The organism is Streptomyces sp. NPDC017890, from assembly GCF_044328675.1.
GTDB lineage: Bacteria > Actinomycetota > Actinomycetes > Streptomycetales > Streptomycetaceae > Streptomyces.
This window is the reverse complement of sequence record NZ_JBIRHU010000013.1, coordinates 152,980-209,014: the sequence shown is the minus strand read 5'-3', so window position 1 is coordinate 209,014 and position 56,035 is coordinate 152,980. Positions and strand designations below refer to the sequence as shown.

The following is a 56,035-nucleotide window of genomic DNA, read 5'->3' as shown; positions in this document are numbered from 1 at the left end:
CAGGGCGGCGAGCTGGTCCTCGTCGTAGTGCTTGGCCGCGTTCGCCCAGACCTCGTCGGGGACACCGCCGGCCGCGTCGGCGATGCGGGTGCCCTGCTCGGCGAGTTCCAGGGCGGCGCGCTCGGCGTCGGTGTACACCGTGGCCTCCCGCCAGACGGCGACCAGGTCGACGCGCTGCTGGGTCTCCCCGGCGTGCACGGCGTCCTTGGTGTGCATGTCGACGCAGAAGCCGCAGCCGTTGATCTGACTGACGCGGAGCAGTACCAGTTCCCGCGTCGCGGGCGGCAGCGCCGATTCCGCGAGCGCCCTGCCCGCCGAGACGATGTGCTTCAGGAACGTGGCCGAGCCCGGGTGGGCGAAGAAGTCGAGACGGGCGTTCATGGTGATCTCCTTTTGCCGCGTGGCCGTTTCACCCCTTTGACTGCGGGGTGCGCGGGACCGTGCCGGTCCCGGCAGTACGACGAGGCAGCCCCTCGGAATGTGAGGTGACGCCCCCGCCTCACATTCCGCGGGGCTGTCTCGTCGTACTGGTGACGGCAGACGCGGCCAAGGGAGCGGCAACATCATGAGGACCCAGTCCGAGCCAGGAGACGGCCCGCTCGATCCGGGCCTGGGCGCGATCATGAGCGAGCGGCGTCAGCTGATCAATCTCGCGTACCGGCTGCTCGGCTCGCTGGCCGACGCCGAGGACGTCGTACAGGAGACGTACACCCGCTGGTACGCCATGTCCCCGCAGCAGCAGAAGGCCGTCGAGGCCCCCGGCGGCTGGCTGACGAAGGTCGCGAGCCGTATCTGCCTCGACCAGCTCGGCTCGGCCCGGGCCCGGCGCGAGCGCTACGTGGGCGAGTGGATTCCGGAGCCGCTGCCCGACGCGTCGGAGTGGGCCGACGGGCGGCCCGGCGGCCGGGCCGCCGACCCGGCCGACCGCGTCACTCTCGACGAGTCGGTCACGATGGCCTTCCTCGTCGTGCTCGACTCGATGACCCCCGCCGAACGCGTCGCGTTCGTCCTTCACGACGTGTTCCGCTACTCCTTCGCCGAAGTGGCGGAGATCGTGGGCCGTACGCCGGCGGCCTGCCGCCAGCTGGCCTCCTCGGCCCGCCGCCGCCTGCGCGCGTCGCGGGCTCCGGCGACTCCGGCCGCCCAGCGCGCCCGCGTCGTCCGGGACTTCCGGCAGGCCTGGGAGGCCAAGGACATCGACGCCCTCATCGGTCTCCTCGACCCCGAGGTCACGGCGATCAGCGACGGTGGCGGTCTCGTCCAGGCCGCGCCGGCCCCGGTCGAAGGCGGCGAGCGGGTCGCGCGCTACCTCGTCGACCTCGCCGAGAGGGCCCCCGGCCTGGTGCTTCTGGAGCGTACGGTCAACGGCCGGCCGGGGCTGGTGCTGCGGCTGGAGGATGCCACCGTGGCGGTGATGTCGCTGGATGTCACCGGCGACCGGGTCACCCACATCTGGGGCGTGCGGAACCCGGAGAAACTCCGGCCCTGGACCAGGTTCTAGGCCCGTCCGTACTCCGCGAGGGCCGGAGCCAGCAGGTCGAAGGCGCGTGGCGCCTCCCTCGTCAGCACCTCCGCGATCTCCGGGTTCGTGCGCCCGGCCAGCGTCAGCTCCTGGATACGGGCGAACAGGACCCGGTGGACTCCCCCGAGCAGGGCCGCGGCCGTGCGGGGGGTGATGTCGTCCGGTGGGGTGGCCGTCGATTCGGCCAGGGTGGCGGTCAGCGCCTCCTCCCGCTGGTCGTGGAGGCCGCGCAGGCAGGCGGTGAGGGTGGGGCTGTCGGCGATCATGCGGGTGAAGGCCGGGCCGGCGAAGCCCGCGACGGGGTCCTGGACCGCCACGGCCGCCAGGAAGGCATTGCGCAGAGCCGTCAACGGGGTTACGCCCGGCTCGCGCGCGGCCACCGTGCCGGCCAGGGCGGCGACGAACTCGTCCTGGTGGTCGAGGGCCAGGTCCTCCTTGTGCGGGAAGTAGTTCGTCACCGTCTTCTTGGCGACGCGGGCGGCGTCGGCGATCTCGGCGATCGTCGTGCGCTCGAAGCCCCGCTCGATGAAGAGCCTGGTGGCCTGGTCGGAGATCAGCTGCCGCGTCTCGCGCTTCTTGGTCTCGCGGAGGCCCGGCGCCGGCGTGTTCGGTTCCATGAGAAGAATCTTACCTCGATTGTATTTTTACGTTGACAGCTAACCTAGCCCGTGAGTAAAATTCCCCCCGATGAATGAATCTGTCGAAGCGCACGGCACGATCGTCGCCGCCGGGTCGGTGGTCACCGGCGACGTTCCGCCGTACACGATCGTCGGCGGCAATCCGGCCCGGCCCGTCCGCAGCCGTTACGACGCCGACGACGTCGCGCGGCTGCGGCGGGCCGCGTGGTGGGACTGGCCGGTCGAGCTGGTCACCCGCCACGTCAGGACGATCATGTCGGGCAGTCCGGCCGACATCGAGGCCATCGCGACGAACACACCGAAGACGACGAACACGACGAACGCGACGGCCACGACGGCCACGACGGCCACGACGGCCACGACGGCCACGACGAAGGAGAACCTCGCTTGACCGACCGGACGCACACCACCGACTCCCCCGCCTCCTCCGGATCCCCGGCTTTCGACGCGGCCGCCGAGTTCGACCGGCAGGTCCGTACGCTCGACGCGCTCGGCTACCCGGCGCTCTCCGGGCGCTCCCCGGAGCAGTTCGCCGAGCTGGTGGCACCGCTGCGCGCCGAGGCCGTGGCCCACACGGGCGACCCGGGCCAGGAGTACGACCCCGCCGCGAACGGCCGGGTGCCCTTCGTCCTGGTCGTCTCCCGCGAGCTCGCCCCGATCGAGCGGACCATGCCGCTGACGACGCTGCACGCCGGCCGGCTGCCCGGGTTCGTCGACCGCACCTTCGAGCCGGGCGCCCTGGAACGGTTCGTCGCCACTGAGGAGGCCGAGCCGCCCGGCCGGGACGGTGTCCACCTGCTCTTCGACGTCGAGCGCGGGGAGGAGTACTGCGGGGTCGTCCCCGACGACGCGATGGCCGCCATCACCGGGCGGGGCCGCAGTCCGCTCACCATCGAGGAGGGCATCGCGCTGATGACGCACACGCCGCAGATCCTGGTGAAGAACAAGTGCTTCTCGCTGGGCGGTTCACGGTCCGGCGACCGCCGGGTCCCGGCCGTCTGGATCAGCCAGAAGGCTCCGAAGCTGGGCTGGTGCTGGGCGGGCAACCCGCACACCTGGCTCGGGGTGGCCTCCGCCGGGGCCCGCCGCGCCTGAACCCCCGGCGGCCCGCCTCCGTGGTCCCGGTCTCCGGCGGCCCCGATCGGACTCACCCCGCCCGGGCGGTCCTCGACCCGATCGAGGCCGAGCGACGCACCGCTGCCCCCGTCCACGCGTTCACGCTGCTGCGGTGAACGACCCCGCCCCGCCCGGGCCTGCCGCCCACGGCCGTCGCGGAACCCCGGTCGACGCCGTGGTCCTCGCGGTCGGGGGCGGGTCACGGGGCTAGCATCCGGGCATGACGACCTCAGAGAACGCGCAGCGCGACGACAGTCTTCCCCTCGACGTCGAGATCGGTGCCCTCCAGGGCGGGACCGCCGACCTGGCCCAGTACGCGGGCCGGGTCGTACTGGTGGTCAACGTGGCCTCCAAGTGCGGGCTCACCCCGCAGTACGCCGGCCTGGAGCGGCTGCACGAGCGGTACGCGGAGCGGGGCTTCACCGTGCTCGGCGTGCCCTGCAACCAGTTCATGGGACAGGAGCCGGGCAGCGCCGACGAGATCGCCGAGTTCTGCTCGGCGACGTACGGCGTCACCTTCCCGATGACCGAGAAGGCGGAGGTCAACGGGGAGGGCCGGCATCCGCTGTACGACCGGCTGACCGGCTTCGCCGACGCGGAGGGGCACAGCGGGGACATCCGCTGGAACTTCGAGAAGTTCCTGATCGGGCGGGACGGCAAGGTCACCGCGAGGTTCTCGCCGCAGACCGAGCCGGAGTCGGCGGAGGTGGTGGCGGCCGTGGAGGAGCGGCTGGCCGGTTGATCGCACGGGTTCTGGCCGGCTCGTTGACCTTGTCCCTGGGGCAGGCCCGAGCGTCGTCGTCGCCGGGCGGAAAGGCCGCCCGGTGACGGAGGATGACGACGTGGGCGATGCACGCGACGACGAGTTGCTGACCATCGGGGCGTTCGCCGCGCGGGCCCGGCTGTCGGCCAAGGCCCTCAGGCTGTACGACCGGATGGGCCTGCTGGTGCCCGACCATGTGGACGAGGTCACCGGTTACCGCTATTACCGCACCCGCCAGACCGAACGCGCCCGGCTCGTGGCCCTGCTGCGCCAGTTGGACATGCCGCTGGCGAAGGTCGCGGAGGTGGTGCGTGCGGACGGGCCGGGGGCCGCCGGCCTGCTCGACGCCTACTGGGCGGATGTGGAGGCCCGGGTGGCCGGGCAGCGGACGCTCGCCGACTACCTCCGTGGACGTCTTTCGGGGAGGAGCTCCGAGGTGTACGGAAAGTTCGCGGTCGAGACGGTGGACGTGCCCGAGCAGGTGGTGATCAGCGAGTCCCGGCACACGCTGGCGGACGAGTTGCCGGCGTGGATCGGCGCCTCGCTGACCCGGCTGGAGGAGGCGGCCCGGGGCTGCGGAGGTGTGACGGCGGCGCCGTTCGTCGTGTACCACGCCGAGGTGTCGGTGGAGAGCGACGGTCCGGCGGAGTCGTGCGTGCCGGTCGCCGACGAGGCGGCGGCGCGGGCGTGGAGCGAGGAGCGGGGGCGGGCCTGGCAGACGCGGGTACGGGTGGAGCCGGCCCGGCGGCTGGCCTACACCCGGATCACCAAGGCGCAGGTGGCCCACCCGCAGATCCTGGCCGCCTTCGAGGCGGTGGAGGAGTGGGTCGCCGCTCAGGGCCTGACGGTGGCGGGGCCGTGCCGTGAGGTGTATTTCGCCGACTGGGACGCCGCGGGCCCCGAGGACCCGGTGTGCGACATCGCGTTCCCCGTGCGCCGGGGCGAGGCCGGGTGACGGAAGGTCAGGACTGAACAGAGCCCTCTCGGCGAGGTCGGCGAACTGGTCGAGAGGGCTCCGTCGGCGGTGCCGGCGGACGGCGCGCGGAGTCGTTACTTCTTGACCGAGGTCACGAAGGCGTTCCACGCGTCGGCGGGGAACGCCAGGACCGGGCCCTCGGTGACCTTGGAGTCGCGGACGGCGAGTGCCGCGACGAGCGGTGACCTGACCTCGACACACGCACCGTTTCCTCCGGAGTAGGAGGACTTGGTCCATGATTCCGTGGCGCCCTGAAGAATTGCCATGTCTGCTCCGATGGCGAGTTGCTGGGTTCTGTCGCCGTGCCGCGCGCCCACTGGGCCGCGGCGCGGTTCACGCCAATGACACTTGATCTTTGGCGTGATCGACGCTACTCGCTGACCTCGCCGACCGGAGCAGCCATTCACTCGACCGGATGGCATATTCCAGGCGGCACTTCCAGTACCCCCCATCGGGGTGTAACATCCCGCCGCCACGTCAGCGGGCGTACTCCTTGGCCACGTCCTCGATGCGCTGCCGCGACTGTTCCACGTTCAGTGCCTGGGCCCGCAGGTGCTCGTACATCACCGTGTACTTCTGCACGTCCTGCGCCTTCTCCAGGTACAGGTCGCTGGTGACGCCCTCGATGTACACGACGCTGGAGTCGGCCGCGTCGGCGAACTCCAGGATCGAGTACTGGCCGTTGATGCCGGGGTGCGCCCCGACGTCGAACGGCAGCACCTGCACGGTGATGTGCGGCAGCTGCGACATCTCGGCGACGTGCTCCAGTTGTTCGCGCATCACCTGCTTGCCGCCCACCACCCGGCGCAGGCTGGCCTCGTCGAGGACCACCCACAGCCTCAGCGGGTTGTTGTCGGCACCGATGCGCTCCTGACGTCTTATGCGGACCTGGACCCGTTTCTCGATGTCCGCGACCGATGTCTCGGGCAGCGCGCCCTGGATGAGCGCCTCGGCGTACGGCCGGGTCTGCAACAGGCCGGTGATGATCTGGGGTTCGTACGTCCGCAGCGACTCGGCGTCGGTCTCCAGGCCGATGTAGACGCTGTACGGGATGTCCCCGAACGCGTGCCACCAGCCCTGCTGGCGCGAGTCCTTCGCCATCTGCATCAGTGAATCGACGACCCGCTGGTCCTCGACCTCGTACACCCCGCACAGGTCGCGGACGTCACGCTGGCTGATACTGCGCCGGCCGTTCTCCAGGCGGCTGATCTTCGACTGCGAGACCAGCAGCCGCTCGGCCACCTCCTCGGCCGTCATGCCCTTGAGCTCACGGAGCCGGCGCAGCTCCTGGCCCAGCCGGCGCCGCCTGACGGTGGGATTGACATTGGACGCCACGGGACGTGCACCTCCGGCTGCGTGACTCATGCTTGCCACTTTGCGTATCTGCTGCTGAGCAGACTGCCACCAAGGTGCTTTCTACCGCTGGGAAACGGTCGATATGCGCCGCGTACACGCCAGTTCGGGGCGCCACCCGTACTAATGGCCGCGCGAGGCGGCGGGACCGTGCCGTCGTCCGGTCGCGCCGGACGTACGGACGGGCCCACCACCCCGCGCGAACCCGCGGCTCCCGTGACCGGGTCCAGGGGACTGGTGGTGCGGCGGTGCGGTGATGCGGTGATGCTTTTCGGTACTGCTGACGCGCGTTACCGCGGTGGGGTGCGGCTCAATGGGCCACCGCGCGCGCCATGGATCCGTGGCGTGGTTGCGCCGGAACACCGCGGGCGGGTTCCGGGGCGGGCCTGGCTCCCGGTCCCGCGGCCTGGCGGCCTGCCGGGGCCGGGGCGCGGCGTGGCTGGGCCACCGCGCCGTTCTGAACGTCCATCACCGCGTGCGCCACCAGTCCGCCCATGGGGTCGTGCCTGATGAGGTCCCGCAGGCGGGACCGTGACGAGCGCCCTTCGTTGCCCGGGTAGAGGTGCTTGCCGAGACCGACCGCGTGGGCCAGCGCGGCGAGCGCCGCGGTCCGCGGGTCCGGCGGTACGCCGGTGCGGATCGCCGAGTCCAGCCGGGCCTTGATCTCCCTGCTGATCGCCGTGTCCGTCGCCTGATAGCGAGTCGTCGGCAGCACCCCGCACATCTGGCCCTCCACGGCATGCACCATGCCGCATCGCTCCAGATGCGAGAGGTAGGTCTGGCGCAGCCCCAGGCGGGGCCCGCCAATCCAGTTGACCGCCCGTACGGGAGCGCCACGCCTTCGCAGCAACTCCAACGCGCAGTCCAGTGTTGGATCTCCTGTCGGCCGTGGTGCCACCACGGCGATACGATCCCCGTCTGGGGCTATCCGTCCGGCCAGCGCCAGCTCCACCAGCTGTGCTCCGGCCAGACCGAGGTCGAGCGACTGCGGCTGTGCGGTGGTACCCGTGGTCGGGTCCAACGCCAGCAGCAGAAGCTCCTCCGGAAGTGTTCTGCGGCTCCTGCCCATCCATGCCTCCCCGCGTGGATGACAGACAGGGTGACCCCTCTCACATTGGTCTGTCGAGGGTGCGTGACCAGTTCGTAGTGGAACCAGTAGGTATGTCGTTCTCGTCTACCGCGTGGGTCCTACCCGTACACAGGACACTGGTACATGGTTCGGTAGCGCACACACGACGTGCGCGGCGCATGGAGGAGGCATCGGTGGCGGGCGAGTCCCCCGACAGGTCGAAGCAGCGCGAGTCGTCGGACAAACCGACGTCGGGGAGCGCGGGTCCGGTTCCCGAAGCCAGGGCCGAGGCGAGCGAGACGCGTGATCCGCGGCTTGCGGTGGCACGGGAGGACGCGAAGCCTTCGGCGTCCGCCGGGTCCGCGGGGTCCGCCGGGTCCCGTGGGGGCGTCGATACGGCGACCCGGGTGCTCTCGGTCCGCGAGGCGGAGGCTGGGGGTGGGGCGGAGGACGAGGACGCGGTTGAGACTGAGGACTCCGGCCCGGAGAACCCCGCCGCGGACGAGACCGAGGACGCCTCCTCCGGTACGTCCGGCACGTCCGTTTCCGGTGGCTCCGAGGACGGCCGCGCCGAGTCCGCCGCTCCGGCCGACGGCCGGCTGCGGGAAGCCGTCGCGGCCTGGGTGGCGACCGCGGACGAGCGGGCCGCCGCGAACGCGCGGCTCACGGACGCGGAGGAGTCGGCAGACGCGGAAGCGAGCGCCGAGGACGCGCCGGGGCCGGAGGCCACGGAGGAGGGCCCGCGGGACTCCGAAGCGTCGGAGGACGAACGCGGCGCCACGGCCGCCGACGCCGATGCCGATGACACCGGCGCCGTGACGGCGGCTTCCGGGACGGACCCCGACGCACCCGACGCGCCGGCGGACACCGAGCAGCCCGGGGACGAGGGGCCCGACGGCCGCTCCGCCGCGCGGCAGGACCCGGAGAAGCGCGACGACGATCGCGTCGCTGCGGCTGCGGCTGCGGCTGCGGCTGCGGACAGTGCCGCCGACGGTGACGGTGACTCCGGCTCCGACGCGGGGACGGACGGTGGCGCCCCTGCCGGGGACGAGTCGGGCCCCTCCGAGGACGACGGTGACGGCACAAACGACGACACCGACACCGACACCGACACCGACAAGCGTCCTGTCGATCAGCCCACCGCCGTCTTCAAGGCCCCGCGGCCCTCCGCGCCCGCCGTCGACCAGCCGACGACCATGCTGAAGCTGGGCGACGCCGCCTCCGGCCCCCGGAAGACCGGCGGCGGCTCCGAGACGGACGCCGAGCGGACCAGCAAGTTCGTCGCGCTCCGGCATCCGGACGACCCGGCGACGCGCAAGCCCCCGCGGTCCCGGTCCTCCCAGCCGCCGTCCGAGGCCCCCGCGGCCGCCCCCGAGGCGCCGCGGGCACTCCCCACCGGAGCCACCGCCGCCGTACCGCAGGTCGGGCCCGAGCGGACCAGGCAGCAGCCGCTGCCGCCGAAGCCGCCGCTGGACCTGCTGGCGGAGCTGACGAACACCCCGCCGCCCCCGGAGACCCCGCTGCGGACGACGGTGCGCCGGGTCAAGATCTGGACCCCGCTGGTCATCCTGCTGGTGATCGTCTTCGGCGTCGTGCAGTCCATGCGTTCGCTGCCCACGCCGACCCTCGACCTCACGGCGCAGGACAGCTTCACCTTCGAGGGCGGCAAGCCCGAGATCCCGTGGCCGTCCAGCGGGCAGGCCGCGCTCGACGTGCAGGGCATCGGCACGTTCGGCTCGTCCGGTGACCAGAAGCCCGTGCCGATCGCGAGTGTCGCCAAGGTCATGACCGCGTACGTCGTCCTGCGCGACCACCCGCTGGGCAGCGGCGCCGAAGGGCCGAAGATCCCGATCGACCAGGCCGCCGAGGACCAGTCGGACGCGGGCCAGGAGTCGACCGCGCACGTCTACGCGGGCGACTCGATCTCCCAGCGCGAGGCCCTGGAGGCCGTTCTGATCGCGTCCGCGAACAACGTGGCGCGGCTGCTCGCCCGCTGGGACGCGGGGTCGGAGAAGGCGTTCGTGGAGAAGATGAACGCCGCCGCGAAGGACCTCGGCATGACGAACACGACGTACACCGACCCGTCGGGGCTGAACGACACGACGGTGAGCACGGCCGTGGACCAGGTGAAGCTGGCCAAGGAGGCGATGAAGTCCCCCGCGTTCCGTGAGGTCGCCGCGCAGATGTCGTACGACGACTACAAGGGCGTCAACCACCCCAACTGGAACCAGCTGGTGGGCTCCAACAACGTCGTCGGCATCAAGACCGGCACCACCACCTCCGCCCTCGGCAACCTCGTCTTCGCGGCCAAGAAGGAGATCGGCGGCGAGACCCGGACCATCGTCGGTGCCGTGGTCCGCCAGCCCGCGGGCGGCAAGGACAACACCATCCTCAGCGCCGCGCTGACCTCCGGCGACAAGCTGATCCGGGCCGCGCAGGACACGCTGGAGTCGTCGACGATCCTGAAGAAGGGGACCGTCGTCGGGTACGTCGACGACGGCCTCGGCGGCCGGACGCCGGTCGTCGCCGCGAAGGACGTCACGGCCGTCGGCTGGCCGGGGCTGACCGTCAAACTGACGTTCACGGCGGACGAGGTGCCGCACACGGCCCCGGCCGGCACGAAGGTCGGCACGCTCACGGTGGGCGACGGCGGAGCCGCCGGCGCGGTGAAGGTGCCGGTCGCCCTGCAGAAGGACCTCGTGGAGCCCGCCTTCATGGACAAGCTGACCCGCCTGGGCTGACGCCCGGCCCGCCCAGGCCAGCCCCGGCCGGACCGGCCGGACCGGCCGGACCGGCCGGACCGGCACTCCCGTCCCCGCGGCCTCCCGGCCGCGGGGACGTTTGCGTCCCGGAACGTCATGGAAGGTCCGGAAGGGGGCCCGGAGGGGCACCGAGGGGAGGAAGCCACGGTGCGGGGGTGCGTGCTAGCGTCACGAAACGGGCAGGTCGCCGGTCGCGGGAACGGGACACGGCCGCAAGCAGAAGACGGGACACGGGGAGTGCCTTCAGGTGGCCACTACGGAGCCGACACGCGCCGACGACGCCGATCCGGGCCCGGGAGCCGGCCCGCGGCCACGCGTACCCGCGCCCCGCAAGGACGACGGGAAGAGCGGCGAGAGCGGCAGGGCCGGCCGTGTCCCGGCGGACGGCGACCGTGAGCCGGGCCGTGCCGATCCGGACCGCGCCGAGCCCGAGGGCGCGGGACCGCAAGCGCCGTCCGCGATGAAGGCCGCCTTCCTGGCCCTGCGCGAGCGCATGCTGCGCCATCCCGTACTGTCCGTGACCGCGCTGGCCGGGGTGCTCCACATCGCCTGGTTCTTCACGTTCGCGAACAGTGGTGGCGATCTCGCGGCGCAGGACGCGTGGGCGGAGTTCGTCGGCCGGCACCCGGACTCGGCGTACAACCTCGCCTGGTACGGCGGCATGCACCCGGTGTCGTACAGCGTGGTCTCGCCCTATCTGATGTCGGCACTCGGCGTGCGGACGACGATGATGATCGCGGGGACGCTGTCGGCCGGGCTGCTGACGATGGTCCTGATCCGCAGCCGGGTGGTCCGCAACCCGCTGTGGGCGTCGCTGGCGGGCCTGTTCGGGCTGCTGTGCAACGCGGCGTCGGGACGGGTGACGTTCGGGCTGGGCATGATGTTCGGTCTGGGCGCGGTCGCCGCGGTGTTCTGCTGGCCGTACCGCTGGCGGTACGAGCGCTGGGCCAAGGGGCTGTGCGCGGCGCCGCTGGCCGCGTTGGCCACCATGGCCTCGCCGGTCGCGGGCCTGTTCGTGGGCCTGGTGGCGGTGGCCCTGTTCCTGCAGAAGCGCCGACCGGGCGCCTGGTCGCTGGGGCTGGCCCCGGCGGCGGTGGTCGCGCTGTCGGCGGTGCTGTTCCCCTTCTCCGGCACACAGCCGATGGCCTTCGGCTCGGCGGTCCTGCCGGTCCTGTACGCGGGCCTGGTGTACGCGTTCGTGCCGCGCGACTGGACGACCGTACGGATCACGTCGGCGGTCTACGGCCTGTCCGTGCTGCTGGTGTGGCTGATCAGCTCGCAGATCGGGTCCAACATCACGCGCCTCGCGATGCTCTTCGCCGGGGTGGCGCTGGTGGCGGCGCTGCCGTTCACGGTGCCGAGGACGCGCAAGTGGTACGCGCTGGTGGTCTGCCTCGTCGGCTTCGTCGGCTGGATAGGCTTCAAGTCGGCCGATGACGTCATCCACACCCAGCCGACCGCCTCCTGGGCGCGTGAGCTGGCACCGCTCGTGAACGAGCTGCAGGAGGTCGGCGCGGAGAGGGGCCGGGTGGAGGCCGTACCGGCCCGCTCCCACCGGGAGGCTTCGGCGCTCGCGCCGTACGTGAACCTGGCCCGCGGCTGGACCCGCCAGGCCGACATGGACCGCAACCCGCTCTTCTACGACGACACGCTCAACTCGGCGAACTACCACGAGTGGCTGAAGCGCTGGGCCGTGCACTACGTGGTGCTGCCCAAGGGTGAACCGGACGGCGACGGCGGCAAACGCGAGCGGGAGCTGCTGCAGCGGGGCCTGCCGTATCTGAAGCAGGTCTGGGGGGACGCCAACTGGCAGCTGTTCGAGGTGATCGACCCGACGCCGCTGGCGGAGCCCAACGCGGTCGTCCGGCAGGCCGAGCAGGACGAGTGGACGATCGATGTGAAGCAGCCCGGCCGCATCCTGATCCGGATGCCGTACTCGCCGTGGCTGAGCCTCGTCGACGCCGAGGGCGAGAAGCTGGAGCCGCCCCAGGAGACCGAGGCCTCCAAGAACAGCTCGGAGGACGCGCCGAAGACGTACGACAACGTCAACGGCTGCCTGATGGAGACGGAGGAGACCGCCGAGGGCGACAAGTGGACGACGCTGATCGCCCCCGAGGCGGGCACGTACCGGCTGGCGTCGCCGTACGGGCTGAAGCGGGGCACGCCCTGCCCGGACGAGCTGAAGTAGACGGCCTCGGAACACCTGCGGAGTTGTTCATGTAGGTGAACCGAGGTCAGCAAGCCGAACATTTTTACCTCCTCTTGACCTTCCCCTTCCTTGTCGTGCCCGCGTCGCCCCAACCACGATGAGCGGGCACTTCGCGGCCTTCCACTGCCCCTACCCCGCTCGCGCGAAGTGCCAGCCTGCTGAGCGGAGTTCACAAGGCGGACCCCGGAAGGGGGCACATGAACGGTCTCGACTGGTCCGTGCTCATCGGCTATTTCGCCGTCATGGTGGCGATCGGCGTCTGGTCGCACAAACGCGTCGACGACGTCAGCGACTTCTTCACGGCCGGCGGCAAGATGCCCTGGTGGCTCTCCGGCATCTCGCACCACATGTCGGGCTACAGCGCGGTGATGTTCACCGGGTACGCGGGCATCGCCTACACCTATGGCGTCACGTCCTTCGTGACCTGGTCCTTCCCCATCGCGCTCGGCATCGGCATCGGCTCCAAGCTGTTCGCGCCGCGCATCAACCGGCTGCGCTCACGGCTGCACGTGGCCTCGCCCCTGGAATACCTGAAGAACCGGTACAACCTGCCCACCCAGCAGGCCCTGGCCTGGTCCGGCATGCTGCTGAAGATCGTGGACGTGGCCGCGAAGTGGGCGGCCATCGCCACGCTCCTGTCGGTCTTCACCGGCATCTCGATCAACGAGGGCATCCTGATCACCGGCGTCGTCACGGGCATCTACTGCACGATCGGCGGCCTGTGGGCGGACGCGCTGACCGAGCTGGGGCAGTTCGTCATCCAGCTGCTGGCCGGTATCGCCATGTTCGTCGCAGTGGTCGTCAAGCTCGACGACCACGGCGGGTTCTTCGGCGTCTGGGACGAGCCCGAGCTGCAGGGCCACGGCGATCCCCTGGTCGGCCCGTACGGCACGGTGTTCCTGCTCGCCTACCTCTTCATCAAGCTCTTCGAGTACAACGGCGGCATGCTCAACCAGGCCCAGCGCTACATGGCCACGCCCAACGCCCGCGAGGCCGAACGGTCGGCGCGGCTGTCGGCGATCCTGTGGCTGGTCTGGCCTCTGGTGCTGTTCTTCCCGATGTGGATGTCGCCGCTGCTGGTCGAGTCGCAGAAGCCGGACGGTTCCGACTCCTACGCCCTGATGACCGAGCAGCTGCTGCCGCACGGCCTGCTGGGTCTCGTCATCGTCGGCTTCTTCTCGCACACCATGGCCATGTGCTCCTCGGACGCCAACGCGATCGCGGCCGTGTTCACCCGTGACGTGGCGCCGGTGCTCTCGGTGCGGGCACGCTCCTGGGGCCGGCGGTCCGGGCTGCTGGCGGCGCGACTGACGACGGTGATCTTCCTCGCCCTGTCGATGGCGGTGGCGACTCAGGTCGACTCGCCGACGTTCAAGGACATCATCACCGTCGTCATCAAGTGGGTCGCCGGCCTGATGGGTCCGATCGCGATCCCGATGATGCTCGGCCTGCTCCGGCCCTTCCGCCGCTCGGGTCCGACGGCGGCGCTCACCAGCTGGGCGCTGGGCCTGCTCGCCTTCTGGCTGGTCAACTACCCGATCAACTGGAACGTGGAGGGCGGGGTGCCGCTGGAGTACCAGGTGTCGATCCCGCTGGCCGTGTCCCTGGTCCTGTACGTCGTGATCGGCTTCCTGAAGCCGGAGGACACCCCGGAACGGCTCGCGATCATCGAGCGGCTCAACACGGACGGCGACGACGACGCCTCCGGCGCGGCGGCCGCGGTCCCGGCGCCCGCGGGCGGCGCGGACGACGCGGTGGGGCGGAGCCGGGTGGGCGACTAGGTCCCGTCCCGGCCGAGCGTGAGCGGCCGGCGTCCCGGTGGTCGGGGCGCCGGCCGGGCTCAGCGCAGTTCCTGGATGCGGATCTGGTTGCCGGCGGGGTCGCGGAAGGCGCAGTCGCGTACGCCGTACGGCTGCTCGGTCGGCTCCTGGACGATCTCGGCGTTCTGGGCCCTCACCCTCTCGAAGACGCCGTCGAGGTCCTTGGTGGCCAGGAGAAGCCAGCCGTAGGTGCCCTTGGCCATCATCTCGGCGATGGTGCGGCGCTCGGCGTCGGTGATGCCGGGATCGACGGCGGGCGGCGCGAGGAGGAGGGAGGTGCCCGGCTGGCCGGCGGGGCCGACGGTGATCCAGCGCATCGTGCCGTTCCCGACGTCCTTGCGCACCTCGAAGCCGAGGGCGTCGCGGTAGAAGGCCACGGCGGCGTCCGGGTCGTCGTGCGGGAGGACGCTCGTGTGAATGGTGATGTCCATGACTGCCACGCTAGCCGCGGCCCGGTGCCCTGCGCTTCACGAAACGTGACCCGATTCCCTGACCCGTACTCCTGGCCCGATTTCCGGGCCCGATTTCCAGGCCCGCTTTCCAAGGCCCGATTTCCGGGTCCGATTCGAGGTCCGGTTTCCGGGTCCGGTCTCCGGGCCCGGTCTCCGGGCCCGGTCGGCTAAGCCCGCGGGTAGCGCGCCAGCCAGCCCGGGGACGAGCCCGCCGGGCCGTGCAGTGCCGGTCCCTGGGTCATCTCCATGGCGAAGTCGTCGGCCAGCTCCAGGATCGTCGGGCGGCCCTCCAGTTCGGCCAGCCAGGCCGGGGGGAGGGCGGTCTCGCCGTGCAGGGCGCCGAGCAGTCCGCCGGTCAGGGCGCCGGTCGCGGCCGAGGGCCCGCCGTGGTTGACGGCGAGCCGCAGCCCGTGCCGTACGTCCTCGCCGACGAGGGCGCAGTACACGGCGGCGGCCACCAGTCCCTCCGCCGTCCCCTCGCCGATCAGCTCGGTCACGCGTGCCGCGGTGGGCAGTCCCTGCCGTACCGCGCCCAGCGCGTGCTGCAGGGCGTCCGCCACGACCTGGTGCCCCGGCCGGGCGGCGAGCAGGGCGAGCCCTCGCTGCACGGCGCCGTCCAGGCTCTCCCCGCGCGCCAGCCCGTGCACGATCACGGCGTACGCGCCCGCCGACAGGTATCCGGTGGGGTGTCCGTGGGTCTGCGCCGCGCACTCCACGGCGAGCTGGGCGACCAGTTGCGGCTCCCAGCCGACCAGGAGCCCGAACGGCGCCGACCGGGCGGCGGCCTCGGGCCCGCGTTCACCGGGGTTCTTCGGCGCTTGCGGCGTACCCATCGTCTCGTCACCGAGTCCGAGCAGCAGCGCTCGCGTCGCGTCCCGTCGGGCGTACAGCCACTCCTCGCGGGCCAGCCAGCCGTCGTCCTCGCGCCGCAGGTCGGGACCCCAGTCGCGTTGCGTGGCGGCCCAGCGCCGGTACGCCCGGTGCAGGTCGGTCGGGGGGTGCCAGGCGCCGGTGTCCCGCCGTACCTGCGCGCGGATCAGCCCGTCCACGGAGAACAGGGTGAGCTGCGTGAGGTGGGTGACGGCACCACGCCGGCCGTGGGCGGGGGCCAGGTCGGTGAGCCCTTCCGCGCCGTGCGCCTCGCGGATGCCGTCGAGATCCAGCCCGTCGACGGGCGCGCCGAGGGCGTCCCCGACGGCCACTCCGAGCAGCGCCCCGCGCACCCGGCTGCGGAAGTCCTGCTGCTCGGCACGCCCCCAGACGGCACCGGCTGTCGCGCCCACCTGGACCTCCCCTCGGGCACCGCGCGTACGTACGACGCCCAGCACTGTAATCGAACGGGGGTGGCCGGTTCAGGGCCGGAACGGGCCGAACGGTGTGGAAACGTTCACGTGACGGGGCGCGCCTCGCGGCAGCAGCGGACGAATTCCCGGACGACGGGGTCGGCGTCGTCGGCCGGTGCCCAGGCGACACCGACCCGGGTGGGGCTCACCCCGGTGACGGGACGGTAGACGATGCCGGGTCGGGTGTAGAAGCGGGCGGCGGATTCGGGGGCGAGGGCGACGCCGTAGCCGTTGGCGATCGCGCTGAGCCAGTCGTCCGGCTGCTCGGTGACGGCGCCGACGCGTACCGGGTGGCCGTCGCGCTCGTCGACGGCCAGCCAGTACTCCCGCCACCGGCCCGACTCGGCCGGTGCGGCGACGAAGGGCTCGTCCCACAGGTCGCGGAAGGGGATCGTGTCCCGGGCGGCCAAGGGGTGCGAGTCGGGCAGCGCGACCCAGCGGGCTTCGCTGAACAGGACCGCCACCCGCAGCGCGTCCTGACCGGGGAACGGCAGTCGTACCAGGGCGACGTCGACGTCCGAGTCCGCGAGTCCGGCGGAGGGGTTCGACCAGGAGGCCTGCCGCATCTCGGCCCTCCAGCCCGGCCGGCGCCGGGCGAACTCCGCGACGATCGGCTGTGTCGCCTCGTTGGCGGCACTGGCGATGAATCCGACCCGCAGGACGCGGGCCGCACGGCTCGCCGCGGACCTCGTCTCGCGCCGCGCCGTCTCCCACCCGTCCAGCAGGGCCGGGACCCGCTTCGCCAGTGCCCGGCCCGGCTCGGTGAGGGCCATGCCGGTCCTCGACCGCGTGAACAGCGTCACCCCGAGCCCGGCCTCCAGCTGCCGGATCTGCTTGGTCAGCGCCGGCTGGGAGACGAACAGCCTCTCGGCGGCCCGGGTCACGCTCCCTTCCTCCGCCACGGCGGCGAAGTACCGCAGCAACCGCGTGTCGACATCCATGCCGCCAGGTTATGGGCGCGGGTATTGGACGGCGCGGCAGGCCACGGTGAGGCTTGACGGCAGGAAAGCGGTCCCCGTCGTCGCGGGCTCGCGAGGGTTGCGGCCGGGAGGAGAGGCACGTGTTCACGGCCTACGTGATCGTCACCGTCGTCGCGATCGTGGCGAACACCGGAATCGCCGTCGCGGACCTGATGCGGGCCGGGTTCGTCGTCGCCAACTCGGCCGAGGTGGAGGTTCCCCCGTCGTGGCTCCCCCGGCTCGCCGCGCTCAAGGCCGCCGGGGCCGCCGGGCTCCTCCTCGGCCTCCTGGGCGTCCGGCCCCTCGGCGTCGCCGCCGCGGCCGGTCTCGTCCTCTTCTTCGTCGGCGCCGTCGCGGCGCACGTACGCACGCGGGTCTGGCACAACTTCGCGTTCCCCGCCGGCTACCTGGCCCTGAACGCGGCCGCGCTCTTCCTGGCCGTCACGGGGGCACTGTCTTGTCGGGAAGCGTGAACGTTTCGGCCCTGTCGTCCTCGGGGCGCTCGTTCGAGCGGCAGGAGGACACCTCCCCGCCGGATGTTCACGTGGAGGATCAGCCGCTCGCCTGGACCTGCCGGGCGCGGTCGGCGACGATCCGCATCAACTCCTCGACGTACGCCGGGTACTCCTCCTGTTCTTCGACCGGTCCGTACTTCATCTCGATGACGACGTTCCCGACACGCGCCCAGGAGACGACATGGTCCCCCGCGTCGCCGGGAGGCAACATGTAGTCGTCCTCCACGGTGTGGACGGTGGTACGGCTCTCGTCACCGAACCTCGGCATCGAGATGGCCCTCTTCGCCGGCTTCTGTGAGGCGTCTTCGGCGAGGGACTCCTTGTACCCCTCGGACGCCATCCAGGTTTCCCGGCAGGCGTACACCTCGAACTCGACGGCCAGGAACCGGGGGACGGATCCCTGGTAGTTGTACTTGGCTCTGCCCTGGTGGCAGTCGCCTCCGCTCTCGGCCTGCCGTCCACCGATCTCCGTCCAGTCCGGAGGCATGTCCTCGAGGGCCGGCAGGACCTGTTTGGTCTCCGCCGGGCTCAACGCGCGCGCGGCCGGCGCCTTCCCGACGGCCGCGTCCGCCCCGCCCGCCGCGTCCGCCGTGCCGGGGGAGTCGTCGGTGGTGACCACCTGCACCCCGCCGTACACGATCAGCGTGACCGCCACGACGAGCGCCACCGCCAGGGCCACGAGCCCACCCGTCGTGGACGGTCTGTTGATCGTCAGCGGCCCGAGTGTGATCTGGGACCGCGAGACCCGCCCACCGGTGATCACCACGCTCCCCCTGGTCTGCGTCACCGGCGGGTACAGGTGCATCGTCAGCGCGTATCTGAGGCCGGCATCCGCCTCGACCTCGTCCCGGAGGACCGCCTCCGCCTCGCCGCGTGCCCGCTCGGCATCGGGAGCCTCCTCCAGCTCCGCCAACGCCCGCCGGCCGCGCTCGGAGGCGCCCAGACGCTCCCGGACGACCTGTACGACCTCCGAGCCCGTCCGCTCGCCTACCCCGGTCGCCACCCCCGTCACCGTCGCGGCCAGCAGCCCTATGGCAGCAGCGGCAAGTTCAGCAGTCTCCACGCCAACCCCCCTGTCCCCACAGCAATCAGGAACCATGGTGTTCCCGCCGTGGCGCAGGAGGACACCCTTCCGCAAGCCACATCGCCGGCGGGCCGCGTCGGCGTGATCACGATCTCCGAACCCCGCCACGTGGAGACCTCCACGCCTGGAAACATCCCTCTCATGTCCAACACCCCACGCACCCTTCCCCTCGCGGCCACCGTGCTGACCGCCACCCTCGCCCTCTACATCGCCCTCGTCGCCTTCGGGAACATCACCGATTTCGGCACCAACCAGGACTTCGTCCGTCATGTCCTCGCGATGGACACGACCTTCAAGGACGACGATCTGATGTGGCGGGCGATCACGAACGAGGGCGTCCAGGACGCCGCCTACGTCGCGATCATCGCGTGGGAGACGGTGGCCGCGCTCGTGCTGGTCTACGCGACGTGGCTGTGGATACGCCGGGACCACGCGGCCGGGCGGCGCATGACCACGTACGGCGCCCTCATGCTGATGCTGCTCTTCGGCGCCGGGTTCATCGGGATCGGCGGCGAATGGTTCTCGATGTGGCAGTCGGAGGACTGGAACGGGCTGGACGCCGCCACCCGGGTGTTCCTGATCAGCGGTGTCGTGCTGATCGTCGCCCAGCTCACGCCCGGTGACGCGGACGCTACCCGACGACCGTGACCTTCGTGCCGGACGTCGCGAAGGCCCAGACCGCCGCGCCGTCCGCCTTGGTCAGCCGTATGCCGCCCGTCTTCGCACCGGAGACGGGCGGAGGTGGCGAGGAGCCGTCGACGGCGTTGGAGAAGGCGACCGAGACGCCGTCCTCCTGGGCGAAGTAGACGATCTGCTCGATCCGCACGCCGTCGGAGCCGGTCGTGGCCCCCTTGGAACGGGTGCCGACCGTGTAGGTGTCCGGGTCGGGGCTGACCGTGCCCGGCCACACCGTGAACGTCCGCCGCGCGGCGTCGCTCGCGTCGACCAGCCAGACCCGCTTCTGGTCGAGGGAGTACACGATGCGGCGGCCGGTGCCGGAGCCGTCCGGCACCGGGGCCGGCGCGGTCTCCTCCGGCCTCGGCTTCGCGTCCGCCGACGCCGACGGGCGGGGTTTCGTGGCCGCGGCGGCGGGGTGGGGGCCCTGGTCCGCCTGTACGGCCAGGACGCTCACCGCCGCGATCGCCCCCACGGTCAGACCGGAGACCCAGGCCCATGAGGGAAGTCGGGCTGGCACGGGCACGCATCTCCTCAGCTACGAGAACCCCGAACACACCGGGGGCCCGATCATCGTACTGCGGACGGCCCACACCCCTGGCCCTCCCCGGACGTCAGTCCAGTACCGGCAGCAGCTCCGGCAGGTGACCGTCCGACGCCGCCGCCGCCCGCTGCCGCTCCTCGGGCACCGGGCCGTACAGCGTCGTCCGGGGCTTCGCCGGGCGGCCGGCCGCGTCGGCGACCGCGATCAGGTCCTTGACCGACTTGTACGAGCCGTACGACGAGCCCGCCATCCGCGAGATCGTCTCCTCCATCAGGGTCCCGCCGAGGTCGTTGGCGCCGGAGCGGAGCATCTCCGCCGCACCCTCCGTGCCCAGTTTCACCCAGCTCGTCTGGATGTTGGGGATGTGCGGGTGCAGGAGGAGGCGGGCCATCGCCGTGACCGCGCGGTTGTCGCGCACGGACGGGCCCGGCCTCGCGATGCCCGCCAGGTACACCGGCGCGTTGGTGTGGATGAAGGGGAGCGTCACGAACTCCGTGAAGCCGCCCGTGCGCTGCTGGATTCCGGCGAGGGTACGCAGGTGGCCCAGCCAGTGACGGGGCTGGTCCACGTGGCCGTACATCATCGTGGACGAAGAGCGGATGCCCAGTTCGTGCGCCGTCTCGATCACCTCGATCCACGTCGCCGTCGGCAGCTTGCCCTTGGTCAGGATCCAGCGGACCTCGTCGTCGAGGATCTCCGCCGCCGTGCCCGGGATCGAGTCCAGGCCCGCTTCCTTCGCCGCGCCCAGCCACTCGCGGACGGACATGCCGGTGCGGGTCGCGCCGTTGACGACCTCCATCGGGGAGAAGGCGTGCACGTGCATGCCGGGGACGCGTTCCTTGACGGCCCTCGCGATGTCGAAGTAGGCGGTGCCCGGCAGGTCCGGGTGGATGCCGCCCTGCATGCAGACCTCGACCGCGCCCACGTCCCAGGCCTGCTGCGCGCGGTCGGCGACCTGCTCCAGGGAGAGCGTGTACGCGTCGGCGTCCGTGCGGCGCTGGGCGAAGGCGCAGAAGCGGCAGCCGGTGTAGCAGACGTTCGTGAAGTTGATGTTCCGGGTGACGATGTACGTCACGTCGTCGCCCGAGACGGACTTGCGCACGTCGTCGGCCACCGCGCACAGGGCGTCCAGCGCCGGGCCGTCCGCGTGCAGCAGGGCGAGGGCCTCGCCGTCCGTCAGCTTCGTGGGGTCGTCGGCCGCCGTCGCCAGCGCGGCCCGTACGTCCGTGTCGATGCGCTCCGGTGCCATACCGGGGACGGCGGCCTCGCGCAGGGCGCCCCAGTCGCCGTACACCTCGTCGAAGTCGTCGCGGCGGTCCGACGTACGGCCCTCGGTGTCGATGGCCGTGTGCAGGTCGGTGCGGCCGGTGGCGGTGAACGCCTCGTCCGGTTCCTGCCACGGGTGGCCCTCGACCGTCGCGTCCTCGCGGGCCAGGCCCGTCACCGGATCGGCGAGGGCCGCGACGTGCGGGCGCAGGCGCGGGTCCAGCCAGGGTTCGCCGCGCCGCACGAACTCCGGGTACACGCAGAGGCGTTCGCGCAGCTCGAAGCCGGCCGTGCGGGACTTCTCGGCGAGTTCGTCGATCTGCGGCCAGGGGCGCTCGGGGTTGACGTGGTCGATGGTGAGCGGGGAGACGCCGCCCCAGTCGTCGATTCCGGCGCCGATCAGACGCTCGTACTCCGAGTCCACCAGGTTGGGCGGGGCCTGCAGGCAGGCGGACGGGCCCATGATGTGGCGGGCGACGGCCACCGCGGCGACCAGCTCGTCCAGTTCCGCGTCCGGCATGCCGCGCATCGCGGTGTCCGGCTTGGCGCGGAAGTTCTGGATGATCAGCTCCTGGACGCCGTGGTAGGCGCGGGAGACCTTCCGCAGGGCGAACAGTGACTCGGCGCGCTCCTCGTAGGTCTCGCCGATGCCGATGAGGACGCCGGAGGTGAAGGGGACCGAGGAGCGGCCGGCGTCCTCCAGGACGCGCAGGCGGACGGCCGGTTCCTTGTCCGGGGAGCCGTGGTGGGGGCCGCCGGGCTCGGACCACAGGCGGGTCGCGGTGGTCTCCAGCATCATGCCCATGGAGGGGGCGACCGGCTTGAGCCGCTGGAAGTCCGTCCAGGTCATGACGCCGGGGTTGAGGTGCGGGAGGAGGCCGGTCTCCTCCAGGATGCGGATGGAGACGGCGCGGACGTAGGCGATCGTGTCGTCGTAGCCGTGCGCGTCGAGCCACTCGCGGGCCTCGGGCCAGCGGTCCTCGGGCTTGTCGCCGAGGGTGATGAGGGCTTCCTTGCAGCCGAGGGCGGCGCCGCGCCGGGCGATGTCGAGGACCTCGTCGGGGGACATGAACATCCCGTGCCCCTCGCGGCGCAGCTTGCCGGGGACGGTGACGAACGTGCAGTAATGGCACTTGTCCCGGCACAGCCGGGTCAGCGGGATGAAGACGCTCTTCGAGTAGGTGATGACGCCGGGGCGCCCGGCCGCCTCCAGGCCGGCGTCCCGGACCCGGGCGGCGGACGCGGTGAGGGCGTCGAGGTGCTCGCCGCGGGCCTGGAGCAGCACCGCGGCCTCGGACACGTCGAGGGCGACGCCGTCCCGCGCGCGTTTGAGGGCGCGACGCAGGGAGTTCTCGGTGGGGCCCGCGGGGTCGGCGGGTCCGGTTCCGGGGGTCGCGGAAGTCGTCATCCTTCGAGCATACGAGCGGCGTGATCAGGACGCGGGGGCCGTACCGCCGGGCCACCCCGGCGGCCCCCTCCCCCCACCGCGCGGTTTCCCGGTCGCCCACCGCGCGGCCTCCCGCTCTCAATCCGCCGAACCCCTTTCCTTGTACGGGAGTTCACGGCTCAATACGAGGGTTGCACGCACCACCCCTGCACCACCGATGTCACCGATGTCATGTCACTGACGACACCTGGGAGCAGCAGCATGTGCGAGGACGACCACGCCGGGATCGGCAGACGCGCGGTGTTCGCGACGGGAGCCGCCGCGGCGCTTACGCTGGGAACCGTGAGCTTCGCCTCGGCGGCACCCCGGGAGCAGCGGAAGTCAACGGTGCGCGGCACCCTGCCCACCGGCTCGCCCGACTTCGTGTACATCCCCGTCGAGGTCCCGGCCGGCGTCCGGGAGATCCACGTCGCCTACACCTACGACCGCCCCGCCGTCCCGGCCGGCACCGCGGGCAACGCCCTCGACATCGGCCTCTTCGACGAGCGCGGCACCGGCCTCGGCGGCCGGGGTTTCAGGGGCTGGTCGGGCGGGGCGCGCACGGAGTTCTTCGTACGGGCGGACGACGCGACCCCCGGCTACCTCCCCGGACCGGTCCGGGCGGGCGTGTGGCACATCGCCCTCGGCCCGTACACGGTGGCTCCGCAGGGGCTGCCGTACGAGATCACGATCACCCTGACCTACGGCGAGCAGGGCGAGGCCGTCCGGCCGGTCTATCCACCCGAGCGCGCCAGGGGACGGGGCCGCGCCTGGTACCGGGGCGACTGCCACCTGCACTCCGTCTACTCCGACGGCCGCTACACCCTCGCCGAGATCGCGGCGCTCGCCCGGGCCGCGGGCCTCGACTTCATCAACTCCTCCGAGCACAACACGCACTCGGCACACGCCCACTGGGCCGCGGAGGCCGGGGACGACCTGCTGATCATGCTCGGCGAGGAGGTGACGACCCGCAACGGCCACGTCGTCGCCATCGGCACCGATCCCGGCACCTTCGTCGACTGGCGCTACCGGGCCCGGGACAACCGCTTCGGCCGCTTCGCCCGCCAGATCCGGCGCGCCGGCGGCCTGGTCGTCCCGGCCCACCCGCACGCCACCTGCATCGGCTGCAACTGGAAGTTCGGGTTCGGGGAGGCGGACGCGGTCGAGGTGTGGAACGGGGCGTACACGCCCGACGACGAGGTGGCGCTGGCCGACTGGGACAGCATGCTGGTCGCCTCCGTGCGCGACGGGCAGGGCGGCAGGGGCTGGCTCCCGGCGATGGGCAGCAGCGACTCCCACCGCGCCCCGGACCTGATCGGCCGCCCGCAGACCGTCGTCCTCGCCGACGACCTGACCCGGGAGGCGATCCAGGAGGGCATCCGGGCCGGGCGCTCGTACGTCGCCGAGTCGGCGAAGGTGTCGCTGGCCTTCACCGCGTCGGGCGGCCGGGGCGAGCACGCCGGCATCGGCGAGCGGCTGCGCGTGGACGACGACACCCCGGTCACCGTCCGCCTGGAGGTGACGGGCGCCCCTCGCTGCACGGTGCGCTTCGTCACGGACCAGGGCGTGCTGTTCACCAGTGCGCCGCTGCCGGTGTCCGGCGCGGACGTCGTGGAGTGGCGGACGACCGCCTCCTACGCCGCGTACGTACGGGCGGAACTGCGGCACGAGGCGGCGGCGGGGCCCCTGCCGGGAACACCGGCGGCGCTCACGAACCCGATTTTCCTGGGGCGTTAGCAACCGGGCGGACGCGCTCCCCCGCCCGGCGGCTCACCACCCCGTCAGGTCCGCGACGACCGCCGCGTGGTCGGAGGGCCACACGCCGTCCACGGGGCCGTCGCCCGCCCGCCGCACGGCACGTACGCGGCCGAGTCCGGCCGGGCCGGGCGGCCCCACGTGGACGTAGTCGATCCGGGCGCCCGGCACCGGCCCGTCGGGGATGTACGGGTTGGCCCCGTCCCAGGTCGCGGACGGGGCCGAGGGGTCGGCGTACTCCCAGGCGTCCTGGAGCCGTCCCGCGCGCAGGAGGCGTACCTCCGGCGACTCGGGGGTGGCGTTGAAGTCCCCGGTGACGACGGGCGGGAAGGCGGTGCCGTGGCGGTGCCCGGCGACGAACTCCGCGAGCGCGGCGACCTGTTCGCGGCGCACCTTCGAGGCGTGGCCGCCCGAGTTCAGGTGGGCGGTGAAGAACGGGACCGGGTGGCCGGGCGCGTCCAGGCGGGCGTAGAGCGCGAGGCGTCCGTCGTCGATCTCCTCGGGGGCGGGCAGCCGCAGCGCGGCCCGCTCCACGACGGGCCAGCGGCTGAGCACCGCGGTGCCGATACCGACCGTGTCGTCGCCGATCCGCCGCTGCCACCGCTCGGGGGCCTCGGAGGCCGCCCATGCGCAGTGCAGGCCGAGTTCGCCGGCCAGCCACTCGGCGAGGTTCGCGCCGTCGGCGGCGGCCCAGACCTCCTGGAGGCCGACGACGTCCGGCCGCAGCTCCCGCAGTACGGAGAGGACCGCCTTCTGACGGTCGGCCCACGGCCCGAACCGCCACCACACGTTCCAGGTCACGACCCGCACACCCGCACCACCCGTCTCTCGGCCCTGCCCTCACCCTTCCCCTGAGGTTTTCCGGGGAACATGGAGGCACACGAGACAGGAGGGTGAACGAACGATGTCGATGTCGCCCAACGCCGGGAAGCCGCCGTTCGCCGAGAGGAAGTACCGGGCCGTCACGGCCGTCCAGCGCCGCCTCAACGCCGTCCTGCGCCGCCTGCCCGCCCAGACCCTGCTGGAGACCACCGGCCGCGTCTCCGGCCTCCCCCGCCGCACGCCGGTGGGCGGCCGCCTGGCGGGAGACTCCTTCTGGCTGGTGTCGGAGTTCGGCGAACGGTCCCAGTACGTCCGCAACATCCGGGCCGATCCGCGGGTACGGGTGCGGGTCCGGGGCCGCTGGTACACGGGAACGGCGCACCCCCTGCCCGACGACGACCCGGTCGCGCGCCTGCGGCGCCTGCCCCGGTTCAACAGCCTGGCGGTGCGCGCCATGGGGGTGGGGACGGGGCTTCTGTCGGTGCGGGTGGACCTGGAGGGGCGAGGGAGCAGGTGAGGGACCTGTGATCGGTGTCTCCCACGGCTGACGAGGTCGGCATGAACAAGGCAAACTGACGTAGTTGCTCAGGATGCCTAGGGGGACTGCATGGACCGTGTACCGCGCGTACCGGAGCAGCGGCGTCCCGGATCCCCGGCGGAACCGGAGAAGCCGGCGGCGCTGCGCTTTTGCGTACTGGGACCCGTACGCGCCTGGCGCGGCGAGGAACCGCTGGCCACCGGCTCCCCGCAGCAGCGCGCCCTGCTGGCCGCGCTGCTGCTCCGCGAGGGCCGTACGGCCACGGCGGCCGAGCTGATCGACGCCCTGTGGGGCGAGGAACCGCCGTCGCAGGCGCTGGCGGCGCTGCGGACGTACGCGTCCCGGCTGCGCAAGGTCCTGGACCCGGGGGTCCTGGTGAGCGAGTCCGGCGGGTACGCCGTGCGGGGCCTGGACGACGGGGCGCTGGACCTCGCGGTGGTCCAGGACCTGGCCGCCGAGGCCGAGAAGGCCCGGGGGGCCGGGGACCTGTGCCACGCCCGTGACGTGCTGCGCCGCGCGCTGGCACGGTGGGACGGCGAGGTACTGGCCGGCGTCCCCGGACCCTATGCCGAGACACAGCGCGTCCGTCTGGAGGAGTGGCGGCTCCAACTCCTCGAGACCCGCCTCGACATGGACCTGGAGCAGGGCTGCCACGCGGAGACCGTCTCGGAGCTGACGGCGCTCACGGCGGCACACCCCCTGCGGGAACGCCTGCGGGAACTGCTGATGCTGGCCCTGTACCGCAGCGGACGCCAGGCGGAGGCCCTCGCCGTCTACGCGGACACCCGGCGCCTGCTCGCCGACGAACTCGGTGTCGACCCGCGCCCCGGCCTCCAGGAGCTCCAGCAGCGCATCCTCCGGGCCGACCCGGGCCTGGCCGAACCATCGACGCCGGCCGCGGAGACGGCGGCGGCCCCGGTACGGCCGGCGCAACTCCCCGCCACGGTGCCCGACTTCACGGGACGCGCGTCCTTCGTACGCGAGCTGAGCGACGTACTGTCCTCCTCCGCGGACGGCGCCACGGGCCGCGTCATGGCGGTCTCCGCACTCGCGGGCATCGGCGGCGTCGGCAAGACGACCCTCGCGGTGCACGTCGCCCACCGGGCGCGGGCCGCCTTCCCCGACGGACAGCTGTACGTCGACCTCCAGGGCGCGGGCGCGCGGGCGGCGGAGCCGGAGACGGTACTGGGCTCCTTCCTCCGCGCCCTGGGCACGGACGACTCGGCCGTCCCCGACTCCCTGGAGGAGCGGGCCGCCCTGTACCGATCGGTCCTGGACGGCCGTCGCGTCCTCGTCCTCCTCGACAACGCCCGGGACGCCGCCCAGGTACGGCCACTGCTCCCCGGTACGGAGGGCTGCGCCGCGCTGGTGACGGCACGGGTGCGGATGGTGGACCTCGCCGGGGCGCACCTGGTCGACCTGGACGTGATGTCCCCGGACGAGGCGCTGGCCCTCTTCACGAAGATCGTGGGCGAGGAGCGGGTGACCTCGGAGCGGGAAGCGGCCCTGGACGTGGTCGGCGCCTGCGGTTTCCTGCCCCTCGCGATCCGCATCGCGGCGTCCCGCCTCGCGGCCCGCCGGACGTGGACGGTGTCGGTCCTCGCGGCGAAGCTGGCGGACGAACGGCGCAGGCTGGACGAGCTGCAGGCCGGGGACCTGGCCGTCAAGGCCACCTTCGAGCTGGGCTACGGCCAGCTGGAACGGGCTCAGGCCCGCGCCTTCCGCCTGCTCGGGCTGGCCGACGGGCCGGACATCTCCCTCGCGGCGGCGGCGGCGGTGCTGGACCTGCCCGTGGAGGACACCGAGGACCTGCTGGAGTCCCTGGTGGACACGTCGCTGCTCGAATCGGCGGCGCCGGGCCGGTACCGGTTCCACGACCTGGTGCGGCTCTACGCGCGTGCGTGCGCCGAGAGGGACGAGCATCCGCCGAGCGAGCGGGGGGCCGCGCTGTCGCGGTTGCTGGACTTCTACCTGGCCACGGCCGCGGGGGTGTACGCGATCGAGCGGCCGGGCGACCGGCTGGTGGACGGCCTGGAGGCGACCGAGTATCCCGGGCTGACGTTCACCGAGGGGTCGGCGGCGCTGGACTGGCTGTACACGGAGGCGGCGCCCCTGCTGGCATGCGTGCGGCAGACGGCTGCCTCGGACCGGCTCCGGCGGGGCGTCGACCTGCTGTGGGCCGCCAAGGACCTCACCGAGTCCGGTGCCGACTCGCACCAGTACGAGACGACGGCGAGGAGCATGTGCGAGGCGACGCGCACGGCGGGCGACACCCTGGCCGAGGGACGGGCCCGGACGGTGCTCACCGACGTCCTCCTGGTGACCGGCCGCATCCCGCAGGCGGAGGAGGAGTCGCGGCTGGCGATGCGACTGGCCCAGTCCGTTCAGGACGCCGTCGCGGTGAGCTGGGTCGCCAACAGCCTGGGACTCATCTGCCTGCACCAGGGGCGGCACGGGGACAGCAAGCCGTACTTCGAGCGGGCCATCGACGGCTTCCGGGCGCTGTGCAACCGGCCCCCGGAGGCGACGGCCCTGTGCAACCTCTCACGTGCCCACCTGGGGGTCGGCGATGTCACGCAGGCCGTCGACTTCGCACGGCGGGGGCTGGACGCGCACGCCGAGTTCGGCAGGACCGTGCGCCTCGCCAACAGCCACTACGCGCTGGGCATCGCCCTCGGCCGGGCCGGCCGGCACACGGAGGCGCTCGGACACTTCTCCGAGGCCCTGACGATCTTCACCGCACACCGGCAGCGGCTGTGGGAGGGAACGACGAACTTCCGCATCGCCGAGGTGCACTTCTCGGCCGGGCGGCCCGCCCAGGCCGCCCAGCACGCCGAACAGGCCCTCGCGCTCGGCTGCATCGGCGGTGACCGCATGCAGGGCAACGCGCTGACCCTGCTGGGCCGTGCCCTGTCCCGTCTGGAACAGACCGACCGGGCCAGGGCCTGCTGGAGCAAGGCGCTCCGGCTCTACGAGCAGGAGGGCGCCGACGAGGCGCACGAGGCGAGGGCCCTGCTCGCTCCCGCGTCGGCCGCCTGAACCGCGCCCGGGACGACGGGCGTTCAGTATTCGTTTATCGCCTCGCGGCATGGTGGTACCCGTCACACCGTCGCGTCGGGGGGCAGACGGTCTGACCAGGGGCCCGACCAGTTATGGTGCGGCTCCGAACGCCCGCCCGGCGAGCCATGGGGGAGCCCCGGGCGGGTGTTCGCCACATGCCATCACAGCGGAGGGACCAAGCCCATGAGCGACCACCAGAAGAGCACGGAAGCGACGGCCACGGGCGAGGCGGCCACCGACGGCGTCAGGACGCTCGCGGAGAACCCCATGCCGGCGCCGCCGAAGGACGGGGGCGCCACCACGCTGGAGAACCCGATGCCCAGCGGACCGGCCAAGCCCGAGGTCAGGACGATGGCGGAGAACCCCATGCCGGCCCCGCCCGCCCTGGACCTTGACGGCAAGTAGACCTTGTTCCGGCACGGGGATCGGCCGCGGCGGCGCGGAGGGGAGCCGCCGCGGCCGACGCGTGTCCGCGGTCGCCTCCGGCCGGGAGCCCCGGGTGGGGCGGACACCCCCGGCCCTCACGTCGTACGGGCCGTACCCGTGCCCTTCTCCGCGTCCAGGGCGTAGACGCAGCGGTCCTTGCTGCACGCGTACACGATGCCGTCCCTCACCACCGGGGAGCCGGTGATCTCGCCGCCCGTGGCCAGCTTCCAGCGGAGGCGGCCGTCGTCGGCCTTCAGGGTGTAGAGCAGGTGGTCGGTCGAGCCGAAGTGGATGCGGCCCTCGGCGACCGCGGGGGCGCCCACGATCTCGCCGCCCGCCTGGAAGCGCCACTTGGGCGTGCCCGTGACCGCGTCCAGCGTGTAGAGGCCCTTGCCGCTGCCCACGTGGACGTGACCGGCGGCCACCAGGACCGGGTCGGTCGAGGAACGGGCCTCCGTGGCGATCCGCCAGCGGTCGCGGCCGTCGGTGGCGTCGAGGGCGTAGACCGTGCCGAGGTAGTCGGCGAGGTAGACGCCGCCGCCGGTCACCGCGGGGCCGGGGACGAAGGCGGGCGGGGCGAGGAAGACCGCCGGGGCCTCGAAGTGCCAGCGGACGTGACCGGTGGTGACCTCCAGGGCGAGGACCCGGGTGCCGGCCGAGACGTAGACGTAGCCGTCGGGGGCGTGGGCGACACGGACCGGCACCCCGCCGCAGGACGCGGCGTCGCCGATCGGGTACGACCAGCGCTCGTCGCCGGTACGGGCGTCCAGGGCGCGCAGCCGGGCGTCCTGCCAGACGTACACCGTCCCGTCGTGGACGGCGGCGCCCGCCTCCGGGGACTCGAAGTCGGTCTGTGCGCCGGTGATCTCCCACAGCTTCTGGCCGCCGGAGGACTCGTACGCCTGGACGCCGCCGCCGCGGGTCGCGGTGACGACCGTGCCCCGGTCGGCCTGGAGGGAGTACACCCAGGCGTCGGTCTGCACGCGCCACAGGTCGGCGCCCCCGCGGGCGTCCAGGGCGAAGAGGGTGGGTCCGTCGGAGGCGTGGATACGGCCGTCCGCGACCGCCATCGACCAGGCGACGTCCCGGGTCTTGAAGCGGCGGCGCCCGGTGGCCACGTCCAGGGCGTGCACCTCGAAGGAGGTGACGTAGACGAGGTCCCCGGCGACGGACGGCGTGCCCCAGACGTCGTTGGACATGCGGAAGCGCCAGGGACGCCAGCCCGCCGGTGACGCCTCGGGAGGCGCGGTGGGGGCGGGCGGGGCCGGTGCCGGTACGGCGGGGTCGGCGCCGTTGACACCCGGGCGGGGACGGGACCAGGACGCGGCGAGCGCGGACTCCGGCGGGGGCGCCGCGACGGCCGCGGAACGCATGTCGGCGACGCGCGGGCCGGGACCGATGGACACCGAGCCCCCGGCCAGCCGGACCGGACCGGTGTCGGGGGCGCCGGCGGGCGCGGGCACCGGCGGTGCGTGGACGGGCGGCGCCGGTACGACGGGATCGTGCGAGGGCGGGGGCGGGAGCGGAGGCGCGGGCACGGCGGGACGGGCACCGGCCGGTCCCGCACCGCCGGCACCTGCGGCACCGCCGCCTCCGACGCCGCGACCGCCGGCCGTCGTGGCGAGCTTGGCCGCGGGGCGGCCGCCCCGGCGGCTCTCGATCATGCCCACCGCCCGCTCGGGCAGCCAGGCCGACGCCGTACCGCTGTCGTCGGAGCCGGAGCCGAACAGGTGCGGGGCGAGCTGTGACTGGAGGTCGGCGGGGTTGGGGCGGTTGGTCGCCTCCATCTGCATGCACGACTCGATGAGCGGACGCAGCTCGTCCGGGAGGCCCTCGAGGTCGGGGCCCTCACGCAGCAGCATGAAGACCGTCTCGACCGGGTTGGCGCCGTGGAAGGGCGGGTGCCCGGTGGCGGCGAAGACCAGCATGGAGCCGAGCGAGAACACGTCGCTCGCGCCGGTGACGCTGCGGGAGTCCTTCGCCTGCTCCGGGGACATGTAGGCGGGGGTGCCGACGGCGACGTTCGTCATCGTCAGCCGGGTGTTCGAGACGCCGGACGCGATGCCGAAGTCGATCACCCGGGGGCCGTCCTCGACGACGAGGACGTTGGAGGGCTTCAGGTCGCGGTGGACGAGTCCGGCGCCGTGGATCGACTGCAGCGCCTCCGCGACGCCCGCCGCCAGCCAGCGCACCGCCTGGGCCGGGAGCGGCCCGCACTCGTTCACTATCTCCTCGAGGGAGGGCGCGGGGACGTACGCCGTGGCCAGCCACGGGACCGCCGCGCGCGGGTCGGCGTCGACCACCGCCGCCGTGTAGAAGCCGGAGACCGCGCGGGCCGCCTCCACCTCGCGCGTGAAGCGGACGCGGAACAGCTGGTCCTCCGCCAGCTCCGTCCGGACCGTCTTGATCGCCACACGCCGGCCGGACGCCGAGCGCGCGAGATAGACCAGCCCCATGCCGCCGGCGCCGAGCCGCCCCAGCACCTCGAACGGCCCGATCCGCCGCGGATCGTGCTGCGTCAGCTGATCCACCACTTGCCTGCCACCTCCCCGTACGGGCCGCGCCACCCACATATGTACGCGACCGAAGTGCAGCGTCTCACCACCGCACCTCCGTGGCGCCACGCACCCCGATTCTTCCTGTCCCGGGCGCTGGTGGCGAACCTGAGGACAATCAGGATGTCCGGTCACGGTCCCGGGCAAAAGGGTAGAGGACGCGGCGGCGACTCGGCCCTTGCGGACCGTTCAGCGCTGCAGCAGCGCGAACGACGCCCCCTGGCCGTCCGAGACCACGGCCACCCTCCCGTACGACGTCTCGAACGGCGGCACCCGCACCCGCCCGCCGAGCCGGGCCACCGCACCGAGCGCGGCCTCGCAGTCCTCGACCAGGAAGTGGACGAGGAAGTGCGGCGGCATCTCGGCGGAGAAGACGTCGGAGACCGGAGCGCGGCCGAAGTCGGGGGAGGCGTCCGGACCGAAGAGGGCGTCGCGGAAGAGGTCGCCGTAGAAGGTGTTGGCGGCCCCGGTGTCCCGGGTGTACAGCTCGGCCCAGGCGAAGGTGCCCGGCTCACGCCGGCGTCCGAAGCCGGGGTGGCGGCCCGGCTGCCAGAGACAGAAGACGGCACCGTCGGGATCGGCGGCGAGCGCGGTGGTGCCCAGGTCGCCGACCGGGTGCGGCGGGGTGACGACCTGCCCGCCGGCGGCCCGGATCCGCTCGGCCAGTGCCGCGGCGTCCGGGGTGTGGAAGTACACGGACCACACGGTGGGCATCCGCCCGTCCGTCTTGCGGGACAGCGCGGCGACGGGATCACCGTCCAGCCGCGCCCACACGGTCCCTCCTTCCGCTTCCGCGCCTTCCGCGCCCCGCGACGCCTTCTCGAAGGTCCAGCCGAAGAGTTCGCCGTAGAAGCGCTTGCCGGCCGCTACGTCGGAGAGTTGCGCGTCCACCCAGCAGGGGGCGCCCTCCGGGTACGCGGAGGGAGGTGAGGGTGACGCGGACGGGTCGCTGGATGTCCGCTTCGCGGATGCACCGTTTTCGGCCATGCCGTCAAAGTAACCGCGCCGTCCGCACCGCGCAGACCAGGCACACCAGTCTCTCTTCGCACGCGCACCCCATTTGCAGTCGGCCGAATCGCGCTCGGATCACCCGTCGGTAAGCTGACGGCATGACAGGACAAGTGCGTACCGTCGACGGCCGCGTGGCCGGTCGACGTGGGCAGGCGACCCGGCAGAAACTGCTCGACTGCCTCAGCGACATGCTCAGCTCCTCCCCCTATCGCGATGTCAAAGTCATCGATGTCGCCCGCAAGGCCGGCACGTCGCCCGCGACCTTCTACCAGTACTTCCCGGACGTCGAGGGCGCCGTCCTGGAGATCGCCGAGCGCATGGCCGCCGAGAGTTCCGGGCTGGCCGAGCTGACGGCGGGCCGCTCGTGGACCGGCAGGGCCGGCTGGCAGACGGCGCAGGAACTCGTCGACGGATTCATGGAGTTCTGGCGGAAGAACGACGCGATCCTGCGCGTCGTCGACCTGGGCGCCGCCGAGGGTGACAAGCGGTTCTCCAAGATCCGCATGAGGATCCTGAACTCGGTCAACACCTCCCTCGCGGACTCGGTCGCCGAACTGCAGGCCAAGGGCAAGGTCGACAAGGACCTGAACCCCGCGGCGATCGCCGGTTCACTGGTCGTGATGCTCGCGGCCGCCGCCTCGCACCAGAAGGGGTTCACCTCCTGGGGCGTCAAGCAGGCCGAACTCCGGCCGCACCTCGCCCTGTTGACGTACCTGGGCGTCACCGGCAAGAAGCCCGCCAAGTAGCGCGCCCAGCAGCCGAACCTGTCATCTGCGCCGCCCCGCGCCCCCCACACTCCGCGTCACGCCGGCAGCGGCCGGTCCCGCACCGCGTGCCTCGTCACCGGTGCCGACGTCAGCCGCCGCGCCTGCGCCCCACCGCCGACCGCCCGCCCGGACTCGGCGGCCGTGTCCCGGCCCTCCTGCCGCGTCGGCACGAAGACCAGCGCCTCGAAGTCCGGCCCCACCGCGGCCGGCTCCCCACCGCACGGCATCCGCCGACCGCCCCGACCGCTCCGGCACGCGCAGCCGCCGGTGACACGGCGGGACGCCCGGCCGCACCCGCGCGGCCGGCCCACCCGGGATGCGCACCCGCCGGTGCCCGTGCAGACTGTCGCCTGGGACCGCCGCACAGGGCGTGCCGTGCCGCCGTCCGCCACACGGCCGGATTCGCCGCCTCCGTGCCGACCCGGGCGCCTGTCCTCACGGACGTGGGGCGGATGTCCGGCGAACGGGAACAGCGGGCCGCCCGGCCGGTGTTGTGCCCACATCGACGCCCGTACCGCTGGAGGAGACCGGAATGGCCCTGACCCGCGAAGAGCGTGAGAAGTTCCTGGCCGAACCCCACGTCGCCGCGCTCGCGGTCGACGCGGGAGCGGGCCGTGCCCCGCTGACCGTGCCGATCTGGTACCAGTACGAGCCGGGCGGCGAAGCGTGGATCATGACCGGGCTGGACAGCCGCAAGAACGAGCTGATCAAGGCGGCGGGCCGGTTCTCCCTGATGGTCGACCGGCTGGAGCCCACCATCCGGTACGTGTCGGTGGAGGGACCGGTCGTCGAGACGGTCACCGCCACCGAGGAGCATCTGCGGGAGCTGGCGGCCCGCTACCTCCCGGCCGACAAGGTCGACGGTTACGTCGCTTTCGCCTCCGCGGACCACGGCGATCAGGTCATCGTCCGCATGCGGCCCGAACGCTGGGTCTCCTCCGACCTCGGCTCGGTGTGAACCCGGGGCACCCTGACACCCGTGGCATCCCTGGCACCCGTGGCATCCCTGGCACCCGCGGCACCCGCGGCGCCCGCGGCACCGTGACAATCGGTGCATGGAAACCGACCTTCACGAGCTGCTGAGGTCACTGCGGGTGTGGGATCCCGCGGTCACCGAGTTGCCGCCCTTCGACCCGGCCACCGCGCCCGGCGACCCCCTGACCCTGTTCACACGGTGGTTCGCCGACGCGGTGGCGGCCGGTCAGACGGAGCCGCACACGATGTCCCTGGCGACGTCGGACGCGGCGGGCCTGCCGGACGTACGCGTCGTGATGCTGCACGGTGCGGACGCGGACGGCTGGTCCTTCGCCACGCACGCCGACAGCCGTAAGGGCCGCCACCTCGCCGCCCGCCCGTACGCCGCCCTCGTCCTCTACTGGCCGGTGCTGGGCCGTCAGGTGCGCCTGCGCGGCCCGGTCGCCGTCGCCCCGGCCGCGGAGGCGCAGGCCGACCTGCACGCGCGGTCGACCGGCGCCCTGGCCGCCGCCCTCACCGGCCGGCAGAGCGCGGAACTGGACTCGCCGGACGAACTGGCCCGCGCGTCGGAGGCGGCCTGGCAGCGGGCCGGTCAGGAGCCGGACGCTCCCGTTCCGTCGTGGACGCTGTACCGGCTGCTCCCCGACGAGGTGGAGTTCTTCCAGGGGGACGCCCGCCGCCGCCACGTACGGCTGGTCTACCGGCGGGCGGAGGACGGCGGCTGGAGCACACGGTCGCTGTGGCCGTGAGCGGTGCTCACCGCACGTCGCCGGACCCCGCCGGTTCCTCGTCCGTCGCCAGCCGCGCGTGCAGGTGCGCGTCCCGGAACACGTCGTGCCGGCCGGCCTCCCACATCGCCCCGCGCATCGTCCCCTCGTAGGCGTATCCGCCGCGTTCGGCGACCCGGCAGGACGCGTCGTGACCGTCCGCGTGGCCCAGTTCCAGGCGGTGCAGGCCGAGTTCCGTGAAGGCCCAGCGCGACACCAGCAGCAGGGCGCGGGTGGCGACGCCTCGGCCGCGGGCCTCGGGGAGCACCCAGTAGCCGACCCGTGCCAGCTTCAGCGGCTGGTTGATCTCGTTGAAGCCGATGTGACCCAGCGGCGTACCGCTCTCCGCGTCGGTGATCCGGAACGACGCGGACCTGCCCTCCGCGGCCTGCCCCGCCCGTGCCCTCAGCGACTCCCGGGCGCCGCTGAGGTCCGTCCACAGTGTCAGCGGTGTGTTCCAGCGCCGGAACTCGGGGTCGAGGTGTCCGCGCAGCCACGTCTCCACGTCGGCGTCGCAAGCGGCGTCCCAGGACCGGAGGTGGAGCCCGTGTCCACGCGGTTCGGTGAGGGAGGGGGCGAGGGTGCGCATACGTGTCTGGACCATCGGGCCATTCAATCCGACCGGGGAGCCGCGTGCCGCCGGATCACCAGTGCCATCAGCGCCGCCGCCGCGCACAGGGCGCCGGACGCGACCCAGACCACGTCGTACGACCCGAAGTGGTCGCGTGCGGCGCCGCCGAGGAAGGCGACGAGGGCGGCACCGATCTGGTGGGAGGCGAGGACCCAGCCGAAGACGATCGCGCTGTCGTCGCCGTAGTGCTCGCGGCACAGGGCGAGGGTGGGCGGGACGGTGGCGACCCAGTCGAGGCCGTAGAAGACGATGAAGAAGACCATCGGCGGGTGGATGCTGGGCGCGAGCAGCATCGGGAGGAAGAGGAGGGAGACGCCGCGCAGGGCGTAGTAGACGGCGAGCAGGCGGCGCGGTTCGAAGCGGTCGGTGAACCAGCCGGAGGCGACCGTGCCGACCACGTCGAACACGCCGATCACGGCGAGCATCGAGGCGGCGGCCGTCAGCGGCATGCCGTGGTCGTGGGCGGCGGGCACGAAGTGGGTCTGGATCAGGCCGTTGGTGGAGGCGCCGCAGATGGCGAAGGTGCCGGCCAGCAGCCAGAACGGGCCGGTGCGGACGGCGGACAGGAGCACCGTGAGCGCGCGGCGCGCGGCGCCGGGCACGGGGGGCGGCTTGGGCACGAACTCCTTGGCTCCGTACGGCTTCTGCCCCACGTCCGCCGGGTGGTCGTGGAGGAGGAGCCAGACGAAGGGGACGACGGCGAGGGCGGCCAGGGCGACGGTGACGGCCGCGGGACGCCAGTCGTACGTCTCCACGATCCAGGACAGCAGGGGCAGGAAGACCAGTTGCCCGGAGGCCGCGGCGGCGGTGAGGACGCCGGTGACCAGGCCGCGGCGCTCGGTGAACCAGCGGTTGGTGACGGTGGCGGCGAAGGCCAGCGCCATCGAGCCGGAGCCGAGGCCGACCAGCAGGCCCCAGCAGAGGATCAGCTGCCAGGCGGAGTCCATCCACACCGTCAGGCCCGAGCCGAGGGAGATCACGATCAGGGCGACCGCGACCACGCGGCGGATGCCGAAGCGGTCCATGAGCGCCGCCGCGAAGGGGGCGGTCAGTCCGTAGAGCGCGAGGTTGACGGAGACGGCGGCGCCGATCGTGCCGCGCGACCAGCCGAAGTCCTCCTGGAGCGGGTCGGTGAGGATGCCGGGCAGGGAGCGGAAGGCGGCGGCGCCGATGATCGTCACGAAGGTGACGGCGGCGACCCACCAGGCGCGGTGCACCCGGCCGCGGCGGCGCGGGAGGGCGGGTCCCGGCCCGGGCGCGGATGCCGCGGCGGCGTCGGTGGTCTGGGTCATGTCCATGAGCTTCCCGGCGCGGGGCCCGTCCGATCGAGTGGCCCGAAGGACATGGTTCGCTAGGATCGGGCCATGCCGTCCGATCGCACGTACCGCCCGCCCCGGCCGCGTCCGCCGCACCGGCCGCACCGCGTCGTCGTCCTCGCTCTCGACGGCCTGCTCCCCTTCGAACTGGGCATCCCGCAGCGGATCTTCGGGCGCGCCAGGGGCGAGGGCATGCGCCCGCTGTACGAGGTCGTCACCTGCTCGGTCCGTCCGCCGGGTCCGGTCGGCACCGACGCGGATTTCACGATCCTGGTCGAGAACGGCCCCGAGGCCCTGGCCACCGCCGACACGGTCGTCGTCCCGAGCTCCTACGAGCTGGGCCCGGTGTACGAGGAGGGGGTGCTGACCGAGGAGCTGGCCGCCGCGCTGGCGCTGGTCCGGCCCGGCACCCGGCTCGTCGCGATCTGCACGGGCGGGTACGTCCTGGCCGCCGCCGGGTGCCTCGACGGCCGGCCGGCGACGACGCACTGGGCCTCGGCAGAGCACTTCCAGCGGCTGTTCCCGAAGGTGCGGGTGGATCCGGACGTGCTGTTCGTCGACGACGGCGACGTGCTCACCTCGGCCGGGGTCGCGGCCGGGATCGATCTGTGCGTGCACATCGTGCGCCGGGATCACGGCACCGCCGTCGCCAACGACGTGGCCCGCCGCACCGTCGTGCCGCCCCACCGCGACGGCGGGCAGGCGCAGTACATCGAGCGGCCGGTGCCCGATCCGCAGCAGTCCTCCACGACCAACGCCCGCACCTGGGCGCTCGGCCGCCTGCAAGAGCCGATCCAGCTGCGGGACATGGCCGCCCAGGAGTCGATGTCCGTACGCACCTTCACCCGCCGCTTCCGCGAGGAGGTCGGTGTCAGCCCGGGCCAGTGGCTCACCGGGCAGCGCGTCGAACGGGCCCGGCACCTGCTGGAGTCCACCGCGCTCTCCGTCGACCAGGTGGCCCGCGACGCGGGCTTCGGCACGGCCCAGTCGATGCGGCAGCATCTGCAGGCGACGCTCGGGGTCACGCCGACCGCGTACCGGCGGACCTTCCGGGCCGAGTTGTCCACACCCTGTGGACAGTGAGCGGCGCCTTCGGCACCCTCTTCGAAATCGCCGGAACGGCGGCGCGGCGCTGTCCGCCCCGAGCATGGCACCGCGCGCGCCGCCACCCGACTCCGGCGCTCCCGCCCGGCTCCCGTCGCCCCCGAGGGAACCGCCGCCGAATCACGACCCACGCTCGTCGAGGTCTCCGTCACCGGGCCCTCGTCGTCCCCTCGCGGCGAATCGTTGCCTACAAGCGTGAGGAGACGGTCACGATCCGTCAACCGACTCAGGGCGATTCATCACTTATGTTCCGTTCGTGCGGGACGCGCACGGAAGCACGCCCGGCGCACTGCCGCATCGGCCCCGGAGCGAGCAGGGCTCTCAGCGCACCCGGCGCATCCCGCGCCGCCGCTACACCACTTCGTACGCGAACCCGTCGTACGCCACCGCGCCGCCGCCGCTCCCGCAGGGCGGCGCGGTCTCCTCGCGTTCGCTGCAGCGGTCCAGTTCGCACCAGATGCGTTTGCCGGTGCCCTCCCGGCTCCAGCCCCAGCGGTCGGCGAGGCCGTCGACCAGGGCCAGACCCCGGCCGCCCGTCGCCTCACCGTTCACGCAGCGGGGCACCGGCGCCCGGTCGCTGGTGTCGTCCACTTCGAGGCGGACGGTGGCCTCCTCGGTCTCCTCGGTGACCGTTCCCGGCAGCACCAGCCGCAGCACGGCCGAACGGCCGGTGTGCACCACGGCATTGGTGACGAGTTCGGAGACGAGCAGGACCAGCGTCTCGGCGATCGGTTCGTCCGCCCGTATCCCGGCCCCGGCGAGACGCGAGCGCGCCCACCGCCTCGCACGCCCCACTTCCGAGGGGTCGGGCCGGACCTCCAGCTGCACTTGAAGCACCTGCACCGCTCACACCATCCGAACCGGCGGACACAAAGGCTCGCGCCACATGAGGGCCACGATCGTAGCCATTCTCTGCATGGCCAGAACAACGGCCGGGTCACGGGTCACGGAACGTGAATCCCTTTCGGCACAGCATGGTTGACGTACAGTCACGCCAACAAGCGCTTCGGGCATATTCCAGCGCGAAGGAGTACCGGTGCGGCATACTGTGCGACGCTCGTTCCGGGAAGTCGAACAGGTGGCGGCCGACGGCCGTTCCACCCTGCGGGGCAAGGCGCACACCGCCGGTTCCGGAGCCGCCCCAGGGGCAACTCCGGCACGGCTGGCGCTCGGGACCACTCGCATCCCACACAAGGTACCGGAGTGTGGCACCGACTCCGGGCCGTGACCGGTCACGCGGCGGACACAACCCGGTATCAACGCTCCGTGACGCCCCCCTGCCACGATCCGCGACACCCGTCACGCCGCCGGCGCCCACGGGGCGGACCCGTCGCCCGGGGGCGCGTCACTCGGGCGCGGTTGCTCGGGCACGGTCTCTCGGGCGCGGGCGCGTCACTCGGGCACGGTGAAGTAGCGGGCGAACGCCGGGACGACCTCCGCCTCCCCCACCTTGCCGTCACCGTCCGCGTCGAGCGCGGCCGCGACCGACCGGGCGGTGTCCCCGGGCACGCCGAGCACGGTGAGCACACGTGCGGCGTCCTCGACGGTGGCGGCCCCGTCGCCGTCGGTGTCGGCGACCTCCAGGGCCGCGTGCAGGAAGGGACGCGCGATCTCGGCGAACCGGTCCGGGTTGTCGCGCAGCCGCTTGACCGCCGCGGTGACGAATTCCTCGCGGGTGATGCGCTGGTCGCCGTCCCGGTCGGCGATGCCCGCCATGCCCTGCCAGAGCGCTTCCGCGCCGGCGTACAGGGCCTGTCCCTTGTCGGACCGGGCGGTGGTGCCGAACTCGGCGAGCAGCGCCTTGGCCGCTCCGCTGAAGTCGGCGCGGTCGATGTAGCCGTTGCCGTCCTGGTCGAAGGTGGCGAACCTCGCGGCGATCCTGCGCTCGTACTCGCTGTTGACCATTGTTTTCTCCCGCCGCCTCACGTCGGTGTCGGTGGTCTGCGTCTCGCTCGGAGCGTACGACGCGGGATGCGGCCGCGGGCGGGATCTACGCGGAGAGCGAGCGCGGCCCGTCGCCGGTCGCCGAGGCGAGATCGGGGTGGACGTCGAAGAGCCGGCGTACCCCGAGCGCGCCGAGGACGCGGTTGACGTGGGAGCCGTCGACGGCACCCTGGGCCGGCAGTATCAGCCGCAGCCGGCCCTGGCAGGAGCGGATGAGCCGCCGGGAGGCGATGAGTACGCCGACCCCGCTGGAGTCGCAGAAGAGGACCTCGGAGAGATCCAGGACAAGGCTGTGCCGCCCCTCGGCCACCTCGTCGTGCACGCGCTGCCGCAGCACCGGTGACGTCACCAGGTCCAGTTCGCCCGACACCTGGAGCACGGCCCACTGACCCTGCTCGCCGCCGGTTACGTTGAACGTCACCACCATGCCCTTCATTCGTCGGAACGTCCGGAACCACCTGAAACGGAAGCCGTGCTTACGCTTCTTGGGCGCGCACCTGCCCACCGGCCGTTCCCGCAAACGCCCGGCCGGAAACGGGGCTCGGTCAGGAGTGGCTTGTTTCAGACGTTTTCGATCCCGTTCGATCGAAAACAATCGAATCCGGTCGCACGGTAGAGGGTAGGGGAGGCGGACCGGAGCGTTTACCACCTGCGGCCCGCCGGGGGCGTGGATTGGCACAAAGGGGCGTGCGGTGTCGGACGTGCCGATTACATTCGGGGACACGATGGCCACAGCCTGGAGACCGGCACCGGGTGGAACGACCATGGACCGACCGGGCACGACGACGGATCGGGCAGGAAACCGGCCAGGGGGTGAAGGGGCCGCATGACGAAGAGGGACGTACCACTGCGGTGGGACCGCAAGATGCAGCAGCGGCTCGCACGCGGCGAGGCCGCCGCCCTGGGGGAGCTCTACGACCGGTTCGCCTCACTCGTGCACGGCCTCGCCCACCGCGTACTCGGTGACGAGCGGGCCGCCGACCGCATCACGCGCGACGTCTTCGCGCACGTCTGGGAGCGTCCGGACGCCTACGACCCCCGGCAGGGCCCGCTGCGCACGTGGCTGGCCACGCTGACCCACCGCCTGGCCGTGCAGCGGCTGCGCGCCACCGAGACTGCCGCGCTCGCCCGCGGCGGTCCCGGCACCACCGAGGAGCTGGAGAGCAAGGTGCGCCACGCCTCGGTCGCCGCCCGCGCCGACTACATCGTCCAGTCCATGCCGGCCCCGCTGCGCGCCGCCCTGGAGCTGGCCTACTTCCAGCGCCGCGACTACCGCCAGACCGCCGCCGACCTGGGCGTCACGGAGGACGAGGCCCGCCGCCGCCTCCGCCTGGGCCTCCAGCTCCTGTCCACCGCCCGCGAAGCCGCCGCCCCGGACACGCCCGGGGCTCCGCCGGGGTACGGGGGCGCGGCATGAAGGAGGCGCACGACGGGAAGGACGGTCGCCGGGCCCGGCCCGATGCGGTGCCGGGTGGGCCGGTCGCGTTGGAGCATCAGGTGCTGACGTCGCTGCTCGGGGCGTGGGCGCTGGCCGCCTGCTCGGCGGACGAGGCCGCCGCCGTCGAGGAGCATCTCGGTGAGTGCGACGCCTGCGCCGACGAGGCGCTGCGGCTGCGCGAGGCCGTCGGGCTGCTCCAGCGGCCGGAGAGCCTCGACCTGGACCCCGCTCTGCGCACCCGCGTCCTGGACGGTTGCCTGGAGCGGCGCCCGCCGCGGATCCCGGTACCCGAGTGGGCCGGTCCCTACGACGCCGAGGCCGCGCGGCTGGACGCGCTGCTGCAGGACATCGGCGACGCCGAATGGCACGCGCCGGTCCGGCTGCGCTGGTTCGAGGCCGACGGCGCCACGAGCCGCCGTACCACCGTCGCCGGGGTCATCGCGCACCTGCTGACCGTCGACGGGCTGGTCGCGCTCACCCTGGGTCTCGCCGACCCGCTGGGCGACATCACCACGCCCACCCCCACCCCGGCCGGCCGTACGGAGGCGTACTGGCGGGCCTCGCACTACCCGCCGACCCGCGCGGTGCGGGCGCCCTGGCGCGAGCAGAGCCACGGCATCGTCCGGACGGTGTCGTTCACCGGTGGCGCGGGCCGGATGCCGGTCTCCTACGGCGACTTCGAGCTGCCGCTGCACGACGCGATGCTGGACCGGGCCTTCGAGTGCTGGGTGCACGCCGAGGACATCGCCGACGCGGTGGACTACCCGTACAAGCCGCCCTCCGCACGTCACCTGAACCGCATGATCGACCTCGCGGCCCGCATGCTGCCGGACGTCCTGGCGGCCCGCCGCCGGGCCGGGCCGGCCGCGCCCGGCGCCCGCCCGCACCTGGTCACGGCGGGCGAGCCGGGCCGCAGCCTGCGGCTGGAGATCGAGGGCTCGGGCGGCGGCGAGTGGCTCATCCCGCTCGACTCCCCCGGCGCGGTGGGCTCCGCCGAGCACGAGGTGGCCCATGTCGCCCTGGACGGCGTGGAGTTCTGCCGGCTGGCCGCGGGACACGTGCCTCCGGCGGAGGCGGCGGCGGGCCAGGTGGGCGACCGGGAAGCGATCAGGGACGTGCTGTTCGCGGCGGCGAGCCTGAGCCGGATGTAGGGGCTGGTCGCGCGGTTCCCCACACCTCCGAAGGGCGTTCACCGCACGTACTCGAGGGGCGCGGGGACCTGCGCGGGCGGCCGACGACCACCCGCGAACCAGAACCCTCCGAGCCACTAGGCGAAAACGACCGTCCGCCGCCCGTTCAGCAGAATCCGACGCTCGGCGTGCCACTTCACGGCCCGCGCCAGCGCCTGGCACTCCACGTCCCGCCCGACGGCGACCAGCTGGTCCGGCGTGACGTCGTGGCCGACCCGCTCGACCTCCTGCTCGATGATCGGCCCCTCGTCGAGGTCGGCCGTCACATAGTGCGCGGTCGCGCCGATCAGCTTCACGCCCCGCGCGTGCGCCTGGTGGTACGGCTTCGCGCCCTTGAAGCTCGGCAGGAAGGAGTGGTGGATGTTGATGATCCGGCCGCTGAGCTGCTTGCACAGATCGTCCGAGAGGACCTGCATGTAGCGGGCCAGCACGACGAGTTCGACGTTCTCCTCGCGCACGATCTCCAGGACGCGCGCCTCCGCCTCGGCCTTGGTGTCCTTCGTCACGGGGATGTGGTGGAAGGGGATGTCGTACGACCCGACGAGCTCGGCGAAGTCCGTGTGGTTGGACACCACGGCCGCGATCTCCACCGGCAGCGCGCCGATCCGGGCCCGGAAGAGCAGGTCGTTCAGGCAGTGCCCGAACCTGCTGACCATGAGCACGATGCGCATCTTCTCGTCGGCCCGGTTGATCTGCCAGTCCATGTGGAAGGCGTCACCGATCGCCGTGAAGCTGGCACGCAGCTTGTCCACCGTCACCGGGGCGTCGCCCGAGAAGTGGACGCGCATGAAGAACAGTCCCGTGTCGTGGTCGCCGAACTGCTGGCTGTCCTCGATGTTGCAGCCGGTCATGAACAGATAGCTCGACACGGCGTGCACGATGCCCTGCTTGTCGGGGCAGGACAGGGTGAGGACGTACTGGTCGGCCGGGGCGGCGGCCCGGGGGACGGCCGCGGAGGACTGCTCGTTCATGCAGGACAGGGTCCCATATCCGGGCCCTGGGACCGAGTGCCGTCCCGACAGGCGGGACCCGGACGGCGTCGTCAGACGGACCGGGTCAGCAGCCGCAGCAGCTCGAGCGTGCGCGGCTCCGTCTCCGGATCCTCGCCGTCACCGGTGGCCAGCCGCACATGCGCGTCCCGGGCCGCCCGTACCGCCTCCGGCCAGTCCGGGTGGTCGAGGTACGCGTTCACCTGCGCGTCCGGGCCCACCTGGTGCATGATCCGCAGTACGCGCAGCACGGCGCTGTCGACGAGGGCCGCCTCCTGCGAGTCGCGGAAGACCGTGCCCACGTACTTCTCGGCGGACCAGTGGTCCAGCCAGGTGTCCTCCACCAGCCGGTACACCGCGTCGGTGACGTCTCCGTAGCCGTCCACACCGGCCAGCCAGACGTTCCGCTGGAAGGCGGGGGCGGAAAGCATGTGCAGCGCGGAGCGCACCTGGCTGCGCCAGCGCCACCACGGCATGTCGTTGAGTGGCATACCGCCCATGGTGGAGGAGCGACGGCCGCGACGAGAAGAGTTCTCCGAATCTTGCACGGTCATCGATCGTACGTTCCCCTTCACTCGTGCCCCACCGGCCCCCGCAATTCACCCCCACGTCACCACGCGTTGACCGCAGGTCACTCCCAGGTTAGCCGTGTGGCGGAATCGTGCGGGTACATGACCGGCAGGCGACCCACTCGCAGCAGCTTCCTCCGCGGCCCCCGCGGGCGCGCCCGGGCCACCCGCACCGGCGCGCTGTCGGCGGGTGCGCTGGTGGCGTGCGCGTCGCTCGCCGTCGGCTGTGGCGTCGTCCCCGGTACCACGGGGGGTTCCGGGGACGACTCGATCACCGTCATGACCTGGGCGCCGCAGGACACCGGCGCGACCAACAAACCCGGCATGCCCGCCTTCGCCCGGGCCTACGCCCGCTGGATCAACGACCAGGGCGGCCTCGACGGCCGCAAGCTCAACGTCCTGACCTGCAACGACCACAACGACAGCGTGACCGCCGCGAAGTGCGCCCGCCGCGCCGTCAAGGAGAACGTGGTCGCCGTCGTCGGCTCCTACAGCCAGCACGCCGACTCCTTCCTGCCCGTACTGGAGGGCGCCGGCATCCCGTACCTCGGCGGCTACGGCCTCACCAACACGGAGTTCACCAGCCCGCTGTCCTACCCGGTCAACGGCGGCCAGCCCGCGCTGCTGGCCGGTCTCGGCAGCGCGCTCGCCGACTCCTGCGGGCCCGTCACCCTTGTCCGCCCCGACACCATCGCGGGTGATCAGCTGCCCACGCTGCTCGACTCGGGACTCACCTCCGGCGGGCACGGCCGGGCCCACGACCAGCGGGCGGCGGAGGACGCGACCGAGTACGACGGCCAGTCCGGGCAGGCGCTGGAACGGACGACCACCGACCCGGCGGAACCCGGGTGCGTGGTGCCCGTCCTCGGGGACCGCACCGGCACCTTCATGGACTCCTTCCGGCGGGCCCGCGAGGACCACCCCGAGGTGCGGACCGCGACCGTGCTCGGCAGCGTCGACCAGACCACCGTCAACGCGAGCGGCGGCGCGTCCGGGCCCTACGAGGGGGCGTACGTCACCGGCTGGTACCCGGCGGTGAGCGATCCGGCCTGGGACGGGATGAAGAAGGTGATCGCGAAGGAGGCGTTCGGTGACAACACCGTCGACGCCGCCGACGCCGGGGTGCAGACCACCTGGATCGCGTACACCGTCCTCAAGGGGGTCGTCGAGGCGCTCGGCGACGGCGAGGTCAGCGCCCACACCGTCACCGGAGCCCTCGACGACGGCCTGAAGGTCGGCACGGGCGGACTCACGCCGCCGCTTCAGTGGGAGTTCCAGGGCGAGCTGGCCTCGGTCGGCTTCCCGCGCCTGGTCAACACCGAGGTCACCCTCCAGGTCGTACGGCAGGGCCGCCTGGTCTCGGCCCGCGAGGGCGCCCTGGACACCACCCGCACCCTGCGGAACACCGACGTGACCTGAGCGAGCCGCCGGCCCGGGGCAGACCGGGGCGCGGGGCGCTGGACCGTCGGGCAGCCCGCCCGGCCGGGTCAGAGCTGCGTCGGCTGGCGTTCCGTCAGGCCGTACTGCGTGGCGATGGCGTTCCAGAGCTTGGCGGCCACGGCCTTCTCCTTGCTCGCCGTGCCGCTCGCCCGGTGGCCGGCCTGGGTCTCACTGGTGCCGCGGGCCTGGCCCTTCTTGCAGCCCTTCTTGCCTGCCGCCTGGTCGGCCCAGGCCGCGTAGTGGTTGTCGGCCGACGCCGAGGCCTGCCACGCCTTGGTGAGGGCGGTGGTCAGCTCGGTGTGCCGGGGCAGCTTGTCCACGGACAGCTGGGAGAGGCTGGTGACCAGCCCGGCGCGCTGCTTGGCGGCCTCGCGCAGGTCCTTGGCCGCCTGCGGCAGCTCCTTGCAGGACTTCACGTCGGCCACGGCGTTGATCACCGTGGTCCGGCCGCTGCCGCTCTCGGCCAGCAGCTTGTCCAGCTCCACGGCCTGCTGCCGGACCGGATCGACCGACGGCGACGCGGAGGCCGACGCGGACTCGGACGCCGGAGCCGTGGCGGACACGGTCTGGTTGGCGCCCTTGTCCTCCTCGCCACCGCCGCCGGCCATCATCGCGCCGGCGCCGACCCCGACGACGGCGATACCGACGCCCACCGCAGCGAGCAGCGGCAGACGCGACCCGGTCCGCCCGCCGCCGCGGCCACCCCGGCCGCCACCGCCGTCGTGCCCGCGCCGTCGGCCGTCACCACCGCCCGGGCCCTGCGGGGCGTACGTGGACCGGCCGCCGGGGCGCGGAGGCTGCGGCTCGTCGAAGCGGGGCATCTGCTGGGTGGACGAGGCCGGACCGTCGGCGCCCGGGGCGCCGCGGAAGAGGTTGTCGAACTCGGCGGGCGGCTGCCGCCCCTCGTCACCGCCGGGCGCGGCACCGTACGGGCCCGGGGCGGGGCCGCCGGGCACGGGCGCGATGTACTGCGTGGCCTCCGCGTCGGGGCTGGGGGTGGGCGCGGCGGGGGCGGCGGGCTGGTGGCCGGGCGCGGGCTGCGCGGAGTACTGCGGGGCCCGGCCCAGGAACTGCGTCGACTCCGCGGACGTCTGCGCGGGTCTCTCCGGAGGCAGCGCTCCCGGCGCCACGGGGGGTATGTACTGCGTCGCGCCCTCGTCCGCGGGTGCCCCGACGGGCGGCAGGTACTGGGTGACGCCCCCGTCCACGGGCATCCCGACCGGCGGCAGGTACTGGGTGGCTCCCCCGTCCACGGGCGGCAGCGGCGCGGACGGCTGGGGCGCGTGCGGCAGGCCGTGCTGCGGGTGCGCCTGGGACGCGTACGGCGGCTGCGCGCCGTAGGGGTGGCCGCCGGCCGCCGGGCCGCCGTAGGCCGGGGCCTGCGCGCCCTCGGGCGGCAGGGGGCCCGGGCCGGCCTGGGGCGGCAGGGCGCCGGGAGCCTGAGCCGGGCCGTTCTGCGCGGGCCAGGCGTGCGGAGCGGGCGGCTGGGCGGTCTCCGGGGACCCCCAGGGCTGGGCGCCGGGCGGCGTGTTCCAGCCCTGGTCCGGGGACGGTTGCTGCTGCTGCCCGGGGCCCCACGGCTGGTCCCAGGCCTGACCGCCGGGCGGCGCCGATGCGGGCACGGGCTGTCCGGCCTGCGGGCCGGCGGGTCCGCCTGCCGAGCCCGGCAGCAAGGGCTCGCCGCCGTCCGAGGGCAGCACGATGCCTTCGTGCGCTTGCCGCGCCGAGGGCTCCTCGCCCTGTCCACTCTGCGTCACCGGGACTCCTACGAATGGGGGACCTTCGGAATCGTCGGCTCACGCTACCGGGTCCCCGGAGCCCACTGCCACGCAGCACCGGGCGTCAACTCCTTCCCTGTGACCGCTGTAACAAAACCGGGCCGCGGCACGCTGTTCATGTGCGTTCCCGCTCCCCGCGCCGATGGCTGCCGACCGTACAGGCGCCCGCGGCCCGTTCGTTCACGCCGCGACCTGCAGGTCGAGCCGCGCCCCGAACTCCCTCACCACCGCCTCCTCCCGGTACGGTTCCAGCCGGGTCTGGAAGTCCTCCAGATACTCGGCGCCCCGGTTCGAGCGCAGCGTCTCGAGGAGTTCCACGGCCTTGGTCGCGGTGGTGCAGGCCTGCTCGACCTCGCGCTGCTGCACCTGCGCGGTGGCGAGCAGCACATGCCCGATGGCCCGCCTGCGCGCCCGCGACTCGGGGTGTCCGTCCAGGGACTGCCGCGCGTACCGCGCCGCCGCGTCGGCCTGTCCGAGGTCCCGGTGGCAGTGCGCCAACTCGTCGGCGAGATAGGCCTCGTCGAAGTGCGCGATCCACACCGGGTCGTCCCCGGCGTCCGGATCGGCCGTCTCCATCGCGCCGACCGCCCGCCCGGCCGCCGTGTGGGCCGCCCGTACGTCGCCGAGCAGCGCGTGGCCGCGGGCCTCGGCCGCGTGGAACATCGCCTCCGCGCGCGGTGTCACCCGTCCGCGCGCGCCCTCCTGCGCCGCACGCGCCAACTGCGCGATCTCACGCGGGTTTCCGAGCTGCGCGGCCAGATGGCTCATGGACGCGGCGAGGACGTACCCGCCGAACCCGCGGTCCCCGGCCGCCTGCGCGAGCCGCAGCGACTGGATGTAGTACCGCTGGGCGAGGCCCGGTTGCCCGGTGTCGACGGCCATGTACCCGGCCAGCTCGGTCAGTCGGGCCACCGTGGCGAACAGGTCCCGCCCGACCGCCTCCCGGTAGGAACCCGCCAGCAGACCGGACACGACGCTGTTCAGGTAGTGCACGACCACCGGGCGCACGTGCCCGCTGCCGTACTGGTGGTCCAGGTCCACCAGCGCCTGTGTCATCGCCCGGACCGCCGCCACGTCGGACTGGCCCACCCGCGGCCCGGCCGAGCGCGAGACCTGGGGATCGGGGGCGGAAATCAGCCAGTCACGGCTGGGTTCGACCAGCGCGGACGCGGCGACGGACGAGCCGGACAGGAAGTCCCGGCGCCCGACGTCACTGCGCCACAGTTCGCAGACCTGCTCGATGGCTCCCAGTACCGTCGGCGAGAACTGGAGGCCGACGCCCGACGCGAGGTTCTTGCCGTTGGCCATGCCGATCTCGTCGATCGTGACCGTGCGGCCGAGCTTGCGTCCGAGCGCCTCGGCGATGATCGCCGGTGCCCGGCCGCGCGGTTGCTGTCCGCGCAGCCAGCGGGCCACCGAGGTCTTGTCGTACCGCAGGTCGAGCCCGTGCTCGACCCCGCACATGTTGACCCGGCGGGCGAGGCCCGCGTTCGAGCAGCCCGCTTCCTGAATGAGCGCCTGCAGTCGTTCGTTCGGCTGCCGCGCGACGAGAGGCCTTGCGGCCATGGCGTACCCCCATGCGGTCTCATGCGGTTCGGTGCGGTCCCGGCGGAGGAAGAGGTTCCGCCGTGCAGATCAATGCCCCGTCGATGTGCCGACAATGCGAGACTTGCGAAGCTTGCGAGGATTGCCGGGGCGGCGGTCGGTACCGGCCCCAGACGTGGCTACCCAGCTCCCGTGACGAATCCTCCCGCGCGCCCCCACGCATGCACCCATGCGCCCCGGATGCGGAATCGATGCTCCTCCCCGCGCGCGCAACCCCCCGTAACCCCCGGTGAGCACGGGAGTTGAGTTCCACGTGGAAGAGACCATCCCCGGCACCGAAGCCGCTCAGATCCCCCAGCAGCGCGGTACGTCGCTGCTGGAGACCGCCGTACGCTATGCCGAGGAGCGCCACTGGGACGTGTTTCCCGGCACCTGGCTGGAAGCCGGTGACGGGATGCAGTGCTGTTCCTGCGCGGACCCGGCGTGCGCCGCCCCGGGCGCGCACCCGGCGCGCGAGGACTGGGCGACGCAGGCGACGGGCAGCGCGACCGTCGCCCGCCGGATGTGGCAGAAGCAGCCGACGGCGTCGATCCTGCTCCCCACGGGGCGGACGTTCGACGCGATCGACGTGCCCGAGACGGCGGGATTCCTGGCGCTGGCCCGGATGGAGCGGATGGAGCTGACGCTCGGGCCGGTGACGTTGACGCCGGACCGGCGGATGCGGTTCTTCGTCCTGCCGGGTGCCGCGGTGAAGGTGCCGGACCTGGTGCGGCGGCTGGGGTGGTCGCCGTCGTCCCTCGACCTGGCCGCGTTGGGGGAAGGCACGTATGTGGCCGCGCCGCCCACCCGGTACGGGACGCGGGGGGCTGTGCAGTGGGTGTGCCGGCCCACGCCTGCGAACCGATGGCTGCCGGACGTGGAGGAGTTGGTCTCGCCGTTGGCGTACGCCTGCGGCAGGGATCGTTAGGAGCGGGCGCCTCTTCGTCCGGGCCGGCGCGGCCCTGCTGTGCGCTCCCGTGACCGCGCCGACGACCTGACGGTGCGTCAGCGAGGGAGCCGGCTGCCGGGCCGGCTGCCGGTGCCGGTGGGCACGCGTACGGCGGGGCGGCCGCCGGACATCCTCACGGCGGCCGGCAAGGAATGACGGCCGGCAAGCGGTGACAGCCGCCGGAGAGGGTCGGCCGTGGTCAGCTTTCCCGGAGGCTGTCCAGGAAGGGCTCGATGGCAGCCCGCCACGCTTCCGGCTGGTCGTAGTGGACGAGGTGGCCGGCGTCGGCGACCTCCGCGTACTGGCCGCGCGGCAGTACACGGACCATCTCCTGCGCCTCCGCACGGCCCAGCTCGCCGTCGAGGCCGCGGACGACCAGGGCCGGGCAGCGGACCTGGGCCAGCTCCTCCCAGTGGGCGTCGTGGACCCAGGTCTCGCGGGACCTGAGCATCTGCTCCGGTTCGAAGACGGGCCGCCAGCCGTCCGGGGACTCGGCCATCACCTCGGCGTAGAAGTCGCCGCGGGCCGGGTTCGGGCGCTCCACCCACGGGTCGTCCTCGCCGAACCACTTGCGTACGTCGGCGAGCGTGGCGAAGGGGGCGGGCCAGGCGCGGAACCATTCGGCCCAGGTGTGCTGCGAGGCGCCGCCGAGGGCGGAGGCCCGCATGTCGCAGATGATCAGGCCACGGACCAGGTCGGGACGTTTCGCGGCGAGCTGCCAGGCGGTCAGCGCGCCCATGGCATGGCCGATCAGGACGGCCGGCCCGAGGCCGAGCTGCTCCAGGGCGGCTTCGAGGTCCTCGACGTAGGCCTCCCGGGTGTACGCCCGCGGGGGCTTGTCGCTGCGGCCGTGGCCACGCTGGTCGAGGGCGACGGCCCGGTGGCGGGCGGAGAGCCAGCGGGCCGTGCGGGCCCAGTGCGAGGCGCGGCCCATCAGGCCGTGCAGTAACAGCACGCCCGGGAGATCACCGGACTCGTCATGCGTCCGGTCGGTCTTGGGAGGGTCGCCGAACTCCCAGGCCGCGAGGCGTACGCCGCCCGCGCCGGTCACGTCGATGCGCCGCGCCATAGGTCCTGGCACCCCCAAGCTCCGCTCGGACCGCCCGCCCCTCCCGGGCCGGCCGGTCCTGTGAACCGTGTCCTGCCGTGCCTTGCCGTTCCTGCCGTCGCGTCCACGGCCGTTCGACGTCCGCAGGGTATCGAATGCTCATTCGAAACTACTGCCTCGGCGGGCAACACCCCTCGTTCGAGTGACACCCCTCAGGGATTGATCGCCGCCGCCGGGGGGAGATCTTCATCGGGAGGCGGACCGCTCGGGGAAAACGGTCCGAGGGGATTGACCCTGGGAGCTCGGGGCTCCGGGTCAGCACAGGGGAGGACAGGCCCCGGCGCCACACGGCGCCGGGGCCCTCTCACTCTCTCCGGCAACGCCCTCCCCCTCTCCGACCGGGGCGGCATCGCTGTCGGACCACCGCGGCCAAGAGCCCCTTACGTCATATGCCTCACGCCCCAGCCTTGCACGCGAAGCGTCCGGGCGCTGCGATTCGGCGCACTGGAATCCGGAATCGGCGCGATCGCGCGGGGGTGCGGATTCCCCCCGCGTGGCGGGAAGCCGACGCTCCGGTGCCGCTCAGCGTTTGGCGACGAACACGTGGGAGGCGACCTCCGCCTCCAGCTCGGCCGCCTCGCCACTGCTGCCCACCAGCACACCGCCCGCCGACTCGGTCACGCTCACCACCGAGCCGGGCTGCACACCCGCCCGGCGCAGCGTGTACATCAGCTGCGCGTCCGTCTGGATCGGCTCGCCGATACGGCGCACGACGACCGTCTTGCCCTCCAGACCCGGGTCCAGGTCGGCGAGCGACACCATGCCCTCGTCCAGGAACGGATCGGCGACGTCCGTCTCGCCCAGCTCCTCCAGGCCCGGGATCGGGTTGCCGTACGGCGACTCGGTCGGGTGCCGCAGCAACTCCAGCACGCGGCGCTCGACGGCCTCGCTCATCACGTGCTCCCAGCGGCACGCCTCGGCGTGCACCTGCTCCCACTCCAGCCCGATCACGTCGACGAGCAGGCACTCCGCGAGCCGGTGCTTGCGCATGACGCGGGTGGCCAGCCGACGGCCCTCCTCCGTGAGTTCCAGATGCCGGTCCGCCGCCACGGACACCAGACCGTCGCGCTCCATCCGCGCCACCGTCTGGCTGACCGTCGGGCCGCTCTGGTCGAGCCGCTCGGCGATCCGGGCGCGCATCGGGACCACACCTTCCTCCTCCAGCTCGAGGATGGTGCGGAGATACATCTCCGTGGTGTCGATCAGTCCGGACATACGTGCCCCTTGATGAGATTGCCGGAGGCTACGGCCCACCGGCGCGTGCGCTGGCCCTGCTTCCAATTCTGACGCATACCACCGACAACCGTGCCTCGCCGCGGAAACCCGGGTCCGTGCGCCCCCCACCGCCGTATTGACACCACACTGGTCCAGACCGCACGGTGATCCGCGACGCAGCCACAGCCGCCACTCCGAAGGGGCCCCGCATGAGCGACCGCAAGCCGGCCGGCCAGTTCATCGACGCGGCGATCGACCTCCTGCGACGCGTCCGCGACGAGGAGGCCGACACCATCGAGGCGGCCGGCACGCTGCTCGCCGACACCGTGCAGGGCGGCGGCCGGCTCTTCGCCTTCGGCGCCGGTCACTCCTCCCTCGCCGCCCAGGACGTCGTCTACCGCGCGGGCGGTCTCGCCCTGATGAACCTGCTCGCCGTGCCCGGTGTCGTCGGCGTCGACGTGATGCCGGCGACGCTCGGCTCCGCCCTGGAACGCGTGGACGGCCTCGCGAGCGCCGTGCTCGACTCCTCGCCGCTCCGCGAGGGCGACGCCCTGGTCGTCATCTCCCTCTCCGGGCGCAACGCCCTGCCCGTGGAGATGGCCCTGAACGCCCGCGCGCTCGGCGTGCGGGTCATCGGCGTCACCTCGGTGGCATACGCCTCCGAGACCAAGTCGCGGCACGCCTCCGGCACCTTCCTCAAGGACCACTGCGACATCGTGCTGGACTCCAAGATCGCCGTCGGCGACGCGGAGCTCACCCTCGACACCGTCCCGGCGCCCTTCGCGCCCGCCTCCACGGTCGTCACCAGCGCCCTCCTCCAGGCCGTGATGGCCACGGCGGCCGCCGCCCTCGCCGACCGCGGCATCGAACCGCCGCTGCTGCGCTCGGGCAACGTGGACGGCGGCCACGAATGGAACGGGCGGGTACTGGAGCAGTACCGGGACCGGATCTTCTACCGCCGCTGAGCGGACGCGGTCACCGCTGAGCGGGGCCGCGCGCCCGGGCACCCCGCTACCGCTTCTCCACCGCGCCGGCCAGATCCAGTGCCGTCGCGATCCGGACCGCGACATCCTCGGCGTACATCGCGTCGGACCTCTCGAACGCGCTCCGTCCCGAGCCCCGCAGAAACGTCACGACGCCCAGCGTCCGGCCCCGGCTGCGCAGCACCGCGCACAGGCCGTGCACCGTGTCCGCCGGCCACTGCCGGGCCGCCGCCCACTCGCGCACCCGCTCGGCCGGCACCGCCCGGACACCGGCACTGGCCCGCACCGAGCCCGCCCGCTCCACGCACTGCACCGCCGGATGACTCTCGCCGTAGCGCACCGGCATCCCGGTCGTCCCGGCCGGCACGCTCGGTCCCGGCGCACCGGACGGCGTGGCCGCGACCCGCACCAGCCGGACCGGCTCCGACGCGTCGGTGTCGGCTACCGCCCCGCCCACGACCCGGTCGATCAGGGCGTGGTCGGCGAACCCGGCGAGCGCGAAGTCCAGGTGGACGACCGCCGCCTCCGCCGGGTCCTCGCACTCGGCCGCCGCACGCGCCGCGCGGTGCAGCTGGTTGGCCCGGAACCGCAGCAGCGCCGCGTCCTGCTCGCCCTGCTTCGACTCCGTGACGTCCTGGAACAGCCAGCCGACCCCCAACGGCACCGGCTCCTCCGCCAGCGGCGACGCCAGCCGCACGAACCCGCTGCGCCAGCACCGGCGCCGCTCCCCCTCCGGGGTCCGCACGCTCACCCACACCTCGGCGGGCGCGGGCGGCGCGCCCTCCGCCAGCACATGCGTCAGCGCGTTCTCCAGCTCCTCCACTCCCTGGGCGAGCAGGTCACCGAGCGGCCGGCCCAGCACCGACGTACGGCCGGTGCCCAGGGCCCGCGCCGCGTGGGCGTTCACGACGGCGGGGCGCAGGTCCACGTCCACCAGCACGACGCCCCAGCTCGCGTCCTCCAGCAGGGCCTCGCTCAGCGCGATGGACCGCTCCAGGTCGATCTGCGCGTGCACCTCGCTGAACGCGCAGTACACCCCGGCGGGTCTGCCGTCGGGACCGCGTACGGCCGCCGACTGGGTGCGCACCAGCACCCGCCCGCCGTCCTTGGTCAGCAGCGCGAACTCGTGCACCTGCCGCCCCGGGGCCCGCATCGCGGACAGCAGCCGCTCCTCGACCTCGCCCGCGTCCGCCCGGCGCACGGCCCACCCGGCGAAACCCTGCCGTCCCACGGCCTCGGCCGCGGTCCAGCCCAGGATCCGCTCCGCCTCGCGGTTCCAGTGGGTGACGACACCGTCCGCGTCGAACGCGCACAAGGCGGCGTCCATCCCGTCGAGCAGCGCGGCCAGCAGGTCCGCGCCGTCCCGCTCGGGCTGTTCCGGCTCGTCCGGTCCCAGCTCGTCGGTGGTCCCACTACGCCGGGATGCACTCACCTGGACCCCCTGCAGGCTGCGTCCGCCGCACCGTACGCCGGTTCGCTCACTGGCCATCACTGGCCTTCATTCAACTCGAACGTGATGCAGCACACATCGAGTTCCCGCAAGTTCGCGGAAATCGTTGTACTGCGGAAACTCGGCATACGCCCCCGTCATGAGGGGTGCGGTGCGAGCCGCAGATCGACCCACTCGTCGCTCTCGCCGTCCAGCACGTACCGCTCCCGTTCCACGAACCCACGCGCGCGGGCGAACCGCAACCCGTCGGCGTTCGCGGCCAGCACCACGGTCTCCACCGCCCGCGCGCCGAGCCCCCGCACGTGCGCGAGACCCGCCTCGTAGAGCGCCGTGCCGATCCCACGGGCATCTGCGGCTGCTTCAGCGGAGCGACGGCTATGCGTACGGAACCCGTGCCGAGCCGGTGCGTCAGCGGCTCTGAAAAAAAGGTTGATCGAGGTGCGACGCGTTCCTAGTGTGGGCTCCACACCGAAGGGAGGTGATCCGGCGAATGTATGACAACCGGACGCGTGAGGTGGCTGCGGGCTAGCGGCCCGTCACCACACGGAGTGCGGTGCCGGACCAGTGCGTGACAGACGCGTGCAGCCGGCCCCAATCCCAGCAGTCACCCGACCCGCGAGTCGCCGGTACGTCCGGCCGGCTCCTCCTGGCGGAGGAACCAGACTCGCGGGTCGTCTGCGTTCACCGGCCCCCTTGGGGGCCGGTTCGCCTTGTCGGGGTCAGTTCGCCATGTCGGCGTAGCCCTCGATCTCGCGCGGGTCGCGGGAGCCGGGGCCGACGTAGCGGGCGGAGGGGCGGACCAGGCGGCCGGTGCGCTTCTGTTCGAGGATGTGGGCCGACCAGCCGGCCGTGCGGGCGCAGGTGAACATCGAGGTGAACATGTGCGCCGGGACCTCGGCGAAGTCCAGCACGATGGCCGCCCAGAACTCGACGTTGGTGGCCAGGACGCGGTCGGGGCGGCGGGCGTGGAGCTCGGCCAGGGCGGCCTTCTCCAGGGCTTCGGCGACCTCGAAGCGGGGGGCGCCCAGTTCGCGGGCCGTGCGGCGCAGGACGCGGGCGCGGGGGTCCTCGGCGCGGTAGACGCGGTGGCCGAAGCCCATGAGGCGTTCGCCGGCGTCCAGGGTCTTCCTGACATAGGCCTCGGCGTCGCCGGTGCGCTCGATCTCCTCGATCATGTGC

At 72.8% G+C, this 56,035-nt stretch carries 51 protein-coding genes and 1 pseudogene (2 of these 52 running past the window's edge); 23 read left to right on the top strand and 29 right to left on the bottom strand.

What is annotated here, in order from left to right; translation table 11 throughout:
- Window positions 1-381, bottom strand: partial view of a carboxymuconolactone decarboxylase family protein gene (locus tag ACH4F2_RS19255; protein ID WP_398133898.1) — the 5' portion only. 93 nt of this gene lie to the left of the window's left edge; only the first 381 of its 474 coding nucleotides appear in the window; it begins with the start codon at window positions 379-381; its stop codon lies beyond the left edge, outside the window.
- Window positions 382-565: 184 nt separating this feature from the next.
- Between ACH4F2_RS19255 and sigJ the strand changes: the two genes are divergently transcribed.
- Entirely contained in the window at window positions 566-1,501 is a 936-nt protein-coding gene (sigJ, locus tag ACH4F2_RS19250; RefSeq protein ID WP_398133897.1) for an RNA polymerase sigma factor SigJ, read from the top strand.
- Here the strand turns inward: sigJ and ACH4F2_RS19245 are convergent.
- Window positions 1,498-2,139 carry a TetR family transcriptional regulator gene (locus ACH4F2_RS19245; protein WP_398133896.1) on the bottom strand — a complete coding sequence of 214 codons (642 nt, stop codon included), beginning with the start codon at window positions 2,137-2,139 and terminating at the stop codon, window positions 1,498-1,500. The two genes, sigJ and ACH4F2_RS19245, sit on opposite strands and share 4 nt — an antisense overlap.
- Before the next feature lie 91 nt (window positions 2,140-2,230).
- Here ACH4F2_RS19245 and ACH4F2_RS19240 point away from each other — a divergent pair.
- The 4 genes and pseudogenes from ACH4F2_RS19240 to ACH4F2_RS19225 all read left to right on the top strand — a co-directional run.
- Window positions 2,231-2,452 (top strand): annotated as a pseudogene (locus ACH4F2_RS19240) (antibiotic acetyltransferase); the annotation flags it as partial.
- Window positions 2,453-2,547: 95 nt separating this feature from the next.
- Window positions 2,548-3,255, top strand: a complete 708-nt coding sequence (locus tag ACH4F2_RS19235) for a DUF5701 family protein (protein ID WP_398133895.1) — start codon at window positions 2,548-2,550, stop codon at window positions 3,253-3,255.
- A 241-nt stretch (window positions 3,256-3,496) separates the two neighbouring features.
- The gene (locus ACH4F2_RS19230) at window positions 3,497-4,018 is read left to right on the top strand and encodes a glutathione peroxidase (RefSeq protein ID WP_398133894.1); all 522 of its coding nucleotides are present in this window, start codon (window positions 3,497-3,499) and stop codon (window positions 4,016-4,018) included.
- Window positions 4,019-4,118: 100 nt separating this feature from the next.
- Entirely contained in the window at window positions 4,119-4,994 is an 876-nt protein-coding gene (locus tag ACH4F2_RS19225) for a MerR family transcriptional regulator (RefSeq protein ID WP_398133893.1), read from the top strand.
- 95 nt (window positions 4,995-5,089) lie between these two features.
- On the opposite strand, the gene ACH4F2_RS19220 is transcribed toward ACH4F2_RS19225, so the two are convergent.
- From ACH4F2_RS19220 to ACH4F2_RS19210, 3 genes are all read right to left on the bottom strand, one after another.
- Window positions 5,090-5,281, bottom strand: coding sequence for a DUF397 domain-containing protein (locus ACH4F2_RS19220; RefSeq protein ID WP_398133892.1), 192 nt, complete (start codon window positions 5,279-5,281; stop codon window positions 5,090-5,092).
- 211 nt (window positions 5,282-5,492) lie between these two features.
- Window positions 5,493-6,350: a helix-turn-helix domain-containing protein gene (locus tag ACH4F2_RS19215; RefSeq protein ID WP_398133891.1), complete on the bottom strand. Its 858-nt coding sequence runs from the start codon at window positions 6,348-6,350 to the stop codon at window positions 5,493-5,495.
- A 328-nt stretch (window positions 6,351-6,678) separates the two neighbouring features.
- The gene (locus ACH4F2_RS19210; protein ID WP_398133890.1) at window positions 6,679-7,437 is read right to left on the bottom strand and encodes a GPP34 family phosphoprotein; all 759 of its coding nucleotides are present in this window, start codon (window positions 7,435-7,437) and stop codon (window positions 6,679-6,681) included.
- 179 nt (window positions 7,438-7,616) lie between these two features.
- Between ACH4F2_RS19210 and ACH4F2_RS19205 the strand changes: the two genes are divergently transcribed.
- The 3 genes from ACH4F2_RS19205 to ACH4F2_RS19195 all read left to right on the top strand — a co-directional run bounded on the left by ACH4F2_RS19205 (window position 7,617) and on the right by ACH4F2_RS19195 (window position 14,189).
- Window positions 7,617-10,178 carry a serine hydrolase gene (locus tag ACH4F2_RS19205; RefSeq protein WP_398133889.1) on the top strand — a complete coding sequence of 854 codons (2,562 nt, stop codon included), beginning with the start codon at window positions 7,617-7,619 and terminating at the stop codon, window positions 10,176-10,178.
- A 268-nt stretch (window positions 10,179-10,446) separates the two neighbouring features.
- Window positions 10,447-12,387 carry an MFS transporter gene (locus ACH4F2_RS19200; RefSeq protein WP_398133888.1) on the top strand — a complete coding sequence of 647 codons (1,941 nt, stop codon included), beginning with the start codon at window positions 10,447-10,449 and terminating at the stop codon, window positions 12,385-12,387.
- 218 nt (window positions 12,388-12,605) lie between these two features.
- Complete coding sequence (locus ACH4F2_RS19195; RefSeq protein WP_398133887.1) at window positions 12,606-14,189, top strand: sodium:solute symporter family protein; 1,584 nt, start codon at window positions 12,606-12,608, stop codon at window positions 14,187-14,189.
- A 59-nt stretch (window positions 14,190-14,248) separates the two neighbouring features.
- On the opposite strand, the gene ACH4F2_RS19190 is transcribed toward ACH4F2_RS19195, so the two are convergent.
- The 3 genes from ACH4F2_RS19190 to ACH4F2_RS19180 form a co-directional block, all read right to left on the bottom strand.
- The gene (locus tag ACH4F2_RS19190) at window positions 14,249-14,659 is read right to left on the bottom strand and encodes a VOC family protein (protein WP_398133886.1); all 411 of its coding nucleotides are present in this window, start codon (window positions 14,657-14,659) and stop codon (window positions 14,249-14,251) included.
- Window positions 14,660-14,847: 188 nt separating this feature from the next.
- Window positions 14,848-15,963, bottom strand: a complete 1,116-nt coding sequence (locus tag ACH4F2_RS19185) for an ADP-ribosylglycohydrolase family protein (RefSeq protein ID WP_398133885.1) — start codon at window positions 15,961-15,963, stop codon at window positions 14,848-14,850.
- A 104-nt stretch (window positions 15,964-16,067) separates the two neighbouring features.
- Window positions 16,068-16,964: a LysR family transcriptional regulator gene (locus ACH4F2_RS19180; RefSeq protein ID WP_398133884.1), complete on the bottom strand. Its 897-nt coding sequence runs from the start codon at window positions 16,962-16,964 to the stop codon at window positions 16,068-16,070.
- Between the two features lie 119 nt (window positions 16,965-17,083).
- Here ACH4F2_RS19180 and ACH4F2_RS19175 point away from each other — a divergent pair, with 119 nt between their 5' ends.
- On the top strand, window positions 17,084-17,455 hold the full coding sequence (locus ACH4F2_RS19175) for a DoxX family protein (RefSeq protein WP_398133883.1): 372 nt from the start codon (window positions 17,084-17,086) through the stop codon (window positions 17,453-17,455).
- Window positions 17,456-17,534: 79 nt separating this feature from the next.
- Here ACH4F2_RS19175 and ACH4F2_RS19170 read toward each other — a convergent pair whose 3' ends face one another.
- On the bottom strand, window positions 17,535-18,560 hold the full coding sequence (locus tag ACH4F2_RS19170) for a hypothetical protein (protein WP_398133882.1): 1,026 nt from the start codon (window positions 18,558-18,560) through the stop codon (window positions 17,535-17,537).
- A 162-nt stretch (window positions 18,561-18,722) separates the two neighbouring features.
- Here ACH4F2_RS19170 and ACH4F2_RS19165 point away from each other — a divergent pair, with 162 nt between their 5' ends.
- On the top strand, window positions 18,723-19,229 hold the full coding sequence (locus ACH4F2_RS19165; protein ID WP_398133881.1) for a DUF2165 domain-containing protein: 507 nt from the start codon (window positions 18,723-18,725) through the stop codon (window positions 19,227-19,229).
- Here ACH4F2_RS19165 and ACH4F2_RS19160 read toward each other — a convergent pair.
- Together ACH4F2_RS19160 and ACH4F2_RS19155 are read right to left on the bottom strand one after the other, a co-directional pair.
- On the bottom strand, window positions 19,213-19,776 hold the full coding sequence (locus ACH4F2_RS19160; protein WP_398133880.1) for a hypothetical protein: 564 nt from the start codon (window positions 19,774-19,776) through the stop codon (window positions 19,213-19,215). The genes ACH4F2_RS19165 and ACH4F2_RS19160 overlap by 17 nt on opposite strands.
- 94 nt (window positions 19,777-19,870) lie before the next feature.
- Complete coding sequence (locus ACH4F2_RS19155; protein WP_398133879.1) at window positions 19,871-22,474, bottom strand: bifunctional FO biosynthesis protein CofGH; 2,604 nt, start codon at window positions 22,472-22,474, stop codon at window positions 19,871-19,873.
- Window positions 22,475-22,714: 240 nt separating this feature from the next.
- Between ACH4F2_RS19155 and ACH4F2_RS19150 the strand changes: the two genes are divergently transcribed.
- Window positions 22,715-24,229, top strand: coding sequence for a CehA/McbA family metallohydrolase (locus tag ACH4F2_RS19150; protein ID WP_398133878.1), 1,515 nt, complete (start codon window positions 22,715-22,717; stop codon window positions 24,227-24,229).
- A 33-nt stretch (window positions 24,230-24,262) separates the two neighbouring features.
- On the opposite strand, the gene ACH4F2_RS19145 is transcribed toward ACH4F2_RS19150, so the two are convergent.
- Window positions 24,263-25,057, bottom strand: a complete 795-nt coding sequence (locus tag ACH4F2_RS19145; protein ID WP_398133877.1) for an endonuclease/exonuclease/phosphatase family protein — start codon at window positions 25,055-25,057, stop codon at window positions 24,263-24,265.
- Between the two features lie 100 nt (window positions 25,058-25,157).
- On the opposite strand from ACH4F2_RS19145, the gene ACH4F2_RS19140 reads away from it, so the two are divergent.
- The 3 genes from ACH4F2_RS19140 to ACH4F2_RS19130 all read left to right on the top strand — a co-directional run bounded on the left by ACH4F2_RS19140 (window position 25,158) and on the right by ACH4F2_RS19130 (window position 29,072).
- Window positions 25,158-25,586: a nitroreductase/quinone reductase family protein gene (locus tag ACH4F2_RS19140; protein WP_398133926.1), complete on the top strand. Its 429-nt coding sequence runs from the start codon at window positions 25,158-25,160 to the stop codon at window positions 25,584-25,586.
- A 90-nt stretch (window positions 25,587-25,676) separates the two neighbouring features.
- Complete coding sequence (locus tag ACH4F2_RS19135; protein WP_398133876.1) at window positions 25,677-28,646, top strand: BTAD domain-containing putative transcriptional regulator; 2,970 nt, start codon at window positions 25,677-25,679, stop codon at window positions 28,644-28,646.
- Window positions 28,647-28,850: 204 nt separating this feature from the next.
- Complete coding sequence (locus tag ACH4F2_RS19130; protein ID WP_398133875.1) at window positions 28,851-29,072, top strand: hypothetical protein; 222 nt, start codon at window positions 28,851-28,853, stop codon at window positions 29,070-29,072.
- Window positions 29,073-29,188: 116 nt separating this feature from the next.
- On the opposite strand, the gene ACH4F2_RS19125 is transcribed toward ACH4F2_RS19130, so the two are convergent.
- Together ACH4F2_RS19125 and ACH4F2_RS19120 are read right to left on the bottom strand one after the other, a co-directional pair.
- On the bottom strand, window positions 29,189-31,627 hold the full coding sequence (locus ACH4F2_RS19125) for a PQQ-binding-like beta-propeller repeat protein (protein ID WP_398133874.1): 2,439 nt from the start codon (window positions 31,625-31,627) through the stop codon (window positions 29,189-29,191).
- Window positions 31,628-31,837: 210 nt separating this feature from the next.
- Entirely contained in the window at window positions 31,838-32,635 is a 798-nt protein-coding gene (locus ACH4F2_RS19120; RefSeq protein WP_398133873.1) for a VOC family protein, read from the bottom strand.
- A gap of 134 nt (window positions 32,636-32,769) precedes the next feature.
- Here ACH4F2_RS19120 and ACH4F2_RS19115 point away from each other — a divergent pair, with 134 nt between their 5' ends.
- Window positions 32,770-33,405, top strand: coding sequence for a TetR family transcriptional regulator (locus ACH4F2_RS19115; RefSeq protein ID WP_398133925.1), 636 nt, complete (start codon window positions 32,770-32,772; stop codon window positions 33,403-33,405).
- 56 nt (window positions 33,406-33,461) lie between these two features.
- On the opposite strand, the gene ACH4F2_RS19110 is transcribed toward ACH4F2_RS19115, so the two are convergent.
- Complete coding sequence (locus ACH4F2_RS19110; protein ID WP_398133872.1) at window positions 33,462-33,626, bottom strand: hypothetical protein; 165 nt, start codon at window positions 33,624-33,626, stop codon at window positions 33,462-33,464.
- Between the two features lie 332 nt (window positions 33,627-33,958).
- Between ACH4F2_RS19110 and ACH4F2_RS19105 the strand changes: the two genes are divergently transcribed.
- Both ACH4F2_RS19105 and ACH4F2_RS19100 read left to right on the top strand, forming a co-directional pair.
- Window positions 33,959-34,384, top strand: coding sequence for a pyridoxamine 5'-phosphate oxidase family protein (locus ACH4F2_RS19105; RefSeq protein WP_398133871.1), 426 nt, complete (start codon window positions 33,959-33,961; stop codon window positions 34,382-34,384).
- 97 nt (window positions 34,385-34,481) lie between these two features.
- Window positions 34,482-35,150 (top strand): pyridoxal 5'-phosphate synthase, encoded by a 669-nt coding sequence (locus ACH4F2_RS19100; protein ID WP_398133870.1) that lies wholly within the window; start codon window positions 34,482-34,484, stop codon window positions 35,148-35,150.
- A gap of 7 nt (window positions 35,151-35,157) precedes the next feature.
- On the opposite strand, the gene ACH4F2_RS19095 is transcribed toward ACH4F2_RS19100, so the two are convergent.
- Complete coding sequence (locus ACH4F2_RS19095; protein ID WP_398133869.1) at window positions 35,158-35,772, bottom strand: GNAT family N-acetyltransferase; 615 nt, start codon at window positions 35,770-35,772, stop codon at window positions 35,158-35,160.
- Between the two features lie 8 nt (window positions 35,773-35,780).
- Complete coding sequence (locus ACH4F2_RS19090) at window positions 35,781-37,091, bottom strand: MFS transporter (protein ID WP_398133868.1); 1,311 nt, start codon at window positions 37,089-37,091, stop codon at window positions 35,781-35,783.
- A 72-nt stretch (window positions 37,092-37,163) separates the two neighbouring features.
- Between ACH4F2_RS19090 and ACH4F2_RS19085 the strand changes: the two genes are divergently transcribed.
- Window positions 37,164-38,198, top strand: coding sequence for a GlxA family transcriptional regulator (locus ACH4F2_RS19085; RefSeq protein WP_398133867.1), 1,035 nt, complete (start codon window positions 37,164-37,166; stop codon window positions 38,196-38,198).
- 372 nt (window positions 38,199-38,570) lie between these two features.
- Here ACH4F2_RS19085 and ACH4F2_RS19080 read toward each other — a convergent pair whose 3' ends face one another.
- From ACH4F2_RS19080 to ACH4F2_RS19070, 3 genes are all read right to left on the bottom strand, one after another.
- Window positions 38,571-39,047 (bottom strand): ATP-binding protein, encoded by a 477-nt coding sequence (locus ACH4F2_RS19080; protein ID WP_398133924.1) that lies wholly within the window; start codon window positions 39,045-39,047, stop codon window positions 38,571-38,573.
- Between the two features lie 564 nt (window positions 39,048-39,611).
- Complete coding sequence (locus ACH4F2_RS19075; RefSeq protein WP_398133866.1) at window positions 39,612-40,124, bottom strand: EF-hand domain-containing protein; 513 nt, start codon at window positions 40,122-40,124, stop codon at window positions 39,612-39,614.
- A gap of 85 nt (window positions 40,125-40,209) precedes the next feature.
- Complete coding sequence (locus ACH4F2_RS19070; RefSeq protein ID WP_398133923.1) at window positions 40,210-40,590, bottom strand: STAS domain-containing protein; 381 nt, start codon at window positions 40,588-40,590, stop codon at window positions 40,210-40,212.
- Window positions 40,591-40,989: 399 nt separating this feature from the next.
- On the opposite strand from ACH4F2_RS19070, the gene ACH4F2_RS19065 reads away from it, so the two are divergent.
- A complete protein-coding gene (locus tag ACH4F2_RS19065; RefSeq protein ID WP_398133865.1) occupies window positions 40,990-41,580 on the top strand; it encodes a sigma-70 family RNA polymerase sigma factor in 591 nt (196 codons plus the stop codon).
- Entirely contained in the window at window positions 41,577-42,752 is a 1,176-nt protein-coding gene (locus ACH4F2_RS19060) for a zf-HC2 domain-containing protein (RefSeq protein WP_398133864.1), read from the top strand. The genes ACH4F2_RS19065 and ACH4F2_RS19060 overlap by 4 nt, the downstream gene beginning before the upstream one ends.
- A gap of 116 nt (window positions 42,753-42,868) precedes the next feature.
- Here the strand turns inward: ACH4F2_RS19060 and purU are convergent, their stop codons facing one another.
- Together purU and ACH4F2_RS19050 are read right to left on the bottom strand one after the other, a co-directional pair.
- Window positions 42,869-43,762 carry a formyltetrahydrofolate deformylase gene (purU, locus tag ACH4F2_RS19055; RefSeq protein WP_398133863.1) on the bottom strand — a complete coding sequence of 298 codons (894 nt, stop codon included), beginning with the start codon at window positions 43,760-43,762 and terminating at the stop codon, window positions 42,869-42,871.
- A 71-nt stretch (window positions 43,763-43,833) separates the two neighbouring features.
- Window positions 43,834-44,334 carry a hypothetical protein gene (locus tag ACH4F2_RS19050; RefSeq protein ID WP_398133862.1) on the bottom strand — a complete coding sequence of 167 codons (501 nt, stop codon included), beginning with the start codon at window positions 44,332-44,334 and terminating at the stop codon, window positions 43,834-43,836.
- A gap of 117 nt (window positions 44,335-44,451) precedes the next feature.
- Here ACH4F2_RS19050 and ACH4F2_RS19045 point away from each other — a divergent pair, with 117 nt between their 5' ends.
- Window positions 44,452-45,768 (top strand): ABC transporter substrate-binding protein, encoded by a 1,317-nt coding sequence (locus tag ACH4F2_RS19045; protein ID WP_398133861.1) that lies wholly within the window; start codon window positions 44,452-44,454, stop codon window positions 45,766-45,768.
- A gap of 68 nt (window positions 45,769-45,836) precedes the next feature.
- On the opposite strand, the gene ACH4F2_RS19040 is transcribed toward ACH4F2_RS19045, so the two are convergent.
- Both ACH4F2_RS19040 and ACH4F2_RS19035 read right to left on the bottom strand, forming a co-directional pair.
- On the bottom strand, window positions 45,837-47,546 hold the full coding sequence (locus tag ACH4F2_RS19040) for a hypothetical protein (protein ID WP_398133860.1): 1,710 nt from the start codon (window positions 47,544-47,546) through the stop codon (window positions 45,837-45,839).
- A gap of 201 nt (window positions 47,547-47,747) precedes the next feature.
- Window positions 47,748-49,133, bottom strand: coding sequence for a transcriptional regulator (locus tag ACH4F2_RS19035; protein WP_398133859.1), 1,386 nt, complete (start codon window positions 49,131-49,133; stop codon window positions 47,748-47,750).
- A gap of 292 nt (window positions 49,134-49,425) precedes the next feature.
- On the opposite strand from ACH4F2_RS19035, the gene ACH4F2_RS19030 reads away from it, so the two are divergent.
- Window positions 49,426-50,079, top strand: coding sequence for a bifunctional DNA primase/polymerase (locus ACH4F2_RS19030; RefSeq protein WP_398133858.1), 654 nt, complete (start codon window positions 49,426-49,428; stop codon window positions 50,077-50,079).
- A gap of 220 nt (window positions 50,080-50,299) precedes the next feature.
- On the opposite strand, the gene ACH4F2_RS19025 is transcribed toward ACH4F2_RS19030, so the two are convergent.
- Window positions 50,300-51,169, bottom strand: a complete 870-nt coding sequence (locus ACH4F2_RS19025; RefSeq protein WP_398133857.1) for an alpha/beta fold hydrolase — start codon at window positions 51,167-51,169, stop codon at window positions 50,300-50,302.
- Window positions 51,170-51,730: 561 nt separating this feature from the next.
- Window positions 51,731-52,423, bottom strand: a complete 693-nt coding sequence (locus ACH4F2_RS19020; protein ID WP_398133856.1) for a metal-dependent transcriptional regulator — start codon at window positions 52,421-52,423, stop codon at window positions 51,731-51,733.
- 209 nt (window positions 52,424-52,632) lie between these two features.
- Between ACH4F2_RS19020 and ACH4F2_RS19015 the strand changes: the two genes are divergently transcribed.
- Window positions 52,633-53,388: an SIS domain-containing protein gene (locus tag ACH4F2_RS19015; protein WP_398133855.1), complete on the top strand. Its 756-nt coding sequence runs from the start codon at window positions 52,633-52,635 to the stop codon at window positions 53,386-53,388.
- Window positions 53,389-53,434: 46 nt separating this feature from the next.
- Here ACH4F2_RS19015 and ACH4F2_RS19010 read toward each other — a convergent pair whose 3' ends face one another.
- From ACH4F2_RS19010 to ACH4F2_RS19000, 3 genes are all read right to left on the bottom strand, one after another.
- Complete coding sequence (locus ACH4F2_RS19010; RefSeq protein ID WP_398133854.1) at window positions 53,435-54,838, bottom strand: PAS domain-containing protein; 1,404 nt, start codon at window positions 54,836-54,838, stop codon at window positions 53,435-53,437.
- A 155-nt stretch (window positions 54,839-54,993) separates the two neighbouring features.
- Window positions 54,994-55,158 (bottom strand): hypothetical protein, encoded by a 165-nt coding sequence (locus ACH4F2_RS19005; RefSeq protein ID WP_398133853.1) that lies wholly within the window; start codon window positions 55,156-55,158, stop codon window positions 54,994-54,996.
- A gap of 417 nt (window positions 55,159-55,575) precedes the next feature.
- Window positions 55,576-56,035, bottom strand: partial view of a citrate synthase 2 gene (locus ACH4F2_RS19000; protein WP_398133852.1) — the final stretch only. Its footprint extends 641 nt past the window's final position; the window shows 460 of its 1,101 coding nt (coding positions 642-1,101); the start codon falls outside the window, past its right edge; its stop codon occupies window positions 55,576-55,578.

Coding starts and splice junctions, on each gene's coding strand:
- ACH4F2_RS19190 (WP_398133886.1), bottom strand. CDS start 14,659: ATGGACATCACCATTCACACGAGCGTCCTCCCGCACGACGACCCGGAC.
- ACH4F2_RS19210 (WP_398133890.1), bottom strand. CDS start 7,437: ATGGGCAGGAGCCGCAGAACACTTCCGGAGGAGCTTCTGCTGCTGGCG.
- ACH4F2_RS19020 (WP_398133856.1), bottom strand. CDS start 52,423: ATGTCCGGACTGATCGACACCACGGAGATGTATCTCCGCACCATCCTC.
- ACH4F2_RS19075 (WP_398133866.1), bottom strand. CDS start 40,124: ATGGTCAACAGCGAGTACGAGCGCAGGATCGCCGCGAGGTTCGCCACC.
- ACH4F2_RS19165 (WP_398133881.1), top strand. CDS start 18,723: ATGTCCAACACCCCACGCACCCTTCCCCTCGCGGCCACCGTGCTGACC.
- ACH4F2_RS19180 (WP_398133884.1), bottom strand. CDS start 16,964: ATGGATGTCGACACGCGGTTGCTGCGGTACTTCGCCGCCGTGGCGGAG.
- ACH4F2_RS19195 (WP_398133887.1), top strand. CDS start 12,606: ATGAACGGTCTCGACTGGTCCGTGCTCATCGGCTATTTCGCCGTCATG.
- ACH4F2_RS19135 (WP_398133876.1), top strand. CDS start 25,677: ATGGACCGTGTACCGCGCGTACCGGAGCAGCGGCGTCCCGGATCCCCG.
- ACH4F2_RS19070 (WP_398133923.1), bottom strand. CDS start 40,590: ATGGTGGTGACGTTCAACGTAACCGGCGGCGAGCAGGGTCAGTGGGCC.
- ACH4F2_RS19155 (WP_398133879.1), bottom strand. CDS start 22,474: ATGACGACTTCCGCGACCCCCGGAACCGGACCCGCCGACCCCGCGGGC.
- ACH4F2_RS19245 (WP_398133896.1), bottom strand. CDS start 2,139: ATGGAACCGAACACGCCGGCGCCGGGCCTCCGCGAGACCAAGAAGCGC.
- ACH4F2_RS19120 (WP_398133873.1), bottom strand. CDS start 32,635: ATGGCCGAAAACGGTGCATCCGCGAAGCGGACATCCAGCGACCCGTCC.
- ACH4F2_RS19035 (WP_398133859.1), bottom strand. CDS start 49,133: ATGGCCGCAAGGCCTCTCGTCGCGCGGCAGCCGAACGAACGACTGCAG.
- ACH4F2_RS19100 (WP_398133870.1), top strand. CDS start 34,482: ATGGAAACCGACCTTCACGAGCTGCTGAGGTCACTGCGGGTGTGGGAT.
- ACH4F2_RS19205 (WP_398133889.1), top strand. CDS start 7,617: ATGGAGGAGGCATCGGTGGCGGGCGAGTCCCCCGACAGGTCGAAGCAG.
- ACH4F2_RS19060 (WP_398133864.1), top strand. CDS start 41,577: ATGAAGGAGGCGCACGACGGGAAGGACGGTCGCCGGGCCCGGCCCGAT.
- ACH4F2_RS19065 (WP_398133865.1), top strand. CDS start 40,990: ATGACGAAGAGGGACGTACCACTGCGGTGGGACCGCAAGATGCAGCAG.
- sigJ (WP_398133897.1), top strand. CDS start 566: ATGAGGACCCAGTCCGAGCCAGGAGACGGCCCGCTCGATCCGGGCCTG.
- purU (WP_398133863.1), bottom strand. CDS start 43,762: ATGAACGAGCAGTCCTCCGCGGCCGTCCCCCGGGCCGCCGCCCCGGCC.
- ACH4F2_RS19230 (WP_398133894.1), top strand. CDS start 3,497: ATGACGACCTCAGAGAACGCGCAGCGCGACGACAGTCTTCCCCTCGAC.
- ACH4F2_RS19130 (WP_398133875.1), top strand. CDS start 28,851: ATGAGCGACCACCAGAAGAGCACGGAAGCGACGGCCACGGGCGAGGCG.
- ACH4F2_RS19150 (WP_398133878.1), top strand. CDS start 22,715: ATGTGCGAGGACGACCACGCCGGGATCGGCAGACGCGCGGTGTTCGCG.
- ACH4F2_RS19105 (WP_398133871.1), top strand. CDS start 33,959: ATGGCCCTGACCCGCGAAGAGCGTGAGAAGTTCCTGGCCGAACCCCAC.
- ACH4F2_RS19220 (WP_398133892.1), bottom strand. CDS start 5,281: ATGGCAATTCTTCAGGGCGCCACGGAATCATGGACCAAGTCCTCCTAC.
- ACH4F2_RS19045 (WP_398133861.1), top strand. CDS start 44,452: ATGACCGGCAGGCGACCCACTCGCAGCAGCTTCCTCCGCGGCCCCCGC.
- ACH4F2_RS19025 (WP_398133857.1), bottom strand. CDS start 51,169: ATGGCGCGGCGCATCGACGTGACCGGCGCGGGCGGCGTACGCCTCGCG.
- ACH4F2_RS19085 (WP_398133867.1), top strand. CDS start 37,164: ATGCCGTCCGATCGCACGTACCGCCCGCCCCGGCCGCGTCCGCCGCAC.
- ACH4F2_RS19095 (WP_398133869.1), bottom strand. CDS start 35,772: ATGGTCCAGACACGTATGCGCACCCTCGCCCCCTCCCTCACCGAACCG.
- ACH4F2_RS19015 (WP_398133855.1), top strand. CDS start 52,633: ATGAGCGACCGCAAGCCGGCCGGCCAGTTCATCGACGCGGCGATCGAC.
- ACH4F2_RS19090 (WP_398133868.1), bottom strand. CDS start 37,091: ATGACCCAGACCACCGACGCCGCCGCGGCATCCGCGCCCGGGCCGGGA.
- ACH4F2_RS19140 (WP_398133926.1), top strand. CDS start 25,158: ATGTCGCCCAACGCCGGGAAGCCGCCGTTCGCCGAGAGGAAGTACCGG.
- ACH4F2_RS19050 (WP_398133862.1), bottom strand. CDS start 44,334: ATGACCGTGCAAGATTCGGAGAACTCTTCTCGTCGCGGCCGTCGCTCC.